Annotated in this window: 41 protein-coding genes and 1 tRNA gene (1 of these 42 running past the window's edge); 25 read left to right on the top strand and 17 right to left on the bottom strand. The window is 59.0% G+C overall.

Annotation, left to right across the window (positions count from 1 at the left end):
- From BLU78_RS12900 to BLU78_RS12870, 7 genes are all read right to left on the bottom strand, one after another.
- Positions 1–1,541 carry the 5' portion of a hypothetical protein gene (locus BLU78_RS12900; protein WP_026020664.1) on the bottom strand. Its footprint begins 4 nt before the window's first position, so the window shows 1,541 of its 1,545 coding nt (coding positions 1–1,541); it begins with the start codon at positions 1,539–1,541; its stop codon lies beyond the left edge, outside the window.
- Positions 1,542–1,571: 30 nt separating this feature from the next.
- Positions 1,572–2,177 carry a fasciclin domain-containing protein gene (locus tag BLU78_RS12895; RefSeq protein ID WP_010261076.1) on the bottom strand — a complete coding sequence of 202 codons (606 nt, stop codon included), beginning with the start codon at positions 2,175–2,177 and terminating at the stop codon, positions 1,572–1,574.
- 20 nt (positions 2,178–2,197) lie between these two features.
- Positions 2,198–3,640, bottom strand: coding sequence for a RagB/SusD family nutrient uptake outer membrane protein (locus tag BLU78_RS12890; protein ID WP_010261074.1), 1,443 nt, complete (start codon positions 3,638–3,640; stop codon positions 2,198–2,200).
- Between the two features lie 12 nt (positions 3,641–3,652).
- Positions 3,653–6,790, bottom strand: a complete 3,138-nt coding sequence (locus BLU78_RS12885; protein WP_010261072.1) for a SusC/RagA family TonB-linked outer membrane protein — start codon at positions 6,788–6,790, stop codon at positions 3,653–3,655.
- 499 nt (positions 6,791–7,289) lie between these two features.
- Positions 7,290–7,366 (bottom strand) — tRNA-Ala (locus tag BLU78_RS12880).
- A gap of 114 nt (positions 7,367–7,480) precedes the next feature.
- On the bottom strand, positions 7,481–8,512 hold the full coding sequence (locus BLU78_RS12875; protein ID WP_010261071.1) for a 2-oxoacid:ferredoxin oxidoreductase subunit beta: 1,032 nt from the start codon (positions 8,510–8,512) through the stop codon (positions 7,481–7,483).
- A 2-nt stretch (positions 8,513–8,514) separates the two neighbouring features.
- Complete coding sequence (locus BLU78_RS12870) at positions 8,515–10,359, bottom strand: 2-oxoacid:acceptor oxidoreductase subunit alpha (RefSeq protein WP_026020663.1); 1,845 nt, start codon at positions 10,357–10,359, stop codon at positions 8,515–8,517.
- A 405-nt stretch (positions 10,360–10,764) separates the two neighbouring features.
- On the opposite strand from BLU78_RS12870, the gene BLU78_RS12865 reads away from it, so the two are divergent.
- On the top strand, positions 10,765–12,378 hold the full coding sequence (locus BLU78_RS12865; RefSeq protein ID WP_010261066.1) for an ABC-F family ATP-binding cassette domain-containing protein: 1,614 nt from the start codon (positions 10,765–10,767) through the stop codon (positions 12,376–12,378).
- 69 nt (positions 12,379–12,447) lie between these two features.
- Here the strand turns inward: BLU78_RS12865 and BLU78_RS12860 are convergent, their stop codons facing one another.
- From BLU78_RS12860 to BLU78_RS12845, 4 genes are all read right to left on the bottom strand, one after another.
- On the bottom strand, positions 12,448–13,242 hold the full coding sequence (locus BLU78_RS12860; protein ID WP_010261064.1) for a gluconate 5-dehydrogenase: 795 nt from the start codon (positions 13,240–13,242) through the stop codon (positions 12,448–12,450).
- A gap of 320 nt (positions 13,243–13,562) precedes the next feature.
- On the bottom strand, positions 13,563–14,405 hold the full coding sequence (gene kduI / locus BLU78_RS12855) for a 5-dehydro-4-deoxy-D-glucuronate isomerase (protein ID WP_010261061.1): 843 nt from the start codon (positions 14,403–14,405) through the stop codon (positions 13,563–13,565).
- Positions 14,402–14,725 carry a hypothetical protein gene (locus tag BLU78_RS12850; RefSeq protein WP_010261058.1) on the bottom strand — a complete coding sequence of 108 codons (324 nt, stop codon included), beginning with the start codon at positions 14,723–14,725 and terminating at the stop codon, positions 14,402–14,404. Before BLU78_RS12850 ends, kduI begins: the two co-directional genes overlap by 4 nt.
- A 233-nt stretch (positions 14,726–14,958) precedes the next feature.
- A complete protein-coding gene (locus BLU78_RS12845) occupies positions 14,959–15,630 on the bottom strand; it encodes an XRE family transcriptional regulator (RefSeq protein ID WP_010261056.1) in 672 nt (223 codons plus the stop codon).
- 141 nt (positions 15,631–15,771) lie between these two features.
- On the opposite strand from BLU78_RS12845, the gene BLU78_RS12840 reads away from it, so the two are divergent.
- From BLU78_RS12840 to BLU78_RS12830, 3 genes are all read left to right on the top strand, one after another.
- Complete coding sequence (locus tag BLU78_RS12840) at positions 15,772–16,059, top strand: hypothetical protein (protein ID WP_010261054.1); 288 nt, start codon at positions 15,772–15,774, stop codon at positions 16,057–16,059.
- 207 nt (positions 16,060–16,266) lie between these two features.
- Positions 16,267–17,709, top strand: a complete 1,443-nt coding sequence (terL, locus tag BLU78_RS12835) for a phage terminase large subunit (protein ID WP_010261052.1) — start codon at positions 16,267–16,269, stop codon at positions 17,707–17,709.
- A gap of 153 nt (positions 17,710–17,862) precedes the next feature.
- Entirely contained in the window at positions 17,863–18,957 is a 1,095-nt protein-coding gene (locus BLU78_RS12830; protein WP_026020662.1) for an NAD(P)H-dependent flavin oxidoreductase, read from the top strand.
- A 58-nt stretch (positions 18,958–19,015) separates the two neighbouring features.
- On the opposite strand, the gene tsaD is transcribed toward BLU78_RS12830, so the two are convergent.
- Complete coding sequence (gene tsaD / locus BLU78_RS12825) at positions 19,016–20,038, bottom strand: tRNA (adenosine(37)-N6)-threonylcarbamoyltransferase complex transferase subunit TsaD (RefSeq protein WP_010261047.1); 1,023 nt, start codon at positions 20,036–20,038, stop codon at positions 19,016–19,018.
- A 61-nt stretch (positions 20,039–20,099) separates the two neighbouring features.
- Here tsaD and BLU78_RS12820 point away from each other — a divergent pair, with 61 nt between their 5' ends.
- From BLU78_RS12820 to tpx, 7 genes are all read left to right on the top strand, one after another.
- The gene (locus tag BLU78_RS12820; protein ID WP_044106307.1) at positions 20,100–24,713 is read left to right on the top strand and encodes a translocation/assembly module TamB domain-containing protein; all 4,614 of its coding nucleotides are present in this window, start codon (positions 20,100–20,102) and stop codon (positions 24,711–24,713) included.
- Between the two features lie 24 nt (positions 24,714–24,737).
- Complete coding sequence (locus BLU78_RS12815) at positions 24,738–25,412, top strand: MotA/TolQ/ExbB proton channel family protein (RefSeq protein ID WP_010261042.1); 675 nt, start codon at positions 24,738–24,740, stop codon at positions 25,410–25,412.
- A 6-nt stretch (positions 25,413–25,418) separates the two neighbouring features.
- On the top strand, positions 25,419–25,823 hold the full coding sequence (locus BLU78_RS12810) for an ExbD/TolR family protein (protein ID WP_010261039.1): 405 nt from the start codon (positions 25,419–25,421) through the stop codon (positions 25,821–25,823).
- A 148-nt stretch (positions 25,824–25,971) separates the two neighbouring features.
- Positions 25,972–26,661, top strand: coding sequence for a TonB family protein (locus BLU78_RS12805; RefSeq protein ID WP_020693538.1), 690 nt, complete (start codon positions 25,972–25,974; stop codon positions 26,659–26,661).
- A gap of 10 nt (positions 26,662–26,671) precedes the next feature.
- Positions 26,672–27,112, top strand: coding sequence for a DUF1573 domain-containing protein (locus tag BLU78_RS12800; protein WP_026020661.1), 441 nt, complete (start codon positions 26,672–26,674; stop codon positions 27,110–27,112).
- An 11-nt stretch (positions 27,113–27,123) separates the two neighbouring features.
- Positions 27,124–28,437: an amidohydrolase gene (locus BLU78_RS12795; protein WP_010261032.1), complete on the top strand. Its 1,314-nt coding sequence runs from the start codon at positions 27,124–27,126 to the stop codon at positions 28,435–28,437.
- 47 nt (positions 28,438–28,484) lie between these two features.
- Positions 28,485–28,994: a thiol peroxidase gene (tpx, locus tag BLU78_RS12790; protein WP_010261030.1), complete on the top strand. Its 510-nt coding sequence runs from the start codon at positions 28,485–28,487 to the stop codon at positions 28,992–28,994.
- Positions 28,995–29,059: 65 nt separating this feature from the next.
- Here tpx and BLU78_RS12785 read toward each other — a convergent pair whose 3' ends face one another.
- The 4 genes from BLU78_RS12785 to BLU78_RS12770 all read right to left on the bottom strand — a co-directional run bounded on the left by BLU78_RS12785 (position 29,060) and on the right by BLU78_RS12770 (position 34,587).
- On the bottom strand, positions 29,060–30,043 hold the full coding sequence (locus BLU78_RS12785; RefSeq protein ID WP_010261029.1) for a YncE family protein: 984 nt from the start codon (positions 30,041–30,043) through the stop codon (positions 29,060–29,062).
- Between the two features lie 55 nt (positions 30,044–30,098).
- A complete protein-coding gene (locus tag BLU78_RS12780) occupies positions 30,099–31,301 on the bottom strand; it encodes a porin (protein WP_010261027.1) in 1,203 nt (400 codons plus the stop codon).
- Between the two features lie 549 nt (positions 31,302–31,850).
- A complete protein-coding gene (locus tag BLU78_RS12775; RefSeq protein ID WP_010261025.1) occupies positions 31,851–32,507 on the bottom strand; it encodes a RipA family octameric membrane protein in 657 nt (218 codons plus the stop codon).
- Between the two features lie 43 nt (positions 32,508–32,550).
- Positions 32,551–34,587, bottom strand: coding sequence for an alpha-amylase family glycosyl hydrolase (locus tag BLU78_RS12770; protein WP_010261023.1), 2,037 nt, complete (start codon positions 34,585–34,587; stop codon positions 32,551–32,553).
- A 197-nt stretch (positions 34,588–34,784) separates the two neighbouring features.
- Between BLU78_RS12770 and BLU78_RS12765 the strand changes: the two genes are divergently transcribed.
- The 14 genes from BLU78_RS12765 (at position 34,785) to BLU78_RS12700 (ending at position 57,359) form a co-directional block, all read left to right on the top strand.
- On the top strand, positions 34,785–36,332 hold the full coding sequence (locus BLU78_RS12765; protein WP_010261020.1) for a peptide MFS transporter: 1,548 nt from the start codon (positions 34,785–34,787) through the stop codon (positions 36,330–36,332).
- Positions 36,333–36,457: 125 nt separating this feature from the next.
- Positions 36,458–37,501: a sensor histidine kinase gene (locus BLU78_RS12760; RefSeq protein ID WP_010261017.1), complete on the top strand. Its 1,044-nt coding sequence runs from the start codon at positions 36,458–36,460 to the stop codon at positions 37,499–37,501.
- Between the two features lie 145 nt (positions 37,502–37,646).
- Entirely contained in the window at positions 37,647–38,282 is a 636-nt protein-coding gene (locus tag BLU78_RS12755; RefSeq protein WP_026020659.1) for a TetR/AcrR family transcriptional regulator, read from the top strand.
- 82 nt (positions 38,283–38,364) lie between these two features.
- Positions 38,365–39,681 (top strand): TolC family protein, encoded by a 1,317-nt coding sequence (locus BLU78_RS12750; protein WP_026020658.1) that lies wholly within the window; start codon positions 38,365–38,367, stop codon positions 39,679–39,681.
- Positions 39,682–39,705: 24 nt separating this feature from the next.
- The gene (locus BLU78_RS12745; RefSeq protein WP_026020657.1) at positions 39,706–40,716 is read left to right on the top strand and encodes an efflux RND transporter periplasmic adaptor subunit; all 1,011 of its coding nucleotides are present in this window, start codon (positions 39,706–39,708) and stop codon (positions 40,714–40,716) included.
- A gap of 15 nt (positions 40,717–40,731) precedes the next feature.
- Positions 40,732–43,872, top strand: coding sequence for an efflux RND transporter permease subunit (locus BLU78_RS12740; RefSeq protein WP_010261006.1), 3,141 nt, complete (start codon positions 40,732–40,734; stop codon positions 43,870–43,872).
- A gap of 15 nt (positions 43,873–43,887) precedes the next feature.
- Entirely contained in the window at positions 43,888–44,181 is a 294-nt protein-coding gene (locus BLU78_RS12735; RefSeq protein WP_010261003.1) for a PG0541 family transporter-associated protein, read from the top strand.
- 156 nt (positions 44,182–44,337) lie between these two features.
- Positions 44,338–45,144: an MBL fold metallo-hydrolase gene (locus tag BLU78_RS12730; RefSeq protein WP_010260998.1), complete on the top strand. Its 807-nt coding sequence runs from the start codon at positions 44,338–44,340 to the stop codon at positions 45,142–45,144.
- Positions 45,125–45,940, top strand: a complete 816-nt coding sequence (locus tag BLU78_RS12725) for an SDR family oxidoreductase (RefSeq protein ID WP_026020656.1) — start codon at positions 45,125–45,127, stop codon at positions 45,938–45,940. Before BLU78_RS12730 ends, BLU78_RS12725 begins: the two co-directional genes overlap by 20 nt.
- 269 nt (positions 45,941–46,209) lie before the next feature.
- Entirely contained in the window at positions 46,210–47,406 is a 1,197-nt protein-coding gene (locus BLU78_RS12720; protein WP_010260994.1) for a glycoside hydrolase family 88 protein, read from the top strand.
- 36 nt (positions 47,407–47,442) lie between these two features.
- Entirely contained in the window at positions 47,443–50,355 is a 2,913-nt protein-coding gene (gene hepC / locus BLU78_RS12715) for a heparin-sulfate lyase HepC (RefSeq protein WP_010260992.1), read from the top strand.
- A 20-nt stretch (positions 50,356–50,375) separates the two neighbouring features.
- Positions 50,376–52,526: a surface glycan-binding family protein gene (locus BLU78_RS12710; protein ID WP_010260990.1), complete on the top strand. Its 2,151-nt coding sequence runs from the start codon at positions 50,376–50,378 to the stop codon at positions 52,524–52,526.
- A gap of 20 nt (positions 52,527–52,546) precedes the next feature.
- A complete protein-coding gene (locus BLU78_RS12705) occupies positions 52,547–55,702 on the top strand; it encodes a SusC/RagA family TonB-linked outer membrane protein (RefSeq protein ID WP_010260988.1) in 3,156 nt (1,051 codons plus the stop codon).
- Positions 55,703–55,715: 13 nt separating this feature from the next.
- A complete protein-coding gene (locus BLU78_RS12700) occupies positions 55,716–57,359 on the top strand; it encodes a RagB/SusD family nutrient uptake outer membrane protein (RefSeq protein WP_026020655.1) in 1,644 nt (547 codons plus the stop codon).
- Positions 57,360–57,449: 90 nt separating this feature from the next.
- On the opposite strand, the gene BLU78_RS12695 is transcribed toward BLU78_RS12700, so the two are convergent.
- Positions 57,450–57,671: beta-galactosidase small subunit-related protein (locus tag BLU78_RS12695; protein ID WP_143029410.1), on the bottom strand; the 222-nt coding region annotated here is incomplete at its 5' end.

Below are 57,671 nucleotides of genomic sequence, written 5' to 3'. Positions count from 1 at the left end.
TCCTTGGGGAGTTTGACCGCGAAGGTGAATACGCGGGCGTTGGCGTTCGTGCCGATCTTCTCGCCGATCGCAACGAGTTTCATGAGACCCACTTTGCCGCTGCCGGCCGAGGATTTCGAACCCGTTTTGAAGGCGATCACGGCGCCGATCAGTTCGTCTTTGCCCTTGATGTTTGCGGACTGGATGGTCCCGGCGTCGATCGCGGCGATGTCGGCGGCCGTGGCGTTCTCGAAGTCCACTCCCGTGAGCAGTTTGAACCGGGTGGCGTTTATTACGCCGAAGTTGTTGATGTTCTGTCCGCTGTACGAGTATTCCCCGTTCTTGCTGTCGGCATTCTCCATCGAGTAGATGCGCACCGACTGGGCATTGCCGTTCATGTAGTAAACCTTGACGTCGGCGTGCGACTGCAAGTCGGTGTTTTCCAGGCACTCCTGTACGGAGTAGGTCTTCTGGTCGCCCAGCGAGAGCAGGCGTTTCGCGCCTCCGGCAGCCGATGCGCCGTCGCCCGCCGGGGCCGTGGTGACCGGAATCTCCTCGACGTAGTACATGTTGACGCAGGCCTTGGTCGACGCCGTGGTCGTGCGGCCCACGTTGTCCGTGACGATCACTTTGACACCCGACGTGGAGTTGGTGAAAATCATCTTCTCGGCATAGTTCAGCTCATTGAGTTTTTCGTAGGTCGTGGTCTTCACCGAGGTTTCGGTCTTGCCCTCCATGCGGAACAATTCGACCTTCACCACGCCCGCCTGCGATTCGATGCTGATATTCACTGCCTTCTCCTCGTCCTTATCGGCGAAGATCGTTCCGTCGGCAAACGTGACGGTCGGAGGCGGAACGGTCTTGTACTGAACCTGCATCGTTTCGATGCGCACCTGCCCGTAGTTGTCGACGGCCTTGACTTTGAAACCTTTGTCGAATTCGTCGAACTCGATCATTTCGTCGAAGGTCCACGATTTCTGCTGGTCCTCGTCGGTGAACGTCAGACTCGTATAGAGCTCCTGACCGGAGGTCTTCACGCGGGTGATCTCTATCGACTGCAACAGCGCCGAGGTGTTCACTTCGATGTGTGTGCGGGGCTTTTCGCCGCCGACGGTCTCGTCATACGACCATTTTGCAGGCGTGAAGACGATCGAGGGGGCTTCCACAACGTCGACGATCGAGATCGGCATCTTCGCCTCGGCCTTGCGGCCGAGCAGGTCGACGGCCTCGATCACGGCCTCGGTGTAGTTCGGCTCGTAGTTGATGTCCTCCGCGAGGCTGTAACTCTTGGCGTTGAAGAACTCGGTGACGGTGGTCACGGGAACCGTCTCCCCGTCCGAGGTGTTGATGCTGAGCGAAACGCTTTTGAGCCCTGCTTCCGATTTGACGATGGCGACGACCGGCAGGTTGTCGACCATGTTGAGGTCGGCTTCGAGCGTGTCGTATGCGTAGGTGATGGTCGGTTCGGCGGTCGAAGGATCGATTCCCTCGTCGTCGTTGCAGGCTGCGAACGACATGACGGCGAAAATCCCGGCCAATAGGATGAATAGTCTCTTGTTCATGGTTTTCGGTGTTTTAAAGTTCGTCATGTCCTATTTCTTGTAGTAGCAGTAGGAGTCGAAGACGTGGATCACGCCGTTGGTCGGCATGATGTTGCAGCTCACGGACTTGCGCATGGGCGAATTGCCGTTCGTGCCCGTGTCGTTCACGATGATCGCTCCGGCGTCGGCCATCCAGGGGTTCTTACGCGTGAGCATGGTCATCAGACCCTCCTCGCCGCGGCGAAGCGTCAGCACGAAGATTGCCTCGACGGGAAGTTCCCCGTAGCCGCTGTAAAAACCGTCGACGATGTGGTAACTCAGCAGGTTTTGTACATCCTCCTTCGGGCAGTCGGTGATTTTCGACTTGTCGGGATAGGTGCTCACGAACGCTTTGACGGCCGTGTTGGTCAGCGCCAGGAACGTGTATTCGCGGCCGGTCTGGGTGTAGTACTCCTTCATGCCGGCGTATTCGATGGCCGCCATGAACTCGCTGAAAATGTCCGGACGGGTTTCGAAATACTCCCACGCCGTCATCGGGATGTGGGGGTCGAGCACCGAATAGTCGTAGTCGGCGTCGGTCTGCAGTTTCATGTCGCCGCAGGCTGCGGTCAGCGCGACCGCCAGAAGCAACGACAATTTCTTAATGATATGTTTCATGGTACAGGTCGTTTTAGCAATTATTTATTCGTTGCATAGTAGCTGTTCTGCACCAGTTTTTTGTTCTGGTCCAGGTGGGAAAAATGGATCGGGAAGAGTTCGTTGCCGTCCTCCTGGCAGCCGTTGATCGGGCCCATGACGCTCTTCCAGCGTCCCGTGCGCACGAGGTCGAACCACCGGCGGCCTTCGCCGACCAGTTCGCGCTGGCGCTCGTCGAGGATGAAGTCCACGAGTTCCTCCTCGTCGGCGAAATCCGCGGCCGAAGGGGTTTCGAGACCGGCGCGCGTGCGGATCGGCTTCACCAGGTCGAGGGCCTCTTCCCACTTGCTCTGGCGGGCCTGTGCCTCGGCCTGCAGCAGGATCATGTCCGAATAGCGGTAGATGGGGTAGCCCACTTCGCAGGTCTTATTGAGCGTCGACGAAATGTCGCCCGAGATGTATTTGCGCATCTCCCAGCCCGACTGGTAGTTCTTCGTCACCAGCGGGAAGCGCAGGTCTTTCTCCTGGTCGTATTTGGCCAGCAGCGTCGGCGACATCACGGCGGCGCGGTTGCCCGAACCCGTGAACCACTGGTACATGTAGCTGTAACCGTTGGCGCCCACCTCGTCCATATTGAAATGCACGACGAAAATGAACTCCTTGGTGCTGTATTCGTCGTTCTCGGGCGTGTTGTCGCTGGCCTTGTTGTTCAGCTCCTCGGCGAACATCTTCTTCCAAGTGCTGATGTCGGTTTCGAGAGCCATGAACGATGCGTCGTTCTTCATCTTCTCGATGGTCTGGTCGGCCAGGCTGTACTCTTTGAGCCACATGTAGGTGTCGGCCATAATCGCCCAGGCACCGTAAACCGAGATGCGCTTGCGCTCCTTGTTCTTCGTGCGGTCGATCAGCGACTCGGCCTTTTTGGCGTCTTCGAGAACCACTTCGCGGAGGATGTAGTCCATATCGGTACGCTCGCGGTAGATATCCGGACTGTACTCCTCGTTGGGTTCGGTGAACAGGGGCACGTCGCCCCAGACCCGCACGGCGTAGAGATAGGCCAGCGCACGCATGCCGTAAGCCTGTCCCAGCAGGTCGTTGCGATCCGATACCGACGGCATGTCGACGCCCGGGAGGTATTTGATGCAGAGGTTGGCCTGGTTGATGACCTTATAGATCGCGGTCCACTTCGTGCAGTTGAGGTCGGTGGTCAGCTGGTTGTCGATGACGCGCTGCTGGTCGGCGGCTGTCGATGCGCCCGACAGGAAGTCGTCCGAACGGAATTCACCCCAGTAGAAATAGTTTTCGCGCATGGCCGAGCGGAAGAATCCGTAGATCTGGCTCACGCCGGCCTTGGCTTCGCGCGAAGAGGTCCACATCTGGTCGGCGGGGAGTTCGCTTACGGGCTGTTCGTCGAGGAACGACTCGCACGAGCTGAACCCCGAGGCCAGCAGGACGGCTGCAAGTATGTATTTGATCTTTTTCATTGTTATAAGCCTTTAAAATTTAACGTTTATACCTGCGCCGAATTCGCGTTTCATGGGGTAGCGGTAGGTATCGCGGCCGATTTGCAGCGGATTCGACGACGAGAATTCGGGGTCGTAGCCGCTGTAAGAGGTCCACGTCATCAGGTTGTTGCCGAAGATGTAGACTTGCAGCGCTTTGATGCGCAGCGATTTGAGCCAGCGCTCCGGCAGGTCGTAGGACAGACGCACGTTCGACAGGCGGATGTAATCGGCATCCTCGACGTAGAACGAGTTGGCGTAACGCGCATTGTTGTACTCGTCGTTGTAGGGGCGCGGGTAGAGCGCCTGGTCGCCCTGGTGTATCCACATGTTGTTGATTACGTGGGGCGAAGGGGTCGTCGAGGTGTATTTGAACATGTTGCGCTGGTGCTCGGCGTAGTTGTAGATCTGTCCGCCGAACGAGTAGTAGAACGACACGAAGAGACCGAAATTCTTGTAGGTGAAGTTCGTGCTCAGGCCGCCGGTATAGGTCGGCAGTGCGTTGCCGATGATCATGCGGTCGCTCTCGTCGATCACGCCGTCGCGCGAACCTTCGGCCTCCTCCCAGTTGACGTCGCCGCCGCGGAAGGGCTTGCCGTTGGGCAGTTTCTTCTGCACATAGCTGCCGTTGTAAACCTGTCCGTTGAGCGTGTAGTGGCTGAACGAGCCGTTTTCGAAGACCGGCGTGAGCTGCTGCCACGTGTCGGGCGTGAAGGCGTTCGATTCGTCGTAGGCGAAGATGTTGTTCTGCTTGTAGCCGTAGAAATCGCCGATCGAACCGCCCTCGGCAATCCACCAGAGGTCGTTTTCCAGATAGGGTTCGCCCTCGGCGAGTTTCTCGATGGTGTTCCAGTTGCGCGAGATGTTGAACGAGGCGTTCCAGCGGAAATCCTTCGTGCGGATGAGGTCGCCGGCGATCGTGAACTCGAAACCGCGGTTGCTGACCTCGCCGACGTTCGTGCGCATGGTCGAGAATCCGGACTCCTTCGGGAGCTCGCGGTTGGCCAGCAGGCCGTCGGTGTATTTGTCATAGTAGTCGGCCGTGATGGTCAGGCGGCTGTTGAAGAAGCTCAGGTCGAGACCCACGTCCACCTGGCGGGTCTCCTCCCAGCGCAGGTTGTCCACGGCGAGGCGTGCGGGATAGACGCCGCCCACGCCGTCGTAGATGTCACCCGTGGCGTAGGAATAGAGGTAGTCGTAGTTGCCGATCTGCTCGTTGCCGGTGATACCCCAGCTGATGCGGATCTTGGCGTCGTCGAGCGCGCGACGCGAGAAATTCATGAAATTTTCGTCCGAGAGGCGCCAGGCGGCCGATACCGAGGGGAAGTTGCCCCAGCGGTTTTCTTTCGAGAAGCGCGACGAACCGTCGCGGCGGAAGGTCGCCTGAATCAGGTATTTCGATTTGAAATCGTAGGTCACGCGGGCGAAAAGCGATGCCATCGAGTGATTCGACTGCCAGGTGCCGGTGTCGCTCAGGGTGAGGTTGGCGGCGAAGGCGTTCATCGTGGGGATGAAGTCCGTCGAGGAGTTGATACCCGACAGGACGGTCTGGTCGGTGCGCCACTGCTGCTCGCTGAAACCCACGAGGGCCGAGAAGTTGTGGTTGCCCCACTTGTTCTTATAAGTAAGGACGTTCTCGTTGAGCCAGTTCCAGTTGAGGTTGTCGGCGGCGTAACCGCTGTTGCTCTTCTGCCACTCGTCGGTGATCATGCTCGGGTAGACGCGCTGGCGCTTGTTGAGGTAGAGATTGGCATTGATGCTGGTCTGGAACGTCAGCCCCTTGGCGAGCTTCAGTTCGAAGCCCTGGTAGAGATTGCCCTGATAGTACTCCGTGCGGTCGGTCGTGTATTTCACCTGTGCCAGCGGGCTCTTCTGGCCCTGGAATACGCCGGCCAGCGTGCCGTCGGGATAGTAGAGGTTGAAATAGGGACGGCGCGAGAGCATCGCGGTCATCAGCTGGCCCTCGTTGATGCCGTTCTTCTGGGAGTAGCCCAGCGAAACGCGGCTGTGAAGCGTCAGCCAGTTGTTGGCCGTGTAGTCGGCGTTGATACGGGCCGTCAGACGTTGGAAATTCGTGTTGGGAACGATACCGCGTTCGTTGTAGTAGCCCGTCGATCCGAAGTACTTCATCTTCTTCGTGCCGCCGGCGACGCTCAGGTCCACCTGGTCTTTCTGGGCCCACTGGAAGAGCAGGTCTTGGTAGTCGTTGTCGACGTTGAACGCTGCGTTCAGCGAGTCGTTGATCAGTTGGTTGCTGGCGTTGTCGACATAACCCGTCGCATTGTCCTTATGATAGGTGTCGCGCAGGATGTCGAACTTGCGGCGGTCGGCGCGCGTGGCCTGTGCGAGTTTGTGGGAGAGTTTGCCCCAGGTGTGGAGGTATTTCACGTCGATGCGCGGAGCTCCCTCCTGACCGCCCTTGGTCGTGATGAGGATGACGCCGTTGGCCGAACGCGAACCGTACATGGCGGCCGATGCGGCGTCTTTGAGGATCTCGATCGAGGTGATGTCGCCGGGATTGATGCCGTCGATGTCCTCCATCGGGATTCCGTCTACCACATAGAGCGGTTTCACGCCTTCGGCCGAGAAGGTCGAGATACCGCGGATATTGATCTGCGAGGCTTCGCCCGGCTGTCCCGAACCTGCCGAGATCTGTACGCCGGCGACCTGTCCCTGCAACGCCTCGAAGACGTTCGAGGGGGCGCGGCGTTCGATGGACTCCGACGAAATGGAGGTGATGGCGCCCGTCACGTCGCGTTTGCGCATCGTGCCGTAGGCGACGACCATCACTTCGTCGATCTTCTGGGCGTCGGAGTCGAGCGAAACTTCCAGAAAATCGGCATTCGCGGTGAGCGTTTTGGTCACATATCCGATGAAGGATATCTGAATGGACGCCCCGCGTTTCGAGAGCGAAAGCGAGAATTTGCCGTCTGCTCCGGTCACCGTACCGTTCGACGTGCCCGGCTCGACTACGGTCGCGCCGACGAGGGGCTGGCCGTCACCTTTGACTGTGCCTGAAAGGGTGAATTTCCCCCCCCCGCCTTTCTGGGCGACGCTAAGTCCCGGTTGCAGCAGCGTTACCGCCAGCAGGACGGCACACAGCCAATGAACTTTCGTCAATAGTTTCTTCATGATTGTAATTAGTTAGTTGGTTTTATGTGGTGAATGATTGTGGCGTGTCGGTCGCATCCGTTCGCTCCGGGGGAACGGGTCCAAGGCAAAGTTATATAATTTTTTTGTTGGAAAATGCCGTGTGTGTGCGTGCACACACGGCTTCGGACCCATAACACCGGACATCGTCCGATACGCGGGAAAACTTCTGAAATGTTTTTAAAGGCCCCTGATACCGTATTTTTGGTGCTAAGGGTGCGGCGTATCTCCGCTTTCCGGCGGACGGCTGTTTGGGGTATTTTTTACGCTAACTATTTTTCGGGGCTTCTCTTCCGGCGGGCTGTCCGTACGGAGATGTTTTCAGCGGCTCGGGATTTCGTAAAGCCGTTCCATGCCGGTGTTCCGGCGCACGCGGCCGTCGTGCACGACGGCCGGGCTTCTGTCCGGGCCGGGCCCGGCCGATTTATTCTCCGCCGGGGTTGTACGAAAAGAGACCATCGAATTTCGATGGTCTCTTTTTTGGTGGAGAATACCAGGGTCGAACTGGTGACCTCTTGCATGCCATGCAAGCGCTCTAGCCAACTGAGCTAATCCCCCATTGCGGGTACAAAGATAATCGGATTTTTTTATTCTGCAAAATCCGAAGCAAAAAAAGAGACGCTGAAAATGATTTTTCAGCGTCCCGAAGCGTTTCGGCGGTCTAAAAACGGGTTATTCCACCTCCCACGTGGCGCCCGAACGAAGCAGGTCGTCCACGCAGCGGATCTTGCTCGCGGCCTTTACCTCTTCGACCTGACGCTCCACTGCGAGATCGTAGACCGTGTCGTCCTCGACCTCGCGGATGACGCCCAGCGCTACCGGATAGTCGGGGTATTTCATGGCCGCCAGCATCGAATGCAGCGTCGTGTCGCGCTCGTGGGCGTCGTGCGTCAGCACGTCGTCCAGCGTATAGCCGTCCCGGCCCACGGTAACCACTTTGAGCTTCATGTTCTCGAACACGAGTCCTTTCTCCCGGTTGGCGCCGAAGAGCATCTTCTCGCCGTGGCGCAGCGTCACCGTGCGCTCGGCGCGCGTGGCTTTGTCGGCGGCAAAGTCGTAGTGGGTCTTGTCGTTGAAGATCACGCAGTTCTGCAATGCCTCGATCACCGACATACCCTTGTGCTTGGCGGCGGCGATCATGCACTCTTTCGAAAGCTGAACCTCCATGTCGATCGTGCGGGCGAAGAACGTGCCTTTGGCGCCGATCACCAGTTCGCCGGGGTTGAACGGCTTCTCGACCGTGCCGTAAGGCGAGGTCTTGGTGATCTTGCCCAGCTTCGAGGTGGGGGAGTACTGGCCTTTGGTGAGGCCGTAAATCTCGTTGTTGAACAGGATGACGTTCAGGTCCACGTTGCGGCGGATGGCGTGGATGAAGTGGTTGCCGCCGATGGCCAGCGAGTCGCCGTCGCCCGTCGTCACCCACACCGAGAGGCGCGGGTTGGCGGTTTTGACGCCCGTCGCCACGGCGTTGGCGCGTCCGTGCACGGAGTGAAATCCGTAGGTCTTCATGTAGTAGATGAAACGCGACGAGCAGCCGATGCCCGAGACGAACGTAAACAGGTTGTGGGGCGTGTCGAGTGCGTCGGCAATCTCGGGCAGCGCGCGCTGCACGGCGTTCAGAATGGCGTGGTCGCCGCATCCGGGGCACCAGCGTACCTCCTGGTCGCTTTTGAAATCCGCAGGGGTGTATTTATAGTCTGCCATGGTTACTTCAGTAAGGATTCGAATTTCTGTTTAAGCTCTACAACCGTGAAGGGCAGTCCCTCGCACTTGTTGTACTGTTCGTAGGGGAACTCCTGGAGGTTCTGGCGCAGGTAGTTGGCGAACTGACCTTCGTTCAGCTCGCAGACGACGATCTTCCCGAATTTCGAGAAAATCTCGCGCACGCCCTTCGGCAGCGGGTTGATGTAGTTGAAATGGCACAGCGAAACTTTTTTGCCTTCCCTGCGCATTTCGTCCACGGCGTTCTGCAGGTGGCCGCGCGTGCCGCCCCAGCCGACGACCAGCAGATCGCCCTCGGCGTCGCCGTAGACGGTCTGTGCCGGAATGTCCTCGGCGACTTTGGCCACCTTCTCGGCGCGCGTGTGCGTCATCTTCTGGTGGTTCGACGGATCGTGCGAGATGCAGCCCTTCACGCAGTCCTTTTCCAGTCCGCCCACGCGGTGCTCCAGTCCCACCTTGCCGGGGAACGCCCAGCCGCGGGCCAGTTTTTCGTTGCGCACATAAGGCATGAATCCGCCTTCGGGAGCCTTGTCGACGATCGGGGGCTGGATGGCGGGGTAGTCCTTCATCGACGGGATGCGCCACGGCTCGGAACCGTTGGCGATGAATCCGTCGGTGAGCAGGATGACGGGCGTCATGTGCTCCATGGCGAGGCGTCCGGCCTCGAATGCGTAGTGGAAACAATCGCTGGGCGACGAGGCGGCCACGACGATCACCGGACATTCGCCGTTGCGGCCGTAGAGGGCCTGCGCCAGGTCGCTCTGCTCGGTCTTGGTCGGGAGTCCCGTCGAGGGGCCTCCGCGCTGTACGTCCACCACCACGAGCGGCAGCTCGGTCATCACGGCCAGTCCCAGCGCCTCGCTTTTGAGCGACAGGCCGGGTCCCGAGGTGGTCGTCACGGCGAAGTTGCCCGCAAAGGCGGCTCCGATGGCGGTGCAGATGCCTGCGATCTCGTCCTCGGCCTGCACGGTCTTCACCCCGAGGTCCTTGCGCTTGGCCAGCTCCTCGAGGATCACCGTCGCCGGGGTGATCGGGTACGAACCGCAGAAGAGCGGCAGTCCGGCCTTTTCGGCGGCGGCGCACAGGCCCCATGCCGTGGCGACGTTGCCGTTGATCGAACGGTAGGTGCCCTTCTCGCGGGGAGCCGGGGCTACGGTGTAGTTGTTGGCGAACTGGTGGGTGTTGGCCGCGTAGTTATAGCCTGCCGCGATGGCCAGTTTGTTGGCCTCGGCCACGGCGGGATTCTTTTTGGCGAATTTCCCGTCGAGGTATTTCAGGGCGTAATCTTCCGGACGGTCGAACAGCCAGAAGCAGATGCCCAGTGCGAACATGTTCTTGCATTTGACGATCGCCTTGTTGTCGAGTCCGGTATCTTTCAGCGCCTCGCGTGTCATGGAGGTGATGCCGGGGATCACGACGTTGTATTCGTCGAGTTTGAGCTCTTCCAGCGGGTCCAGCGTTGCGAATCCCGCTTTTTTGAGGTGCTCCTCGGTGAGCGAGTCGCCGTCGAGGATGACCGTGGCGCCGGCTTTGAGCCATTTGCGGTTGGCTTTGAGCGCCGCGGGGTTCATGGCCACCAGCACGTCGCAGTAATCGCCGGGGTTGAGCTCACGGTGATCGCCGAAATGTACCTGGAATCCCGAGACGCCCGCCACGGTTCCCTGCGGGGCGCGGATCTCGGCCGGGTAGTCGGGGAAGGTCGAGATGCCGTTCCCCAGCAGTGCCGAAGTGTCGGAAAAGAGCGTGCCCGTAAGCTGCATGCCGTCGCCCGAATCGCCCGAGAAGCGTATCACGACATCCTGCAACTCCCGCACTTTTGTTTGTTCCATGATTTTGAGTTCAGATTAGGGGTTAATAACAACGATTTCACAAATATATTAAATAAATTGTCAAAGTGGGCTTTTTGAGTCGATTTTTTAGGCTTTTTTCTCCGGCTGCCGAATTGCGCCGTTTCGAAATGCTAACAGATTGTAATTCAAATGAGGGCTTTTCGGCCTGGGCGTTAATTGAAAATCCCGTCCGGCCTCGCATCTGAAACCGGGTGTGTTATTAAAATTTTTAGCAAACGCAGCTCCCGAAATCCGTGCCCGGATGTCCCGGCCGCGGGATACCGGGACCGGATGCAAGGCCGGGATTCCGTGCCGAAAAGCGGCGATTCGGCCGATTTTTTGATTTCGGTGCGGTTTCCTCGTTCTTTTGGGCTACTTTTGTAGCTTCAAATTCAGATTTTAAGGATGATTACAGTTTCAAATTTAGAGGTACAGTACGGAAAACGGGTTCTTTTCAAAGATATCAACCTCAAATTCACCCCGGGCAACTGCTACGGTGTGATCGGGGCGAACGGGGCGGGGAAGTCCACGTTCCTGAAAGTGCTCAGCGGCGAGGTGACTCCGTCGAGGGGCAATGTGGCGTTCGGCTCGGGCGAACGGTTGTCGGTTCTCAAACAGGACCACTTCGAGTACGACGCATTTACGGTTCTCGACACGGTTCTGATGGGACATCAACCCCTGTGGAATACGATGAAAGAGAAAGAGGCGTTGTATGCCAAGCCCGATTTCTCGGAGCAGGACGGGCTTCGGGCCGGGGAACTGGAGGAGAAATTCGCGGAGATGCAGGGCTGGAACGCCGAGAGCGACGCCGCCAACCTGCTGAGCAGCCTCGGGGTCAGGGAGGCCCTGCACTACCAGTTGATGAGCGACCTGAGCGCTAAGGAGAAGGTGCGCGTACTGCTGGCGCAGGCGTTGTTCGGCAAACCCGACAACCTGCTGCTCGACGAGCCGACCAACGACCTCGACCGGACGACGATCGCGTGGCTCGAGAATTACCTGTCGAATTACGAAAATACGGTGCTCGTCGTTTCGCACGACCGCCACTTCCTCGATGCGGTGTGTACGCATACCGTCGACATCGACTACAACGATATCAACCTCTTTTCGGGTAATTACAGTTTTTGGTACGAGTCGAGCCAGCTCGCCCTGCGCCAGCAGCAGAACCAGAACAAGAAGGCCGAGGAGAAGAAAAAGGAGTTGTTGGAGTTCATCCAGCGGTTCAGCGCCAATGTCGCCAAATCGAAGCAGACGACTTCGCGCAAGAAGATGCTCGAGCGGCTCAATATCGAGGAGATCAAACCCTCGATGCGCAAATACCCGGGTATCATTTTTCAGCCCGAGCGCGAGGCCGGCACGAAGATCCTCGGGGTCGACGAGTTGTGCAAGACCGTGAACGGCGAACGGTTGTTCAGCAACGTCAGCTTCACGGTCGAGAAGGGCGACAAGATCGCATTCCTTGCGCGCGATCCGCGGGCGGTTTCGGCGCTGTTCGACATTCTGGTCGGCGACGACAAGGCCGATTCGGGTGTCGTGGAGTGGGGGACGACGATCAATTACGCCTACCTCCCGCTCAACAACGCTCCCTATTTCGAGAGCCAGCTTTCGATCGTCGACTGGCTGGCGCAGTTCTCGTCCGACACCTCGGAGTTGTACCTGCGGGGTTATCTGGGCAAGATGCTCTTCAGCGGCGAGGAGATTTACAAGAAGGTCAGCGTGCTTTCGGGAGGCGAGAAGGTGCGCTGCATGGTGTCGAAGATGATGATCCAGCAGCCCAATACGCTCGTGCTGGACTCTCCGACCAACCACCTCGACCTCGAGTCGATCCAGGCGTTCAACAACTCGCTCATCAACTTCAAAGGCAATGTGCTGCTGAGCTCCCACGACCACGAATTTGTCAATACGGTCGCCAACCGCATCATCGAACTCACGCCCAACGGCATGGTCGACCGATATATGGAATACGACGATTACATCACGGACGAGATCGTCGCCCAGCGTCTCGAGGCGCTGTGGGCATAGGATGCACACTATATGTAAAAATCCCCTGCTTCCAAAAGCAGGGGATTTTTCTGTTTAGATAGTTGCTCTTTACTGCGGCTGCTTGCCGATGTAGGCCAGGATGCCGCCGTCCACATAGAGAATGTGGCCGTTGACGAAATCCGAAGCGTCCGAGGCGAGGAACACGGCGGGACCCATCAGGTCTTCGGGCGTTCCCCAGCGTGCCGCGGGGGTCTTGGCCACGATGAACGAGTCGAACGGATGGCGCGAACCGTCGGCCTGACGCTCGCGCAGCGGAGCGGTCTGGGGCGTTGCGATGTAGCCCGGGCCGATGCCGTTGCACTGGATGTTGTACTCGCCGTACTCCGAAGCGATGTTGCGGGTCAGCATCTTCAGACCGCCCTTGGCTGCGGCGTATGCCGACACGGTCTCGCGGCCCAGTTCCGACATCATCGAGCAGATGTTGATGATCTTGCCGTGGCCCTTCTTAATCATCGAGGGGATGACGGCTTTCGACACGATGAACGGACCGTTGAGGTCGATGTCGATCACCTGGCGGAACTCCGCGGCGGTCATTTCGACCATCGGGATACGTTTGATGATGCCGGCGTTGTTGACGAGGATGTCCACCACGCCGACCTCCTTCTCGATCTGCGCCACCATGGCGTTCACCTGCTCCTCGTTGGTCACGTCGCAGACGTAGCCTTTGGCCTCGATGCCTTCGGCCTTGTAAGCGGCCATACCTTTGTCTACCAACTCCTGTTTGATGTCGTTGAAGACGATCTTTGCGCCCTGGCGTGCGAAAGCCGTCGCCAATGCGAATCCGATACCGTAAGAGGCGCCCGTCACGAGCGCTACCTTACCTTCCAGTGAAAAGTTTACCATAAGATTATCGTATTGTTTGAGAATATTTCAGTTGTTACTGCATTTCTGCCGGTTGTATTCGCGGTGTTTCACCGCGTATTCAAATCTGACCCACCCCCAAACCCCCGCCTCAGGCAGGGGCTTATCGCATGCGACCGGGATTTCACCCGGAATGCGGATGGACGATTCTTGACTTTTTCGCAACCGGTTCCCATAAAGTCCCCCTTCTCAAAGGGGGATTTAGGGGGATTGTCTGTATTGGGGACTTTCGAAAATAACAGACCGGCGATGAGGGGCGTTGGCCTGTTGACGGTCCGGTTTGCTGAAAATCCCCGGATGAATTATTTCAGGTCTGTTATTTTCGAAAAGTCCTGGTCGCCGTAGTCGAGGTTTTCGCCGCCCATGCCCCAGATAAACGTGTAGTTGTGGGTCGCGGCGGCGCTGTGGATCGACCATTCGGGCGACAGCACGGCCTGATCGCCCTTCATCCAGATATGACGCGTCTCCTCGACCTCGCCCATCAGGTGACATACGGCATGCTCTTCGGGCACCTCGAAATAGAAATAGGCTTCCATGCGGCGCGAGTGCACGTGCGCGGGCATCGTGTTCCATACGCTGCCGGGCAGCAATTCGGTCATGCCCATCTGCAGCTGGCAGGTCGGCAACACCTGATTCACGATCATCTTGTTGATGTTGCGGTCGTTCGAACCCTCGAGCGATCCCATGTGCGCAACCACGGCGTCGGCTTTCGTAACCTTCTTGTCGGGGTAGTTGCGGTGAGCCGTCGTGGAGTTGAAATAGAATTTCGCGGGGTTCTTGGCGTCCTTGCTTTCGAAAGTCACCTCGCGGTCGCCCGAACCGAGGTAGAGGGCCTCCTTGTAATCGAGTTCGAAAACGGCGTCGCCGGCCTTTACCACGCCGGGGCCTCCGACGTTGAAAATGCCCATTTCGCGGCGGGTCAGGAAGAACGGGGCCTTCAGCGGGTCGATGACTTCGAGACGAAGCGTCTCGGCGACGGGCATTGCGCCGCCGACGATCATGCGGTCGTACATCGAATAGACCATGTTGACCTCGTCGGGCGAGAATACTTTTTCGATCAGGAAATCGCGGCGCAGGCGCGCCGTGTCGTAACTTTTCGCATCCTGGGGATGCGCCGCGTAGCGGATTTCGTAATTGGTTTTCATATTAAGTGGTTAAATTTTAGTTTATTGCGGTCGTTCCGGCGGAAATTGGCTCCGATTTTCAAAATTGGTTCGCCAATTTCATCCTTGCAAAGATACAAAAAAATCCGAAATTGGTTCGCCAAAATCCGGAAATTATTGTCCGGAAGGGGAGTATGGCGGTTGGATAGGGGAAGGTGCTTTATTTGGCTCGCTTTTTTTCCATGCGGGTTGGTTGCTACTTTATTTGCCTCGCTTCGCTTCATTGCATTGCGCGCCGCTTCGGCGACTCCATCCCGGCGGCGGTAAAAAATCGCGTTGAATTGGCTCGCTCCGCTCCACATTCGTTTCGCGCTGCTTCGCCTTTTCCATGCGGATTGGTTGCCACTTTATTTGCCTTGCTTTGCTTCATTGCATTGCGCGCCGCGTCGGCGACTCCATCCCGGCGGCGGCAGTGAAAAATCGCGTCGCGCAGCGATCCCGGAAATAATCGGGGGAGCGACATTGCGTGCAAACCCGCTGTCGCTCCCCGTTGATTTCCGGCAATCGGAGATTGCGCGATTTTTCGTTGCTCTTGCTAACGGATGGAGTTCATCCTGATACTCGCCTTTACGAGTGCGATGGCGCGGATGCGCGCGATTTCCACGTCCTTGTCGGCGTGGTGGACGTTCTGGCTCACGAGCTTCACGTAACCCTCGCGGTCGGATTTCTGAATGTATTTCACCGTCACGTACTCTTCGCCGTCGATGTCGATCGACAGCAGGTACATGTCGCCCCAGAAGATGTCGTCGATGTCGTGCAGTTGTTTGTAAAGCACGATGTCGCCGCTTTTCAGCAGCGGGTACATCGAGTCCCCGACGATGTAGATTGCCCCGTCGCATTTCGGAAGGTTGGGGATGTGGATGAAATTGACGGGCTTGGCCTGCGCCCGGTCGGCGAACAGCGGCACCAGTCCTGCCGTGCCCTCGATCGAATAGAGCGGCACGCTTTGCAGCGGCAGCGAATTGTCCGTGCGGTGCATGTAGGCCGTCAGGTCGGGTTCGGCGTTGAACATGTTGCCCTTGCCGGTTTCGAGCCATTCGGGATTGACGTTCAATTCCTGAACCAGTATGTTGCGGTTGCGGGCCGAGAGCCCCGCCTTGCCGGTCTCGATCATCGAGAGCGCCGCCTTGCCGATGCCAAGTCGCTGTGCCAGCTGTTCTTGCGTCATCTCAAGCTGTTTGCGTATCAGTTTAACCCGTCCGTTCATGGCTTTCTTATTGGAATTATTGATATCAAATATTTGTACTTTTGTATTGAAAATTCAAATATTGAACTTATCTTTGTCCTGCAAAGTTAAACAATTTATTTTTATCTGCAAATTCTTTTGCAAAAAATCGGTTCATAATCAATGATCTATTCGGTTTCATCGGAACTTTACCTTGAAGTGGCCGCGCGTCTGGCGGAGGCCGTCGGGGGCGGAAGTTACTTTTCGGGTTCGCTCACGTTCCCTTTCGGCGACACGGAATGCCGGCTGACGGCCTCGGTGATCGTCTACCGGAGACGCGAGCGTTTGCCCGAAGGCGACCGGGACGTGATCGCCGACCTGGTGCCCGTGTGGTGGGAGTTCCACACCACGGGCGACGGCGGCGAGGTCCTGAACGACTTCTCGTTCTCCGACCTGCGGGCCTGCCTCTGACGCACCGCCCGCACTCCGGCCCCTCTTTTCCCGGCACGGCGCTGCCTCCGGAGTGCAACCCTCAAAAAACCTGCCCGCCGCGGCGCCGCGCATGGGTTTTTCTTTCACACATTATTTTACAGAATGGTTAAAACAACCGAACCGACCTCTGCGGGGCGCTCCTCCGCAGAGGTTTTTATGACCTGCGGGACGGCGCCTCCGAAAGATGTGCCGTATTCCGAAGGGCTGCCGACCGCTGCCGCACCGCCCTCCTTCGCCGGTTTCGCCCTCGGGGTCTATCCCTTTCTCGAACTGCAACCCTTCCACCGGACCTATTACCGCGTGCTGGAGGCTTTTGCCGCGGGACGCATCCGGCGGCTGATCGTCACCATGCCGCCGCAGCACGGCAAGAGCGTCGGGGCCACGACCCTGCTTCCGGCCTACGTGCTGGGGCTGGACCCCGACCTGCGGGTCGCCATCGCCTCCTATTCGGGGTCGCTGGCCTCGAAGTTCAACCGCCGCGTGCAGCGCATCCTCGAATCGCGGGAGTACGCCGCCTTTTTTCCCGACACCGCCATCAAACAGGGGGCAAAACCTCCGGGTTACATCCGCACGGCCGACGAGGTCGAGATCATCGGCCGCCGGGGCGGACTGCTCTCCGTCGGACGCGAGGGATCGCTGACGGGCAACCGCGTGGACTGCTTCGTGTTGGACGACCTCTACAAAGACGCGCTCGAAGCCAATTCGCCGCTCATCCGCGCCAACTGCTGGGAGTGGTACATCTCGGTGGTGAGGACCCGCATGCACAACGCTTCGCGCGAACTGATCGTCTTCACGCGCTGGCACGAGGAGGACCTGATCGGCACCCTCGCGGCCCGCGAGCCGGTCGAGGAGTTGCGCGCGTGGTCGCAGCTGGAGGGGCTGCCCGCCGACCGGTGGCTGCACCTCAATTTCGAAGCCCTGAAAAACGGCCCGCCTACGGAGATCGATCCCCGGCAGCCCGGCGAAGCGTTGTGGGAACAACAGCACGGCGCGGCCCTGCTGGCTGCCAAACGGCGGTTGGACCCCCTGCAATTCGAGGCGATGTACCAGGGACACCCCTCGTCCCGCGAGGGACTCCTGTACGGGTTGAATTTCGCCGAGTACGACGACCTGCCCCGCGAGATCGTCCGCCGCGCCAACTACACCGACACGGCCGACACGGGCGACGACTACCTCTGCTCGCTCTGCTATGCCGTCGACGCCGACGGGGTGATCTACATCACCGATGCGGTCTATTCGCGCGAGCCGATGGAGACGACCGAACTGCTGGTGGGGGAGGCGTTAGTGCGCTCCGACACGCGGCAGGCGGTCATCGAGAGCAACAACGGCGGCCGCGGCTTCGCCCGGGCGGTGCAGGCGTTGGCGCCGGGTGTAAGGATCGAGTGGTTCCACCAGAGCGCCAACAAGGAGGCCCGCATCCTTTCCAACTCGGCCACTGCCCTGCATCTCGTGCGGTGGCCCCGGGGCTGGAATTTCCGCTGGCCCGAGCTGTACGCCCACCTGACGACTTACCGCCGGAAGTTCCGCGCCAACCGTTGGCACGACGCCGCCGACGTGGTGACGGGCATCGTCGAGCGCGAAGCCGCGGGCCGGGACCGCAAGCGGGTCCGGGGCGTGCGGTTTCTGTGAGCCGCCGGAGGAGAGACCGTTGCCGCCCGGACGCGGCTTTTTGAGCGGCTTGTGCGTTAAGCCTGCGTTAAATATGTTCCCGCGCGGAATCAAACGACCCGATTTTCCGTACCTTGGCGGCGGTTATGTAACCGAATTTTGATACTAAACGGAATGAAATCACTGAAAATCGGAAATTTATGCGCCTCGATGCCCATTGTTCAGGGCGGCATGGGCGTAGGTGTATCCCTCGCGGGCCTGGCTTCGGCCGTGGCCAATCAGGGCGGTGTCGGCGTTATCTCGTCGGCAGGCCTCGGGGCGATCTATAACAACTACTCGAAAGACTATCGCGCAGCTTCGATCTGGGGGCTGAAAGAGGAGCTCCGCAAGGCCCGCGAAGCGACGCGCGGCATTATCGGCGTCAACGTCATGGTCGCCATGTCGAACTTCGCCGACATGGTGAAGACCGCCATCGCCGAGAAGGCCGACATCATCTTCTCGGGCGCCGGACTGCCGCTCAACCTGCCGTCGTTCCTGACCGAGGGCGCCAGGACCAAACTGGCCCCGATCGTTTCGTCGGCACGCGCCGCGAAGGTGCTGTGTCAGAAATGGTTCTCGGAGTACAAGTACATTCCCGACGCCATCGTCGTCGAGGGTCCCAAGGCGGGCGGCCACCTGGGTTACAAGGCCGACCAGATCACCGACGAGCACTACTCGCTCGAGGCGCTCGTTCCGGAGATCGTCGCCGAGGTCCGCGCTTTCGGGCGTGAGCACGGCTGCCACATTCCGGTGATCGCCGGCGGCGGCATCTACACGGGCGAGGACATCTATCGCATCATGGAGTTGGGCGCCGACGGCGTCCAGATGGGTACGCGTTTCGTCACCACCGAGGAGTGCGACGCCGATCCGGCTTTCAAACAGAGCTACATCGAGGCCCGCGAGGCGGATATCGAGATCATCCAGAGCCCTGTCGGCATGCCGGGCCGGGCCATCCACAACTCGTTCCTCGACCGGGTGAAAGAGGGGCTGAAACGCCCGAAGAACTGTCCGTTCGACTGCATCAAAACCTGCGACGTGACGCACAGTCCCTATTGCATCATGCTGGCCCTCTACAACGCTTTCAAAGGCAAGCTCCGCAACGGTTACGCCTTCTGCGGGGCGAACGCCTGGCGTGCCGAGAAGATTCAGTCGGTGCGCGACCTGATGACCTCGCTGCGGGCCGAGTACGAAGCCTTTTCGCTCAGGGACAAGATTCTCGGTGTGAAATAGCGTACCGCAATACGAATGAAAATCCCCGGCTCCGAAGAGCCGGGGATTTCTGTTTTTGCTAAAGCTCCTCGAGCCGCGCCACAGGCGAGACGTCGAGTGTGGCGAACTCGTCCTGCCTGTAACGGTAATATCCCGCCATGGCGATCATCGCGGCGTTGTCGGTCGTGAATTTGAACTCCGGGATAAAAGTTCGCCAGCCCCGGCGGCGGCCCGCTTCGGTGATGCCGTTGCGGAGTCCCGAGTTGGCCGAGACGCCGCCCGCGATGGCGATGTCGCGGATGCCGGTCTCCTTCGAGGCGCGGACGAGTTTGTCCAGCAGGATCTCGATGATGGTGGATTGCAACGAAGCGCAAAGGTCGGCCTTGTGCTTCTCGATGAAGTCGGGGTCTGCGGCCACGGCGTCGCGCAGCGTGTAGAGAAACGAGGTTTTCAGCCCCGAGAACGAGTAGTCGTAACCTTCGACATGGGGATGTGCGAAGCGGAACGCCTTGGGGTCGCCCTCCCTGGCCAGACGGTCGATCACCGGGCCGCCCGGGTAGGGGAGTCCCATCACCTTGGCGCACTTGTCGAAAGCCTCTCCCGCGGCGTCGTCGATCGTCGTGCCGATGATCTCCATTTCCAACGGGGAATCCACGCGCACGATCTGCGTGTGGCCGCCGCTGACCAGCAGGCACAGGAACGGAAAACCGGGATGGGGAAGTGCGCGGTCCGGCAGGTCGATGAAGTGCGAGAGGATGTGGCCCTGCAGGTGGTTGACTTCGACCATCGGAATATTGCGGGCGATCGAAAGGCCCTTGGTGAACGACACGCCCACCAGGAGCGATCCCACCAGTCCGGGGCCGCGCGTGAAAGCGATGGCGTCGAGCTGCGAAGCGTCGATCCCGGCCTCCCGGAGCGCCGTGTCCACGACGGGAATGATGTTCTGCTGATGGGCCCGTGATGCCAGTTCGGGGATCACGCCGCCGTATTTGACATGCACGGCCTGGGAGGCGATGACGTTCGACAGCAGCACGTTGTTGCGCAGCACGGCCGCCGAGGTGTCGTCGCACGAAGATTCGATGCCGAGAATTGTAATATCCATCCGGATTTATAATTGTTTTTTAACTATTTTCGTTAAATTTGCAGGTTATAACGATGTCCTGATGCGCAAAGGTATAAAAATATTGGGAAAGGTGTTCTCGGCGGCGGTTTTGTTGCTGATAATTCTTCCCGTTTTCCTTTCGCTGCTGCTCGACATTCCCGCCGTGCAGAACTTCGTGGTCCACAAGGCTGCGGAGGTGGTTTCGCGCAAGCTGGAAACCACCGTGTCGATCGACCGCGTGGACATCGGCATCTTTTCGAAGATCAAAGTCCAAGGCTTCTATGTCGAGGATTACGGGCGCGATACGCTGCTCTACGTCGGGAAGCTCGACGCCTATGTCACGGGCTTCGGCATTTTCGGCGGGGGCCTTGCGTTCAGCCGCGGCGAGATTGCCGACGCCAAGCTCTACCTGCGGCAGATGCCCGACGGGGAGATGAACATCAAACAGATCGTCAACCGCATGTCCGATCCCGACAAACCCAAAAAGGGCAATTTCAAACTCTCGCTCAAACGGGCCTCGATCGAGAACATGGACCTCTGCCTCGAACGGATCGACAGCATGGCGCCCGATTACGGCATCGACTTCTCGCACATGCACCTCTACGGCCTGACGGCCCGGGTGGACGACTTCACCATCGACGGGTCGGCCATCTACACCACCATTGCGGCCCTTACGGCCCGCGAGCGCAGCGGCTTCGTGCTGGACCACCTCGCGGGGCGGTTTTATATGACGCAGGGATGTCTGGGGTTCGAGGACGCCTCGATCGTCACCGCGCGTTCGAACATCCGGATTCCCTACATCTCGCTCGTGGGCAATTCGTGGGCCGAGTACAAGGATTTCCTCGGGCAGGTACGCATCGAGGCCGCCCTGCGCAACACGTCGGTCTCGACCGACGACATCGCGTGGTTCGCTCCCAAGCTGCGCGACTGGCATTTGGATTTCAGCAACATCGACGTCGAGGTCGCGGGCGTGGTGGCGGATTTCACGGCCAAGGTCCGGGGCATGCACATCGGCGAGGGCACGACGCTCGTGGCCGACGCCGTGGTGAAGGGGCTGCCGGACATCCGCGACACGTGGTTCGACCTCTCGGTGCCCCGCCTGCACTCTTCGGCCGAGGCGATGGACGGGCTGGCCTTCGGCATTGCCGGACGCAAGCTGTCGGATAAACTGGTCGGGATACTGGGCAATTCGGGCAGCATCGACCTCAATGCCCGCTTCCGGGGAAAACTCGCGTCGTTCGACATGCAGCTGGGCGCCGCGACCGAGGTGGGCGACGTGGCCTGCAACCTGCGGATGTCGCCGTTGAAAAAGGGTCTGAGCAGCGTGCGGGGCGACGTTGAGACGCGCAACCTGCGGCTGGGCGAGCTGCTCGACCGCCGCGACCTGCTGGGCAACGCCACGCTCACGGCCTATGTCGACGGCGTGATCGGCAAGGGCGTGGCCGACGCCAATGTCGTGGGCAACGTCACCCGGCTGGGCTTCAACGGCTACGTCTACGACTCGCTGCGGCTGGACGGCCGCCTGCGCAACCGGGAGTTCGACGGCCGCATCACGGCCCGCGACCCCAACCTCGATTTCGACTTCTTCGGACTGGTGGACTTCAACGACTCGGTGCCGCGCTACGACTTTACGATGGACCTGCGGCATGCCGACCTGGCGCGCCTGCACATCAACCGCCGCGACTCGGTGTCGCAGTTGTCGGCGCACATCGTGGCCAACGCCGGAGGGCGTTCGCTGGACGACCTGAACGGCCGCATCCAGGTGACCGGCGCCCGCTACCGGTACAACGACAAGGAGATCGAGGCGACGAATATGACCGTCACGGGCGAGAATTCCGAACGGAGCAAACTCGTGGAACTGCATTCGGATTTCGCCGATGCCACGTTCCGCTCCAAAACCAGCTATCGTACGGTGTTCGAATACCTGCGCCGGAGCGCGTGGAAATACCTGCCGATGCTGAGCGAAGCCCCGCCTGAAACGGGGCCTTCGGAGCGCAAGGCCGCGGTGGCGAACGATTTTTCGCTGCTCTCGGTCAACATCCGCAATTTCAACCCCGTGGCCGACGCCGTCTCGGCGGGTCTGCAGGTGGCCGACGGATCGTCGCTCCAGTTGTTGTTCAATCCGGCCAGCGACCAGCTCTCGCTCAAAGCCTCGTCGGAGTATGTCGAGCGCCGGCGGATGCTGGCCACGCGTCTCTCGGTCAATGCCTCGAACCGCGGCGATTCGCTGGCGGTCTACGCCTCGGCCGAGGACCTCTACGCCGGGGTGCTGCATCTGCCGCGCCTCTCGCTGACGGGCGGCGCCCGGCAGGGCCGCGTACAGCTTTCGGCGGGCTTCAACGACACGGTGCGCCGGGTTTCGGGCCTCGTGGGATTCCGGACCTCGGTGGCCGACGAGCACGGCGCCAACGGGCGTGTGGTGGACCTGCGGATACTCCCTTCGCACATCACCCGCGGCGACAAGACGTGGCAGATATATGCCCGTAAAATCCGGATCGACACGGCGCGGATCGTCATCGACAAGTTCTTCGTGATGAACCGTGAGCAGGAGTTGCTGCTCGACGGCATCGCCTCGCGCAGCCGCGAGGATTCGGTGACCCTCTCGCTGCGCAATTTCGACCTGTCGCCCTTCACGCAGGTCGCCGAACGCATGGGCTACGTCATCGAGGGCCGCACGAACGGCTCGGCGAAGATGAAATCGGTGCTGCGGGGCGGCGAGATTTCGGCCGACATCCTCTTCGACAGCGTCGAGGTCAACGACATCCCCGCGCCGCCGATGCGCCTGGCCTCGCGCTGGGACTTCGCCCGCAACCGGGCCGGCGTGACGGTGGTCGACCGTGTCAAACGCGACACGCTTGTGCGCGGCTTCTACGCTCCGGACCGGATGCGCTACTATGCCCGGCTGGATGTCGACAGCCTCGACATGGGGCTGCTCGACCCGATCCTGACGGGGGTGATCTCCTCGACCGAAGGCGTCGCTTCGGCCGACCTCGTCCTGCAGGGACAGCGGCGCGAAGCCGAACTTGCGGGCGAGATCCGCGTTTCGGGGCTCAGGACCAAGGTCGATTTCACGCAGGTCGCCTACTCGATGCCCGAGGCGGTGCTGTCGGTGAAGAACAACCGTTTCCGGGCTTCGAACGTCGCGGTGTTCGACCCCCAGGGCCACCGCGGGCGTTTCGATTTCGACATGAGCCTGCAACACCTGTCGAACATCTCCTACGACGTGCGGGTGGCTCCGCAGCAGATGCTCGTGCTGGATACCGACGCCGACGACAACGACGCCTTCTACGGGAAGGTCTACGCCACGGGTTCGGCCCGCATTTCGGGCGACAAAGGGGCTGTCCGGATGGATATTACGGCCTCCACCGACGGCAATTCGTCGTTCGTGCTGCCGCTGTCGAGCAAGTCGAACATTTCGAATGCCGATTTCGTGGTTTTCGTGCAGCCCGAGAAGACCGACACGCTCGACAACGTGGCGCGCAAAAAACTCCTTTTCGAACGCAAGCACCGCCAGCGTGCGGACGCCGCCAGCCAGATGAATATCACCATGGCGCTCGACGTGCGGCCCGATGCCGAGGTCGAGATCGACGTGGCGGGCAACACGGTGAAGGGGCGCGGTGAGGGGACCCTGAACCTTGCGATCAACCCCCGGGCGAACATTTTCGAGATTTACGGCGACTACACCATCTCCGAGGGCAGTTTCATGCTTTCGCTGCAGCAGATCATCAACAAACGCTTCACCATCGAGAGCGGCTCGTCGATCCAGTGGACCGGGTCGCCGATGAACGCCCTGCTGGACATCGACGCCGTTTATAAACTCAAAGCCTCGTTGCAGCCGCTTCTGCAGGGCACGTCGGAGAATCTCGGCGGCGACCGTTCGGTGCCCGTGGAGTGCATCATCCATCTCGGCGACCGGCTGTCGAACCCCTCGATCGGCTTCGACGTGCGGGTGCCCGGCTCCGATCCCGAGACCCAAACGCTGGTCACCAACGCCCTCTCGACCCCCGAGACGGTCGACACGCAGTTCCTCTACCTCCTGTTGTTCAACAGTTTCATGTCCGAGAACTCGTCGCAGGCCAACGCCAACATCGGCAGTTCGGTGTCGGCGGCCACGGGACTGGAGTTCGTGTCGAACATGGTGAGCAACTGGCTCTCGTCATCGGACTACAACGTGGTGATCCGCTACCGGCCCAAGTCGGAGCTGACGAGCGACGAAGTGGATTTCGGATTGTCGAAGAGCCTGATCAACAACCGCCTGTTCGTCGAGGTCGAGGGCAACTACCTGATCGACAACAAGCAGGCGGCGGTGAACAACAACTCGATGTCCAACTTCATGGGCGAGGCCTACATCACCTACCTGATCGACCGTGCCGGAACGCTCAAACTGAAAGCCTTTACGCAGACCATCGACCGTTTCGACGAGAACCAGGGTTTGCAGGAGACCGGCATCGGCGTCTACTTTAAGGAGGACTTCAACAACCTGCGGGACCTGCGGGACCGCATCCGGGAGCGTTTCACCAACAAGAGGCGCAAGGCCCGGCGCATGGCGCGCCGCACGACCCGCGCGGCCGAAAAAGCGGCCGAAGAGGCGGAAAATAGCCGCCGGCAGGAGCCTGCGGATACGCTTTCGCCGTTCGGAAACGTTAAGCATGAAGAGAATGAAAGAGACATATAAACTTAAATAAATTTTTACTCAATTATGATGACATTTTTGCAGGCTGCCGAGGCGGTGGCCGTTAGTGAGGAGACCCGCATGGGCTTGTGGACCCTGTTTACCAAAGGCGGCTGGCTGATGTGGCCGCTGCTGGCGCTGGGCGGCGTGACGATCTTTATCTTCGTGGAGCGCTTCATGGCCATCCGCAAGGCTTCGGTGCTGGACATGAACTTTATGAACCGCATCCGCGACTACATCTCCGACGGCAAAATCTCGACGGCCGTGAACCTCTGCAAGAAGACCGACACACCGATCGCACGCATGATCGAGAAGGGTATCGAGCGCATCGGACGCCCGATGAGCGACGTGCAGACCGCCATCGAGAACGTCGCCAACCTCGAGGTTTCGAAACTCGAGAACGGCCTGCCGTTCCTGGCCACGATCGCCGGCGGCGCCCCGATGATCGGTTTCCTCGGCACGGTGCTCGGTATGGTGCAGACCTTTATGGACATGTCCGCCGCGGGCGGCACGGTCGATCTGGGACTGCTGTCGAGCGGTATGTATGTGGCGATGGTGACCACGGTGATGGGTCTGATCGTCGGCATCCCGGCCTATTTCGGCTACAACTACCTCGTGGCGCGCATCGAGAAGCTGGTGTTCCAGATGGAGGCCAACTCGATCGCGTTTATGGATATCCTGAATCAACCCGTTCAAAAATAACGCATTATGGCAATCAAACACGGATCGAAAGTCGATAAATCGTTTTCGGCCTCGTCGATGACCGACCTGATGTTCCTGCTGCTGCTGTTCCTGCTGATCGCTACGACGCTCATCAACCCCAACGCCCTGAAGCTGATGCTCCCGAAGAGTTCGAACCAGTTGAAGGACAAGGCGATGACCACGGTGTCGATCCAGCAGAGCGGCCCGTCGTACAACTACTACGTCGAGTTGCAGAAGGTGCAGGGCATCGAGGGTGTGGAGCGGGCGCTGAAGGCGCGCCTCGACGGCCAGAAGGACGCCACGGTGTCGCTGCACTGCGACAAGACGGTGGCCGTCGACGAGGTGGTCAAGGTAATGAACATCGCCAAGGACAACAATTATAAATTAATACTGGCGACCACTCCACGGTAGGCCGGGCGAATGTGCGGACCGGCCGGCCGTTGTTGCGGCCTGTGGCCGCGTTTACAAGTCCGCCCCCCCCCAAAACCCCGCCTCAGGCTGGGGCTTATGTGCCGCGAAGCGGCAAAGTACGTTTCCGATTATTGGAGAATTTACGCTTATGTATTATTACGATCCCGATAATAAATCCCCGCGCAGGTGGGCGATGATCGCGGCGGCAGTCTATTGCGTGCTGCTGGCCGGTTCGTTCGTGCTGGTGTCGTTCGACGTTTCGCGGGTGGTGGAGAAGCCCGGTGACACGATCCTTGTCGACTTCACCGAACCGCCCGTTCCCGAGCCGCCGAAGCCGCCCGTAAAGGTCGCCGCCGAGCCCCGTGTGCACGACGTCACGGCTCCCGTGGAGCAGACGGCTCAGGTCACGGGCAAGGACGAGGTGACCCAGACGCCCAACCCCAAGGCGCTGTTCAAAATGAACAAGGGCGGGGCGGACGAACCCGACAATGCGGGCAATCCCCGCGCCCCGGAGGGTGAGGACAAGGCCAGCGGCAGCGGGCCGGGGCTCAATCCCGACGGGCTGGACCAGTTGGACCAGGGATTGAAAGGGCGCGGACTGGTGGGCAACCTGCCCAAGCCGTCGTATCCCGGCGAGAAGGGCGGCAAGGTCGTCATTCGCGTAACGGTCGACGCTTCGGGGCGGGTGACGGGTGCGTCCTACGAGCCGAAAGGCTCCACGACGGATGCCGCCGAGCTGATCGAGGCGGCCAAGGCCGCGGCTCGCAAAGCGCGGTTCACCGAGAGCCGCGCAACGGTGCAGGGCGGCACGATAACCTATATCTTCCGAATGGAATAGAAATTGAACGATGAAAATACTATTGCTGACAATCCTCGGTTGCCTGTGTTTCACGGCGGCAGACGCCGGAAAGCCCGCAAAGGGTGCGCACCTGAAGATGAACAACCCGACCTACGATTTCGGCGACGTGCCGCGCAAGGGCGGTGATCTGGTACACGAATTCAAATTCGTCAACGACGGTACGGCGCCGCTGGTCATCGTGCGTGTCATCACCTCGTGCTCGTGTCTCGGCGCGTCGTTCTCGAAGCGCCCCGTCGCGCCCGCCGATTCGGGGGTGATCCGCATTGTGTACGAACCCCACAAGAGCGAGCCGGGAGCCTTCAACAAGGTGATCCAGGTCTACTCCAACTCGGTGGACGGCCGCGACGTGATTACCGTGCAGGGCAACTCCATCGACAAGCCCCAGCGCGGCAAGGTCAAGACCGACAAGGTGAAGGTGAAATACAAATAATACCATATTATATGGCTATACTCTTTTCAAACGCGACGGTGCTGCCGATGACGGCCTCCGGCGACGAACCTCGGACCTTTACGGGTGCGGTGGGCATAGACGGCGACCGCATCGCGCTGGTGACTGCCTCGGAGACGGATGCCGCGGCGTTCCGCGCGGCGCATCCCGGGCTCCGGGTGATCGACTGCCGGGGCAAACTCCTCATGCCGGGGTTGGTGAACACCCACTGCCACGCGGCTATGACCCTGCAGCGCAGCTATGCCGACGACATCTCGCTGATGGCGTGGCTCCATGACTATATCTGGCCTTTCGAGGCGCACCAGACTCCGGATGACGTGGCGTTGGGCATGACGCTGGGCATCGTCGAGATGCTGCTGGGCGGCGTGACGTCGTTCGTCGACATGTACTATTTCGAGAACCGCTGCGTGGAGGTGGCCGAACGGCTGGGCATCCGGGCCCTGCTGGGCTGCAATTATTTCGATACGAACATCGACGAGGTGCTGCCGCAGGCTGAGGAGGCCGTGCGGCTGGCCGCCGCCGGGTCCGGACGGGTGCGGATCGCCGTGGCGCCCCATTCGCCCTACACCGTGTCGCCCGAGAATCTCGTGCGCGGCAAGGAGCTGGCCGACAAACACGGCCTGCACCTGATGACCCACATTTCGGAGACGCAGGACGAAGTGCGCATCGTGCGCGAGAAATACGGGCGGACCTCCGTGGAACACCTCGACCGGCTGGGGCTGCTGGGCCCGAAGACGATCGGCGCCCACTGCGTCCACGTGACCGACAGCGACATCGCAACCCTCGCCGCGCGGGGCGTCACCGTATCGCATAATCCGCAGAGCAACATGAAGATATCGAGCGGCGTGGCTCCCGTCGAAAAGTTGCGGGCCGCGGGTGCGCTCGTGACGATCGGCACCGACGGGACCTGCTCGAACAACGACCTCGACATGTTCGAGGAGCTGCGCACGGCGGCTTTCCTGCAAAAATCCGCGACGGGCGATCCCGTGGCGCTTCCGGCTTACGAAGCCCTGCGGCTGGCGACGGCGAACGGCGCCCGGGCGATGGGCTGCGCCGACGGCGGGCTGGGGGTGATCCGCGAGGGCGCACTGGCCGATGTGATCGTCGTGGATTTGCAGAAACCCCATTTGCAGCCCGTGCACAACGTCGTGTCGAATGTGGTTTACTGCGGCAAGGCGTCGGATGTCGAGACGGTCGTGGTCGGCGGACGGATCGTCGTCGAGAACCGCCGCATCGAAGGCGTCGACCTGCCGGAACTTTACCGCGGGGTGGCCGGGGCCGTGGCGCGGATCAAAGCGGCCCAATAGCCGGGTGGCATCGGAATTGTAAAATTCATTCAAAAAACAAACGAATTATGGATCACAAAGTAACTTTCGGCGGCAAGCCCGTAACGCTTGTCGGCAATCGCTGCAAGGCGGGCGAAATGGCCCCCGTATTTACGGTTATCGGCGCGGGGCTGCAGCCCGTATCGTCGGACGTTTTCCACGGCAAAGTGCGCATATTCAGCATTTTTCCGTCGGTGGACACTCCGGTCTGCTCGTTACAGAACATCCGTTTCAACCGTGAGGCTTCGAAGCTGGGCGACGACGTGGTCGTCCTGGCGCTGTCGGTGGACCTGCCCTTTGCGCAGAAGCGCTTCTGCGCCGCCGAGGGAATCGACCGCGTGCATGTCTTCTCGGATTACAAGGAGTTGGATTTCGGCATCAAATACGGCTTCGTGATCGACGAACTGCGCCTGCTGGCCCGCGGCGTGGTGGTCGTGGACAAGGACGACGTGGTGCGCTACGTGGAGTATGTGCCCGAGATCACCCACGAACCCGACTACGACAAGGCGCTGGCCGTCGTGCGCGAGCTGGCGAAATAAGCCGGTCCGGAAATGAAAAGGAGCGAATCCCTGCGGATTCGCTCTTTTTTTAAATGGGAACCGGATTATTTGATCTTCTCGTAAATGTAGACCTCGTGGATCTCGTTGGTGTATCCCTCGTCCGTGAAGGGACCCTGCGACATGCCGAGAATGATCTGCGTGCCGCGGTTGTTCAGCACGAGCAGCTCGTCGGTCACGGGGTCGATGCACAACCCTTCGATCTCTCCGGCACGCCGGAAATCCGACATCTCACGGAACAGGTCGAGGCGTCCGGCCTTGGCTCCGGCCGCGATCATCCCGGTGCGTTTGACGGGATTGCCTTTTTTGTCTAACTTTACGCTGAACGGCGTGTCCCTGACGACTTCGGTGCCCTCTTTCAGTCCCGTGTAGGGAACCTCGCTGATATCGGCAATGTAGATATTGTCGGGAATCTGATAGGTCGATTCTCCGTCGTCGGCGGCGAAGAGCATCTTACCGTCGGCGATGAAAATACCCTGACACCAGTAGGGCATCGGACGGCACTGCATTTTGGTGTAGTACTTGCCCGTTTCGAGGCTGTAACAGTACACGTAGCGGCTGTCCACCCAGTCCGACATCCAGATCATGTTCTTCTCGCGGTCCACGGCCAGGCCGGAGACCTCCACCTGCCCGGATTCGGCGCACCACGGAATATCCTCGATCCATTCGAGCGTTTCAGCATCGTATACCGAAATGGCGATGTTGTAGCCCCGGCCATACTCGAACTTCTCGTTGCCCGTATAGATCTTGCCGTTCCACACGTCGATGTCTCCGAAGTGGTTGGCCATCTCCGGATTCGGGAACAGGGGATTTTCGGCGGACTGGACATGTTTCTTCACGAGATTCCAATTCTTGTCGAACTTGTAAAGACCCCGCGTGTCGGAAACGTAATAATAGTTCTCGTCCGCGGCAATTCCCTGGCGTCCGGGAACTTCAACGACTTTCTTCAGGCGATATTCCGTACCGAGATGCTGTGCGCTCACCGTCGAAAAAGCGGCGATCGCTGCCAATGCAAAAAATAATTTTTTCATGGTTATGGACTTTTTTTAAGTTAGTTTTTTATCGTAGAACAGCTATTTCCAAAGCTTAGAATTTGAACAGTCCCATGATCTGAAGCTGCTCGGAGCTGTCGTATCCCAAAGCCTTCTTTGCGTCGCCGCTGTACATGAAATGTCCGTAGTTGACCTGGAATTTCAGGTTTTTGAACACCGAATACGTACAACCGATCAGTATCCGGTTATAGTTATTCGCAGTTCCCTTATTCACCTGATCTTCGTACATGTCCCAGCGAACGATCGGGAGGAACTTGCCCCAGTGCCAGCCGGCCAGTACATAGGCGCCGTTCTCTTTGACGACATCGGCTTTGTTGACCCGGCTCTTCATGTGCCCGTATTCGGCACGCAGATTCAGACCGCGGGGATTGTCGTACCAGGCGCCGACCACATAGCGGGTCATCGGGTTGTAATCGCCGCTGCCGACACCCTCGCCGCCTTCGAGTTTTTTGGACGTATATTCGCCCCAGTTGAATGTACCTTTGACATTGAAGTATTTGACCGGGCGGACCGTCAGACTGACATAGATGTCTTTCGACTTGTTGCTGTCGTCCTTGCTGGGAATGGAGCCGTTGGTGATGGCCACGTCATAGTGCAGATAGCTGAATCCCTTCCCCGAGTCGAAGACATCTCCCATGAACATGATACCCAGATCCCGTCCGTAGTCTACCAGGTTGTACTCGTAGGGATTGCGGCAGGCTATGCGGTAGACAATGTTCGAAAAGTCGACCGTCTCCAGCGTTGCGGGCGAAATGTCGTAATTCTCGTACCCCAGCGGCGTGAAGAACTGTCCGACGCGGACTTTGAATTCGGGCATGATCTTCCAGGTTGCAAAAGCGTCCATTACCTGTATGTTCTTCTGTCCGTTTCCGTTCGTCGAGCCGGAAATTCCGTTGAAGGCCTCTATCTGCAGCCGGAAATCCACCTTCTCGGCGACCTTGCCGTCCAGAAGCAGACGGAGCCGTTTTGCCTGGAATGATGAACTCGAACTTTTGTCGTTCGAAGTGTAATTCCATCCCGTCTGCAAATAGCCGGATACTTTCGGCAGGTTGGCCAGGATTTTCTCCCAGGTCGTCTGGGGCTGTGCAGCGGCGGGAGCTTCCGCCGTGACGGGAGGTTTCGCCGCGACTGTCCCGGATTCCGGAACCTGGTCTCCTTCCGGATTCGCCGACACGAGGGCAGGTGCCAGCAGGAGTCCGCTCAGAAAAAGAGCGATAAGTTTCGTCATTTTTTTCATAGGGCAAACGCTTTAGTTGGTTAGTGATAAAACGGTTAAACGGAAAATACTTTTATTGATATAATCGTGCAACTGAAAAGTGCAAATAGGGGCGCTGAAGCGACGAATGAGTTCAGCGATTATGCGTGCCGGACAGGCATTGGACCCCGATTTTCCGAGGGGGGGGGAATTAAACCGAAGCCGCCGGCTGCGTGCGGCGTCTCACCGGGGCTGACCTGGAAAACGTTCCCCGGGTTACATGTTTTCGATGTTCCGGGGTGTTTGAATATGCTTTGTCGGTTTATGTACATAGTCGGGTCGCCTGTTTCTGAATCGAAAGTAGGAATTATTTTTTAATTTCACAACGAAAGCGGTTGAAAATTTCTGAAAATTCCTGAAAATTGTCCTGATTGGGCTTTATTGTCCTCTTTGGGGGCTGTTTGGATGATTTTTTTCACCTCATCGGGCGCCCCCCCCCTGTGCTTTCGTGCGAAAATCGGCGGAACAGCCGGGCGGGGACGAAAAAGGAGCGAATCATCAGATTCGCTCCTTTTTTTCAGGTATTGTGTATCAGATGGTTTCCGTCAGCGACCGGCTGCGTCCCCACTTGTTGTACAGCGCCGAGAGGGCGATGACGAGGAAAGCGACCGGAATGAGTGCGAGAATCGCCAGCTGGCAGTAGTGGGCCGTTCCGCCGATGTAGCAGACGATGCTGGCGATATAGTGGAGGAGGAAGATGACGAACCACGCCGTCATCAGCACCGTTCCGATCGTGATATTGAGCCGTGAGGGGGAGTAGCGGCCCGCTTTCTTCGAAAAGAGGTTGCTGTTCATCTCCCAGGGACGGCACAAGGCACCCAGCCGATAGCGCTCCGGAATTTTCAGCCCGTCGGTCTCCTCGCGTTCGATCTCGAAAATGTAGCGTTCGTAAACCTCATACCACGCTTTCGACCCTTTGGCCATCATGATCCAGATGACGGCGAACGACATGCCGAGCAGCGCTGCGGCGCAGGCGATTTCGTTCACGACCAGCGGATTGGCCGCCGCGGGCCCGGCGTCGAGCAGTCGGGACGCAAAAACTCCGTAGAGGGTGAAACAGAGGAACTGAAAAACGGAGAGAAGGAACGACCGCCGCCACAGGTTCAGAACCTCGAAAGACCGGCATTTGTAGAATCCTTCTCTCAACTCCTTTAAAGACACTTCGTTGCTGTTGCTTGCATTTAGCATAGGCATAATAAGTTTTTAGTATGAATAAAATAAGTTTGGGTGACTACTTTTTCCGCAGATAGACCGTCGCCGTACGCGAGGTGTTGTAAATGCGGATACGGGCGCAGTCCTTCCCGTCGTCGCCCTTGGCGGGAAACGAGAAATGTTCGGTCTCCATCGACTGCCGCTCCTGCCCGCCGAACCGTCTCTCGTCGGTCGAGAGCACCGGGACATATTTGCCCGGGCCCTGCACCGGAAGTTCGTAGTCGGGGATCGAGGCCGTGGGGTGCCAGTTGAAGACGAACAGCAGGCGGCCGTGTGAAAAAACCATCGTTTTGTTGCGCTCGTCCATCAGCAGGTTCCACGCATAGCCGTCTTCGAGCACCTTGTATTTTTTCACCAGCCGGATCATCGCCCGGTCGAAATCCCCCAGCCACGCATAGCGCAGCAGGCCGTTTTTCGCCAGCGACCACTGCCGCCGGGCGTGGGCGTAGCTCCATCCGTTGCCCTGGCGCGGGAAGTCGATCCACTCGGGATGTCCGAACTCGTTGCCCATGAAGTTGAGGTAGGCCTGCCCGCCCGTGGAGATGGTCATCAGGCGGATCATCTTGTGCAGGGCCATGCCGCGGTCGATGACGAGATTTTCCGAAGCGCGGTCCATGTGGAAATACATCTCCTTGTCCATCAGCCGGAAAGCGATGGTTTTGTCGCCCACTAACGCCTGGTCGTGCGACTCGGCATAGGCCACGGTCTTCACTTCGGGCAGGCGGTCGGTCATGACGGACCACATCTCCCAGATGTTCCACTCCTCGTCGGGGACCTCTTTCAGCTGTTTGATCCAGAAGTCGGGAATGGCCATTCCGAGGCGGTAGTCGAAGCCGACGCCGCCGTCGGCGATCGGGATGCACATGCCCGGCATGCCGCTCACGTCCTCGGCGATGGTCACCGCCGACGGCAGGAAGTCATGCGTCAGCCGGTTGGCGAGGGTGAGGTAGAGGAGGGCCTCCTCGTTGACACCCGTGTCGAAGAAGCGGTCGCGCGAGTCGAACGTCACATAGCCGTGGTGGTGGTAGATCATCGAGGTCACGCCGTCGAAGCGGTAGCCGTCGAAATGGAACTCGTCGAGCCAGTATTTGACGTTCGACAGCAGGAAATGGCGCACCTCCTCCTTGCCGTAGTCGAAGAGTTTCGAATCCCAGTAGGGCTGGTAGCCCGCTTCGCCCGCCGGCGAATAGAGGTGATCGGTGCCGTCGAGCTCGTTGATTCCTTCGTTGAGGTTTTTCACGTAGTGGGCGTGGACGAGGTCCATGATGACGGCCAGTCCGAGTTCATGCGCCCGGCGGATCAGCTCTTTCAGCTCCTCGGGGGTTCCGCAGCGCGACGACGGGGCGAAGAAGCTCGACACGTGGTAGCCGAACGAGCCGTAGTAGGGGTGTTCGGCTACGGCCATCAGCTGCACGGCGTTATACCCGTCCCGTTTGATGATCGGGAGTATCTTGTCGGTGAATTCGCGGTAGGTGCCCACGCCCTCGCGCTCCTGCGCCATGCCCACATGGGCCTCGTAAATCAACAGGCTGCCGATCTTCGAGGCGTCGAAAGCGTCGCCCCGCCAGTCGAACGGCTCCGCGGGGTTCCAGAACTGGGCCGTGTAGTTTTTCGTCGCCTCGTCCTGCACCACGCGCGCGGCATAGGCCGGAATGCGGTCCAGCCAGCCGTTGTCGCCGTGGACGTGGAGTTTGTAAAGCGAGCCGTGGACCAGCCGGTCGCGGTACATCGCCGTGGGGAAAAAGGCGCTCCAGACCCCCGCGGAGTCCCGGTGCATGCGGATTTCGGTGCGCTGCCAGTTGTTGAAATCGCCGAAGACGTAGACGTCGTGCGCTCCCGGCAGCCATTCGCGCAGCCACCAGCCGTCGAGCGCCTCGTCGCGCTGCCAGCCGAAATAGCGGTAGCCGTTGGCGTAGTCGACGATCGACCCCGACGAACCGGCGATCCGCTCCATCTGCCGCTCGTACTGTGCATGACGGCGGTTGATATGTTCTTCGACGGGCTGCAGCCATGCGTCGCGCTCGACGATGGGCAGCTTCCGGGTCGTGTTTTCCATGGCTGAAATTTCTGGTTATTTACAAAGATAGCAAAAAATCGGACGGGACCAAAACCGAATCGCATGCGGCCCGGCAAAACTTTCCGACTGATAAAAGTGTCGTTACGACACCAAATATACCGATTTTTTTTTATCTTTGTCAGCAAACTGAAAAGAATCCCTATTACTAACACTTTACTAACACCCAAAAAAATCTTATGAAAGGACAACCCAAAGGATTGATCGCGGCGGCCCTTGCCAATATGGGCGAACGCTTCGGTTTTTATATCATGATGGCTATCCTTACCCTGTTCATCTCGTCCAAGTTCGGTCTGGACGAGGCGACCGCGGGGTATATTTATTCGGGCTTCTACGCTTCGATCTACCTGCTGGCGCTGGTCGGCGGTATCATTGCCGACAAGACCAAGAACTACAAGGCTACGATCATGTGGGGCCTGATCGTGATGAGCGTGGGTTACCTGCTCATCGCCATCCCGACGCCGACGCCCGTGCCGAATCTGGGGCTTTACCTGACGCTGACCTGTCTGGGACTGCTGGTGATCGCCTTCGGCAACGGCCTTTTCAAAGGCAATCTGCAGGCGTTGGTGGGCCAGATGTACGACAACAGCGAATTCAGCGCCAAGCGTGAATCGGGCTTCCAGATCTTCTACATGTTCATCAACATCGGCGGTTTCTTCGCCCCGTTCGTCGCTATCGGCGTGCGCAACTGGTGGCTGAAGGTCAACAATTTCGACTACAACGCCAAACTCCCCGCGCTGTGCCACGAATACCTGGCCAAAGGCGAAGACATGGTCGGCGAGGGACTTTCGAACCTCAGTTCCTACGCTTCGGCGGCGCACCTCGACGGTACGCCCGTGAGCGACCTCGGCGCTTTCTGCAATACCTACCTCGACGTCTTCAACCGCGGTTTCCACTACGCCTTTATCGCGGCGATCGTGATGATGCTCATTTCGCTGGTGATCTACATGGCCAACCGCAGGCAGTTCCCCGATCCTTCGAAAAAGTCCGCTTCGGGCGCCAAAGCCTCGGCCGAGGAGGTAAAGATGTCCGCGCAGGAGATCCGCCAGCGCATTTACGCCCTGTTCGCCGTCTTCGGCGTGGTGATCTTCTTCTGGGTGTCGTTCCACCAGAACGGCTATTCGCTGACCTATTTCGCCCGTGACTACGTGAACCTCGACGTCATCAACATCGACCTGGGCTTCACGACCATCAAAGGCGCGGAGATATTCCAGAGCGTCAACCCCTTCTTCGTCGTCTTCCTCACGCCGATCATCATGTGGTTCTTCGGCTGGCTGCGCAAGCGCAACATCGAGGTCTCGACCCCGATGAAGATCGCCATCGGCATGGGCATCGCGGCTGCGGCTTATGTTTTCCTGATGCTCTTCTCGCTGGCCCTGCCGACGAAGACCGAATTGGCCGGCATGCGTGCCGACGAGGTGCAATCGCTGCTGGTTACCCCGTGGGTGATGGTGGGCCTCTACTTCATCCTCACCGTGGCCGAGCTGTTCATCTCGCCGCTGGGCCTCGCATTCGTGTCGAAGGTGGCGCCTCCCCATATGCAGGGTTTGATGCAGGGCTTCTGGCTGGCCGCTACGGCCGTGGGCAACGCCCTGCTGTTCGTCGGCGGATGGCTCTACCTCCATACCCCGATGTGGGCTACGTGGGCCGTGTTCGTCGCTGCCTGCGGCCTGTCGATGCTCGTCATGCTCTCGATGGTACGCTGGCTCGAACGGGTCACCAAATAATCCGAACGTTTTTCCGTACGGCCGCCCCGGTTTTTCCGAGGCGGCCTTTTTTGTTCACTTGGAGCTCCGAAATTTGATTATCAGCGGGATTAGTGCTATATTTGTAAAATAAACAAATTTCCCCGATGCTCCGTCCCGTCTGCTTCCGCCTGTTCCTCCTCTTTGTCCCCGCCTTTTTCGTATGCGCCCCGGTGGCGTATGCCGGGCCGGAACACGTGAATTCCGCGGCGGACAGCCTCGGGACGACATCCGGCCGCGAGGAACGCGCGGATGAAGCGGTTCTGCGGCAGAGGCAGCTGCGCAATACCGACCTGATCATTACGCTGATGGGCGGTGTGCTGCTGCTGGGCGGACTGGGACTTGCGCGTCTGGTGCGTCTCAACCGTCGCCTGAAAGCCTCCGAGGAGGTGGTTAAGGCCCAGAACCGGGACCTTATGGCTGTGGGGGAGGAGCTCCGCACGGCCAAGGAGCGCGCCGAACAGGCGAGCCGGATGAAAAGCAATTTCATCCAGAGCATGTCGCACGAGGTGCGCACGCCGCTCAACTCGATCATGGGATTCTCGCAGGTGCTCGTTTCGAAATTCCGCAACGACCCGACGGTCGAGGAGTATGTCTCGATCATCGAGGCCAGCAGCCTCAGCCTGCTGCGAATGGTCGACGACGTGCTCGACATCGCCTATCTCGACCAGACCGATGCGCTGCCCCGTACGGACTACTGCTCGGTCAACAACCGCTGCCACGAGTGTGTGGCCAAGGCGCTGTCGCAGCTCAAAGCGGGCGTCACGATGATTTTCGAGCCGTCGGCCGAGGACCCCGTGCTGCATATCAATTCCAAGCGGGTGGTGCAGGTGCTCCAGCACTTACTGCACAACGCTGCGAAATTCACCGTCGAGGGCGAGATCATCCTGACCTATACGTGCCGAATCCCCGAGCGGACGATGCTCTTCACGATTTCCGACACCGGCCCGGGCATCCCCGCGGAGAAGCAGGAGGCGGTTTTCGAACGTTTCGTCAAACTCGACACCTTTGCCCAGGGGACGGGGCTCGGACTGCCCGTCTGCCGGCTGATCGCCGCCAAGCTGGGCGGAAGCCTGCGGGTCGATTCCTCTTACACCGAGGGCTGCCGGATGATCTTCGAAGTTCCCTTCGGACTGCCCGAAGAAATCTGATTTTTGGGTGTTTATTATCGCATGGAGCAGTCCTCGACTGCTCCTTTTTTGTCGGATTCGTTAAAAAACCACCGAAAACAGAAAACTTTTTTTGTTTCATAAGTTTCCTTGTCTATATTTGCATCCGTATCAATCGGATCGGATCATGGACCAGAAGGAACGAATTATAGAACAGGCTATGCAGATGTTCGTCACCCAGGGCATCAAATCGGTGCGTATGGACGACATCGCGCAACAACTGGGCGTTTCGAAAAGGACGCTTTATGAGTTGTTCGGCGACAAGGAGGGGCTGCTCTACCTTGCGATGGAACGTTTTTTCGAGAGCAAGCGTGTCGAACGGGCCGAAGCCTGCGTCGGTGCGCGCAACGTGCTCGAAGCGATGTTTATGGTGCTGGGATGCGTGGCGGACGAGTCGGAGGTGATACAGCGGTTGCTGGGCAACCTGCGCAAGTTCTATCCGGCCGTTCACTCCAAGTTGATGCGCGAAGGAGCTGCCCAAAGCCGTCTCGATTTGCAGCGGATGCTCGAAACGGGTATTGCCGAAGGGCTTTTCACCGAGGCTTTCAACCTCGATCTGGCCATCACGGTGCTTTACTACACTGCTTCGGCAATCACCATGCGCAAGGACCTCATCCTGCCCGATGGCATGACCGAGCGCGAGGCTTTCGTGCAGATCATCAGCAATTTCTTCCGCGGCATCTCCACGGCCAAGGGGCTGGAACTCATCGACGATTACCTGAAACGCTACGAACCGGGCAAACCCGAAAACAACCGGCGGTGAGGGGTGAAAGGAGCCGTCCGTAAAATATATGCCCGTGCAGATCGTCTGCATGAATGACAACGACAATATAATTTTCCGAATAATGATGAAACGACTTTTTTTGATTTTTGGCTTTTGGGCCGCCGGCACCGCGGGCGCTTCGGCGCAGATGCGGCTGACGCTTCCCGAGGCGCTCGATCTTGCCCTGAGCGAGAACCCGACCGTCAAGGTCGCCGAAATGGAGGTGCAGCGTTACGACTACGTGAAGCGCCAGACGTGGGGTAACCTGCTGCCGCAGCTCTCGGCGTCGGGCAGCTACACCCGCTCGATCGTGAAGTCGGAGATGCGCGGCGGCATCTCCTTCGGCGCCGACAACACCTTTGCCGTGCAGGGCGACCTGTCGCTGCCGCTCTTCGCGCCGTCGGTCTACCGCACGCTGAAGATGAACGAGGCGCAGATGGCCACGGCCGTCGAGGCGGCGCGCGCCTCGCGCATCGACCTGACCGCCGAGGTGAAGAAAGCCTTCTATAACATCCTGCTGGCCGAGCAGTCGCTCGCAGTGCTCCGCGAATCGGAGGCCACGGTACAGCGCACGGTGGACGATACGCAGGTGCAGTACGACAACGGCCTGATGTCGGAATACGACCTGCTGACGGCCCAGGTGCAGCTGAGCAACCTGAAGCCCACGATCCTCCAGACCGAAAATTCGATCAAACTGGCCAAGCTGATGCTGAAGATGTACCTTTCGATTCCCGAGGACGTGGAGATCGACGTGGTCGGCGAGCTGGACGCCCTGCGCGACGACGTGCTGGCGGGAACCGACGGCCTGACGACCGATGTTTCGGAGAACACCGACCTGCGTTCGCTCGAATTGCAGGAGGAGGTGCTGCGGCGTTCGCTCAAAGCAGCCAATGCGGGCCGCATGCCGACGCTCGCGGCCTTCGGGACGGTCTCCTACACGGGTAACGACATGGAGCCTTTCCTGGGCATGGGCGAAGGTACGGACAACTCCAAATATTTCTGGACCCATCCGATCTCGGTCGGACTGCAACTGTCGGTGCCGATCTTCTCGGGCCTGACGAAGATGAACAAGTCTCGGGAGCTGAAGAACCAGATTGCGCAGCTTTCGCTCCAGCGGGACTATGCCCGCCAGCAGATCGACGTGCAGGTGCGCTCGGCGCTGAACGACCTGCTGACGGCCCGCGAGACGATGTACGCCCAGGAACTCACGGTCGAGCAGGCCCGCAAGGCGTATAAGATTTCCGACACCCGTTACCGCGCGGGTGCGGGCACGATCCTCGAGCTGAACAGCGCCCAGTTGTCGCAGACGCAGGCGCAGCTCAACTTCTCGCAGTCGATCTACGACTACCTTTCGGCCAAGGCCGAGTACGACCGCATCGTGGGACGTGAAAACCAGTAAGTAATGAAAAACAAGATAAAACCTATGAAAAGAATCGTATTTTTAGGATTTGCAGTCGCTTTGCTGGCAGGCTGTACCGGCCGGAAAGCCGCTGTCGTCACGAAGGAGAAGAGCGTGCTCACCAAGACCGCCCGGGCCGAAACGGCCACGGTGCGGCTTACCGAGGAGTTCACCTCCGAGATCGAACCCTACAAGGAGAACGACATCACTCCGGCGGCTTCGGGCGTGCACATCGACAAGATTTATGTCGAAGTGGGCGATCCGGTGCGCGAGGGTCAGTTGATCGTGACGCTCGATCCCACGCAGTACACCCAGCAGTTGGTGCAGCTGAAGACCGTCGAGGACGACTACAACCGTCTGCTGCCCGTCTACGAGGCCGGCGGCATCTCGGCCCAGCAGATCGAGCAGGCCAAGGCCCAGCTGGACGTGCAGCGCGAGGTGGTGGCCAACCTGAAGAAGAATATCGAGGTGCGTTCGCCGATTTCGGGCGTCGTGACGGCCCGCAACTACGAGTCGGGCGACCTGTTCGCCCAGCAGCCGATCCTGCACATCATGCAGATCGACCCGCTGAAGGTCATCGCCAACATTTCGGAGCAGTATTTCGCCAGCGTGAAAGTGGGTATGCCGGTGAAACTGACCGTCGACATCTTTCCCGACGAGGAGTTTACGGGCACGGTGTCGCTGATCTATCCGGCGCTGGACCCCTCGACCCGCACCTTTAAGGTCGAGGTCAAAGTTCCCAACGCCAAGCGTACGCTGCGTCCGGGCATGTACGCCCGCACGACGTTCGACATGGGCAGCAAAGAGGGCGTGATGGTTCCCGACGTTGCCGTGCAGAAGCAGGTGGGTTCGGCCGAGCGTTACCTCTACGTCATCGTGGGCGACTCGGTTGCCGAGCGCCGTTCGATCAAAGTGGGCCGTCAGGTCGGCGACCGCGTGGACATCCTGTCGGGTGTCGAGCCGGGCGAACCGGTGGCCGTAACGGCGCTGTCGAAACTCTTCGACGGGGCAGCCGTGGAAATTAAAAAAGACTAAAACAGCCCCTTTCCAATGAAAATTTACGAAAGCGCGGTCCGCAAACCGATTTCGACGATCCTGTTGTTCGTCGGCGTGATGGTCATGGGACTCTTCTCGCTGATGAACCTGGCCGTGGACCAGTATCCCGAGATCGAGATACCCCAGATATCGGTCATCACGATGTACCCCGGCGCCAACGCCGCCGACATCGAGACCAACATTACCCGTGTGCTGGAGGACAACCTCAATACGGTGAGCAACCTCAAAAAGCTGACTTCCAAGTCGCAGGACAACGTCTCGATGATTACCGTCGAGTTCGAATACGGCTCCGATCTCAACGAGGGGGCCAATGAAATCCGCGACGTGGTGTCGCGTGTGCAGTCGATGCTGCCGGACGACATCGACTACCCGACGATCTTCAAATTCTCGACCTCGATGATCCCCGTGATGATGATTGCCGTCACGGCCGAGGAGAGCTATCCGGCGCTGAACAAGATCCTCGACGACAAGCTGGTCAACGTGCTGAACCGCGTCGACGGCGTGGGCGCCGTGTCGGTGGTGGGCGCTCCCGAGCGCGAGGTGCAGGTCAACGTCGACCCCGCCAAGCTCGAAGCCTACAACCTGACGGTCGAGCAGTTGGGACAGATCATCGCCTCGGAGAACGTCAACATCCCCAGCGGCACGATCGACATCGGCAACAACACCTTCAACATCAAAGCCGACGGCGAGTTCAAACTCTCGGACGAACTGCGCAAGGTCGTGGTGTCGAACGCCGGGGGCCGCACGGTGAAACTCTCCGATGTGGCCGAAATCCGCGACACGCTCGAGAAGTCCACGATGGACGAGCGCGTCAACGGCCAGCGCGGCGTGCGCGTGATGTTCCAGAAGCAGTCGGGCGCCAACACCGTGAACATCGTCCACGAAATCCAGTCGCGCCTGCCTGACATCCAGAAAACCCTCCCGAAAGACGTTAAGATGGAGCTGATCTTCGAGGGTTCGCAGGAGATTACCGACGCTATCGGGTCGCTTTCGGAGACCATTCTCTACGCCTTTATCTTCGTGGTGCTGGTGGTGATGATCTTCCTCGGCCGGTGGCGCGCGACGCTGATTATCTGTATGACCATCCCCGTGTCGCTGATCTGTTCGTTCATCTACCTCTTCGCCACGGGCTCCACGCTCAACATCATCTCGCTCTCGTCGCTCTCCATCGCCATCGGTATGGTCGTCGACGACGCCATCGTGGTGCTGGAGAACATCACGACGCATATCGAACGGGGCTCGAACCCCAAGGAGGCGGCCATCTACGCCACCAACGAGGTGTGGCTGTCGGTCATTGCCACGACGCTGGTGGTTGTCGCGGTGTTCCTGCCGCTGACGATGGTGCCGGGCATGGCGGGTATCCTGTTCCGCGAGCTGGGCTGGATCGTGACGATCGTGGTCTGCGTCTCGACCATGGCGGCCATCTCGCTGACCCCGATGATGTCGGCCTACCTCCTGAAGCTCGAGGGCGGCGTCCACGACTACAAGGGTCTCGGCGTGATCTACAAGCCCATCGACCGGGCCCTCGAATGGCTCGACGGCGCCTATGCCCGTTCGCTGAACTGGGTGGTGCGCCACCGCCGGATCACCTTCTTCTCGATGATGTCGGTCTTCGTGGTGTCGCTGGGGCTGCTGACGCGCGTCCCGACCGAGTTCTTCCCGCCTTCGGACAACAGCCGTATCTCGGCCATGATCGAGCTGGAGCAGAACATCGGCGTCGACTATACGGCGCGCATCGCCCGGCAGATCGACAGCATCATGTATGCGAAATATCCCGAGATCGTGCTCGTCTCGGCGTCGGCCGGCGCCAACTCATCGGACAACGCCTTCGCGGCGATGCAGACCACCGGGTCGCACATCATCAACTACAACATGCGCCTGACCGACGTGGAGGAGCGCGACCGCTCGATCTATGTCATTTCCGACCTGCTGCGCGAGGACCTCGACAACATTCCCGAGGTGCGCCAGTACACGGTGACCCCGGGCGGCATGTCGGGCAGCATGAGCGGTTCGGCGACGGTCAACGTCAAAGTCTTCGGCTATGACATGGACGTGACGAACGCCATTGCCAACGACCTCAAAGAGAAGATGAGCCACCTGAACGGCGTGCGTGACGTGAAACTTTCGCGCGACGACCTGCGTCCCGAGTACAACGTCGTCTTCGACCGCGACCGCCTGTCGTACTACGGCATCAGCAGCGCCACGGCGTCGCAGGCCGTGCGTAACCGCATCGACGGCCTCGTGGCCTCGAAATACCGCGAGGACGGCGACGAGTACGACATCATCGTGCGCTACGCCGAGCCGTTCCGCAACCGCATCGAGGATGTGGAGAACATCACGCTCTACAACGCGCAGGGCCGCCCCGTGAAACTCAAAGAGGTGGGCACCGTCGAGGAGGAGTACGCCGCGCCGATGATCGAGCGCGAGAACCGCCAGCGTGTCATTTCGGTCCAGTCGACCCTCGGAGCCGGCGTCGCGCTGGGCGACGTGGTGGCCGAAGTCAACCGGCTGATCGCCGACTATCCCACACCCGACGGCGTGGACCTCGAGGTCGGCGGTACGGTCGAGGACCAGGGCGACGCCTTCGGCGACCTGGGAACGCTGCTCATCCTGATCGTCATTCTGGTTTACATCGTGATGGCCACGCAGTTCGAGTCGCTGAAATTCCCGTTCATCATCATGTTCACCATTCCGTTCGCCTTCACCGGCGTGTTCCTCGCGCTGTGGATGACCTCCACGCCGCTGTCGCTCATCGCCCTGATCGGAGCCATCATGCTCGTGGGTATCGTGACGAAGAACGGTATCGTGATGGTGGATTACATGAACCTTTTGGTCGAGCGCGGCTCGGGCGTCTTCGACGCCGTGATCGCCGGCGGCAAGAGCCGTCTGCGTCCGGTGCTGATGACCTCGTTCACGACCATTCTGGGTATGCTTCCGCTGGCTATCGGCACGGGCGCCGGTTCGGAGACCTGGCAGCCGATGGGTATCGCCGTGATCGGCGGTCTGACGTTCTCGACGATCCTCACGCTGTTCATCGTTCCGGTGCTCTACTCGATCCTCGTGAACCGTTCGCAGCGCAAGGAGAAGGAGAAGCTGGCCCAGTTGTCGGCCCAACATCAGGCGAGCAAACATTAATACGGAAAAACGATTATGAAAGCAGTCTTTTTATCTTACAACCAGGCGTTGACCGACCGGGTGAACGCCATCCTCGACGAGCAGGGCATCCGCGGCTTCACCAAATGGGCGCTGACCGAGGGCCGCGGCTCTGTCGACGGCGAACCCCACTACGGTACGCACGCATGGCCTTCGATGAACGCTTCGATCCTGACCATCGTCGACGACGAGAAGGTCGCCCCGCTGATGGATGCCTTCCGCGAGTTGGATGCCGCGACCAAGATGCAGGGGTCGAGGGCCTTTGTCTGGAACATCGAGAGCGGTTTTTGATTCTCACGGGCATCTTTTTCGCCCTGCCTTGTCCGGCCCGAACGGGAAATACGTCGTGTATGTCCCGTCCGGGCCGGATTGCGTCAGGACAAAACCTGCTCCGCGATAATCGAAAAACCGGGTTCGCATTGAGGTATTTTTTGCTATCTTTGTCCTATGAAACTCACCTTTCTGGGAACCGGGACCTCGCAGGGCGTACCTGTCATCGGCTGCCGCTGCAAGGTCTGCACATCGGCGGACCGGCGCGACAGCCGCCTGCGCACGTCGGCCATGGTCGAGACGCAGGGCATAAGGCTGGTGATCGACGCCGGGCCCGATTTCCGTTGGCAGATGCTCCGCACGGGCGTGCGGCATATCGACGCTATCCTGCTGACCCACGAACACAAGGACCACATCGGCGGCCTGGACGACGTCAGGGCTTTCAATTTCGTCGATTACCCGCCGACCGTCCATAAGGTCCACATCTACGCCGCTCCGCGGACGCTGGAGTGCGTGCGCAAGGATTTCGACTATGCCTTCGCGCAGGACAAATACCGCGGCGTCCCGGAGATCGAACTGCACGAGGTCGATGTTGCGCATCCCTTTACGGTCAAAGGCGTGGAGATCGTTCCGGTTTCGGGACACCACTCCGAGCGCTTTCTGGTCACGGGTTACCGCATCGGGCCGCTGGCCTACCTGACCGACTTCAAAACCATCGGGGATGCCGAGGTCGGGAAACTCCGCGGCGTGGAGGTGCTGGTGGTCAACGCGCTGCGTTTTGCCGTGCATCCGTCGCATTTCAACCTCGGGGAGGCGCTGGCGCTGATCCGCCGCGTCGGACCGCGCGAAGCGTATATTACGCACATGTCCCACGAAATCGGCCTGCATGCCGTGACGGAGACGATGCTTCCGGCGGGTGTGCACATGGCTTACGACACATTGGAAATCGAAATAAAGGAAACAGATGAAAACATTGGCAAATAAGGTCATCGTCATCACGGGCGCTTCGTCGGGTATCGGCGAGGCGATGGCGAAGGAGTATGCCGCGCAGGGCGCGAAAGTGGTGCTCGGGGCGCGCAGCGTCCAGAAATTGCAGCTTTTGGCGGGCGACATCCGCTCGAAAGGCGGCCAGGCGGCCTACTGCGGGGTGGACGTGACCGATCCTGCCGAATGCAAGGAGCTGATCGACACCGCCGTCCGCGAGTTCGGGGGGATCGACGTGCTGATTTGCAACGCGGGTATCTCGATGCGCGCGATTTTCGACGACGTGGACCTCGGCGTGCTGCACAAACTGATGGATGTCAACTTCTGGGGCACGGTCAACTGCTGCAAGTATGCACTGCCGTACCTGCAGGCGTCGAAGGGTTCGGTCGTCGGCATCTCGTCCGTGGCGGGACTGCACGGACTGCCCGGCCGCACGGGCTATTCGGCCTCGAAATACGCCATGACGGGATTTCTCGAGACGCTCCGCATCGAGAACCTCAAAAAGGGGCTGCACGTGATGATCGCCTGTCCGGGATTCACCGCTTCGAACGTCCGTTTTTCGGCCCTTACGGCCGACGGGTCGCAGCAGGGCGAGACCCCGCGCGACGAGGCGAAGATGATGACCGCCGGAGAGGTGGCCCGCATCGTGGCGAAGGGCATTCTCCGCCGCAAGCGCCTCTGCCTGATGGAGAACGAAGGGCGCGCCACGCATTTCGTGAAGAAATTCGCCCCTGCGTTCCTCGACCGGATGTTCTACCTGGTGATGTCCAAGGAGCCCGATTCGCCGCTGAAATAGCCTGCGACAGCATACTGTACGGGAGTTCTGCAAACGGAACTCCCGTTTTTTGTGCTTTTTCGGCCCGGTTTCGGCGTTTGTTCCGACCTCGCCGGAAAGCCCTTCCAGAGCTGTTTTTGGACAAATTCCGCATCCGGTTGCACAAATTCAAAATTTATTTGAGCGGTTTTTAAAATCAATTCTTCAATTCTCAGGGTGCATGCAGGGGCTTATCGGTAATTTTGCTTACCGAAACATGTAAAACCTAAACCAAAAAACCTGAACTGCTCATGAGAAGAAATTTTCTCCCCATTCTGGGTCTCCTCTCTCTGTTCGTACTGGGTTCGTGCTCTGCGGATCGCGACCCCAAAATCGCATCCCTGAAACATGCCGTCGAGGTTGCCGACAGTCAACTGCTGGACGCCGCCGCCGAACTCGACACGACGAACTGCTTTCCCCGTTCGCTGATGCCCAAGTTCCGTGCCGTCGACGCGAAGGACTGGACAAGCGGATTCTTCCCCGGCTCGCTCTGGCAGTGCTACCGCTTTACGGGCGACGAAAAACTCCTGGCCGAAGCCCGGAAATACACCGACCGGCTGGAGGGTATACAATATTATAAAGGGACGCACGACCTGGGATTCATGGTCTTCTGCAGCTTCGGCCAGCAGATGGAGACGCTGCATGACCAGCACTCGGAAGAGGTGATCGTCGAGGCCGCCAAGAGCCTCATTTCGCGCTGCGATCCCCGCATCGGCCTGATCCGCTCGTGGGATTTCGGCGAGTGGAACTACCCGGTCATCATCGACAACATGATGAACCTCGAAATGCTCTTCTGGGCTTCGAAGCACACGGGCGATCCGGTCTACCGCGACGTGGCGGTCCGCCATGCCGACATCACGATGAAAAACCATTTCCGCGACGACGCCAGTTCGTTCCATGTCGTGAGCTACAACGACGACGGCACGGTCGAGAGCCGGGGCACGTTCCAGGGCTACTCCGACTCTTCGGCGTGGGCCCGCGGACAGGCGTGGGGCCTTTACGGCTACACGATGTGCTACCGCGAGACGGGCGATGAGAAATACCTGAAACATGCCGAACGGATCGCCGATTTCATCATGCGCCATCCGAACACCCCTGCCGACCGCATTCCCTACTGGGACTACAATGCCCCGAACATTCCCGACGCTCCGCGCGACGCTTCGGCCGCCGCGGTCATTTCTTCGGCGCTGTTCGAACTCTCGACGCTGGTTCCCGAGGGCGAGGGCAAAAAGTACTTCGACTATGCCGAGACGCTGCTGATGAACCTTTCGTCGGACGCCTATCTGGCCGGGAAGGGCACCAACGGCGGCTTTATCCTGATGCACAGCGTCGGTCACCTGCCTGCCGACAGCGAGATCGACACGCCGCTCAACTATGCGGACTACTACTACCTCGAAGCCATCGGGCGCTACCTGTCGCTGCGGGGCCTCGATCCGCGGCGGATCTGATCCTGACTTTAGAAAACCTAAAACCACCTATAATCTATGAAACGCATTTTTACTAAAATTCCGGCGTTCGGATTCATCGTGGCTGTCCTGTTCACGGCAGGCTGCCTGTCGGATGATCTGGAACGATCGGACAACGGCAGCGGAACGGGCTCCACGGAGCCGACGATCCCCGACAACAGCGTGATCGATGCAGGCGTGTTCAGCGCCCTGAATCTCGATTATCCCGGTCTTGCCGCCGTGAAAACCTACTATGAGTCCGATCAGCACTATCTGGCGGCGCAGGCTTTGCTGGAATACTACCGTGGCCGGACTGACGTAATCAACGGCAATGTCAACCTGATCGCACCCTCGATCTCCGCCGAGGAGCAGGTGTGGGCCGACCAGGCGCTTATCGCCAACGAGTACCGTTTTTACGTGGAGGACTATATGGACGGCGACGTGCCTTACTCCTACCTGAAATCCAAGGCCGTCGACTGGACCGTCTGCCCGACGGGTGACCTGGAACAGCGCTACCGCGTACACCGCCATCAGTGGATGGTTCCGCAGGGAAAGGCTTACCGTACGTCGCTCGACGAGACCTATATTACTGAATGGGTGACAGTCTACGAGGACTGGCTGGAGAAATATCCCCGCCCGACGGGCGAGGTGGACTACGAGGCCGATCCCGCCACGCAGCCCGAGGAGTCGCGCGAGGCATTGTATGCCTGGCGTCCGATCGATGTGGCTTATCGTGTCGAGGACCAGTGCGACCTGCTCTACTATTTCATGCAGTCGACCTCTTTCACGCCGCAGCTGCTTTCGAAATTCCTGGCGAATCTCGCCGAGCAGGCCGAGCATGTCAGGACACATTATTCGGAGGATACCGACGTGAAGGCTACGGAGGCGCATGCCGTGTTCCGTGCCGGTACGATCTTCCCCGAGATGAAGAAGGCCGAAGAGTGGGTCGAGAGCGGTTCGGGGTCGATGAACGAGGGCATCGACGCCAGCGTGTTCGAGGTGCTGAACCTCGATTACAGCGGCCTGACGAAGGTGAAACGCGCTTACGATGCCGGCGATTACTATATGGCGTTGCAGGAATTGCTGAACTACTACCGTTCGCGTACGCACGGACTGAATCCCAATGTCGACCTTTCGAACGTGACGCTTGGAACCAACGACCAGCGCTGGGCCGATTATGCGCTCCGCGAAAACGACTACCGTTTCTATGTCAACAACTATTACGATCCCAATGCCGGAGAGGCTAATGTGCCTTATTCCTACCTGAATTCCGAGGGTACGGGCATCGACTGGACGATTTGGCCTACCCGCGAGCAGGAACAGCGCTATCAGCTCCACCGCCACCAGTGGATGGTTCCGCAGGCCAAGACCTACTATTCGTTGCAGGACGAGAAATACGCCTTGAACTGGATCGAGGTCTACGGCGACTGGCTGAAACAGAATCCCAAGCCCGAGCAGGGGACCGATGTGACCAACCACGCTTCGTGGCGTCCGCTCGATGTGGCTGCCCGACTGATCGACCAGTGCGCCCTGCTGGAGTATTACCAGCAGTCGCCCTCCGTCACGGTCGAGTGGCTGTCCGAGGTGCTGAAGCATCTCGACGAGCACGCCAACCACATCGTGAACAACTATTCGACGACTTCCAACCATCTGATTACACAGGCACAGGCCGTGACTTTTGCCGGCATGCTGTTCCCCGAGCTGAAGAATGCTGCGACGTGGAAGCAGAGCGGTACGAGCGTCCTGAGCCGTGAGGTGACGGCGCAGTATTTCCCCGACGGCTGGCTGATGGACGGCGACCTGCACTACCACATCTCGGGTATCGAGGATTTCCGGGTATCGCTGGATGTGGCGCGGCGCAACGGCGAGGAGAGCCGTTTCCCGGCGAGCTACGTCGAGTCGATGCGCAAGATGACCGACGTGGTGATGAACATGATCTATCCCGACTATACGGTGCCCAATATGGCCGATACGCGCCGTGCCACATGGACCGCACGGGTGCTTCAGCGTAACCTTACCAACTACTACAACCTCTTCCCGGACAACGAGCAGATGCACTGGATGGCGACGGGCGGCACCGAGGGTACGGTTCCCGAGACCAAGGTCAAAACTTTCCCTGACGGCGGTTACTACGTGATGCGTACGGGCTGGACGACGGCCGATATGATGATGGTGCTGCAAAACACCCCTGACAACCCCAGCGGCGGTCACAACGGCGCGCAGTGGCACCGCCAGTACGACAACAATACGTTCGAACTGTGGATCAAAGGACGTAACTTCTTCCCCGACTCGGGTTGCTTCTCCTACGGCGGGACCTCCGAATCGAATGCTTCACGCCGCAAATACGCCGCTTCGACGGCCCACAACACCGTCACGCTCGACGGCAAGAACGTTTCGAGCGACGGCAAACTGCTCAAACAGTTCTCCAAATCGGGCTCGGGCCACTGGTACGAGGCGTTGGTGCTGGAGAATCCGTCCTACACGGGGCTGACTCACCGCCGTACGATCTTCATGGTCGACGACAAGTTCTATGTGATTCTCGACGAGGCTTACGGTTCGGCCGAGGGTACCGTCAACCTGAATTTCAACATCACCGAAGGGAACGATTCGCAGGTGGTGTACGATGTGGAAGAGGGTGGTTTCCATACGGCGTTCACCGACAGCAACAACCTGCTGGTGCGCACCAAGGCGAGCAAGTCGGGAGCCTTCGTCAAGAAAACGGGCTTCGTCTCCTACAACATTAACCAGACTTCGGAGCGCAAGGCTTACCAGCTGAACCTGACCAAAACGGCTGACGAACCTGTCGTACGTTATGCCACGGTGCTGCTGCCGACGTCCGATGCTTCGGCCGAGACGGTCAGCATCACGCTGGGCGACTGGTCGGAGACCGGCGGTTCGGTCCGCGTGCAGGTCGGGGGCGTTTCCTATCCTGCGTTGTCCTATACCCTGTAACCTTAAAACCGCTATAACCTATGAAATCCTTGTTTCGAAACGTATGTTTCGCAGCGCTGACCGCCCTTTGTGCGGTCGTGCTCGCGGCCTGCGAAGACGATGATACCAAGAGCGGCGACCTGCAGCTCTTCTACCCGACGGTCGTGGACATCGGTCCTTCGATGAATTTCGTGTCGGGTACCCCGACCTACTACGGTCCCGCGCCGTCCAACTTCTCGATTGCGGGCATTACGCTCGACGACAAGTCCGTCGCTACCGAGTGCTTCTCGATCGGTGCCGATACCGGTATGGTCAGCATCTCGAATACGGACGATCTCGAGCCCGGTACCTACAAACTGACCATCGCCTGCCAGGCCGGCGGCGGTGTCTACCGCTTCACGGATATCTTCGTGGTACGGATGGTTCCCGCCGCCCCCGAGGCGATCGAGGTGAGCGAGCCGGCACTCGTGATCCCCTATGCCGAATTGGAGACCACCAAGGCTTCGGTCACGGTAACGCCGGTGGGCGAGTCGGTGTCGATTCTCGGCTATGCGCTGGTGCAGACGGAGGGCGAGGAATATTTCGCCATTTCGGGCAAAGGCGTCGTGACGCTCAACGCGAACTTCTCGGGCGAGATCATGCCGGGCGATTACCCTCTGCCGATCCGCATCACGACCTATGCCGGCGCTGCGGTTTACGAAAACCTGCTGACGGCACGGATCACCAGCGAACCGCTGGAAATCCGCTATCCTTCGGTTTCGGGGCGTATGGAGTACAATATGGCTTTCCAAAGTCCGGCGCCGACGCTGAAAGGTTCTCCCGACGAGGTAGTGTGGGCCATCAAAAAGGTGACTCCGGCCGAGGGCTTCGAGACGACCGACAAGATCAGGATCGACCCTGCAACGGGTGTCATTTCGGTTGATGCAGACAGCGAACTGCCCATCGACGCCTCCTATACGCTCGACCTTACGGTGTCGAACAGTTTCGGTTCGACCGATTTCGAGGGTGCCTATACGCTGACCGTGATCGAATACATCGCTCCGATCGAGCCCGAAACCTTCTCCTACGCTCCCGTCGAGGTGGTCGAAGGTACGAATTTCAAAGCCCCGAAGACCGACGGTTTTGTCGGCGATGAGGCGAGCTTCTCGCTGGGCGATGTGCCCGCGGCGCTGGCCGGCCAGCTTACGGTCGATGAGGCGACGGGCGAAGTCTCCTCGCTGCGCGGAATTACGGCTGCTCCGGGTGTTTACCAAGTTCCCGTTCGGGCTTCGAACATGAAGAGCGAAACGCCCGTCGAGGTCATGCTCACGCTGACCGTGATCCAGAATCCGAACATGTTCACGACGTTCAGCTACGGCAATAACCTCGGTTTGGACTGGAAGACCAACGCCGATCAGCACGTCTTTGACATGCAAGGTGATGCGAAAGGAGACACCACCGTAGATATTCCGGTGGCACAGGAGGATTTTGCTGGCCGGGAGGTTACGTTCAAAATGACCTATGTCCACAACAATCCGTTCCGGACGGCAGCAGCCAAATCCTATGTCACCGACGATGGTACGCTGCACCTGACGTTCCGTAACGACCGTGCCGGTCAGATCGGCGTCATTAAGGTCGACGCTACGATCGGTACGGGCGAAACGGCCATTACCCGTTCGACTTATCTCTTCACGAAGACCCAGACTGCTGTCGATAAGGTCGTGGTTTACAAACCGTTGGTTTTCCGTGTCAACCCGCGTACGGGCGGATATTCGGAAGCTCCGACGATTGATGCCGACAAGTCGAATTTCATGATCTCGCTGAAACGCAATATTTTCTATTACAACCTTAACGGTCCGTCGTCGCATGTCAGCGGGCAGCTCAATGCCACCTCCACGACATTTATCTATCGCATGTGGGGCTCTTATTTCGGCAGCACCGTCAATGCCGGTTCCCGCGAGCCGATGTCCTACTACGAGCTGACGAGCGGTAGCGTCGCTGCCAACCTGACGGCCAAGATCGGGTACATCGACTGCGGTACCGACTTCAAGATGTACATCCCGGCCAACAAGTGGATGCTCGACGGCGCTTATGCCAACGGCGTGCTGATCTTCCAGGCTCCCTACACGACGACCGGAACTTTCGCGGACCTCGATGCGTCGGGAACCAAGAACTTTATCTACATGGCCGTCTGGTTCGACGAGAATTTTTAACCTAACTGAACATGAAACCTATGAAATACATGATAAACCGGGCTTTCGGGCTGAGAGGGGTGCTGACCCTTCTCGCCCTGATGCTGGCCTTCGCGGCGTCGGCCCAGAACAAGATAACGGGTAAGGTCGTCGATGAGAATGACCAGCCGGCTATCGGAGCCAACGTCGTGGTCAAAGGTACGACGCAGGGCGTTTCGACCGATCTGAAAGGTACGTTCACGATTCCGGTCAAGAAAGGCGACGTGCTGGTTTTTTCCTACCTGGGCTATAAACCTCAGGAGGTGACGATCGCCGCACAGACCCGGCTGGACATCAAACTCGTTCCCGAAGCGAACGTCATGGACGAAGTGGTGGTCGTGGGTTACGGCGCCGTGAAACGCGGTGACCTGACGGGTTCGGTCGCTTCGGTATCCTCGAAGGATGTCGAAGGATTCAAAACCGGTTCGGTGATGGAGGCCCTCGGAGGCCAGATCGCCGGTGTGCAGATCACCGCTACGGACGGTACCCCGGGTGCGGGTTTCGATATCAAGGTGCGCGGTGTCGGTTCGGTCAACGGCGACACTTCACCGCTCTACATCGTCGACGGGTTCCAGGTGGACAACATCGACTACCTCTCCAACTCGGACATCGAGTCGATCGAGGTGCTCAAAGATGCCTCTTCGTCGGCCATTTACGGTTCGCGCGCCGCCAACGGCGTGGTGATGGTGACGACCAAGTCCGGAAAGGTAGGACGTCCCGTTGTGACCTACAACGGTTCGGCCAGCTATCGCCAGATCTCCAAAACCCTCGACCTGCTTTCGCCTTACGAGTTCGTGAAACTGCAAACCGAGGCATGGCCCGACAAGTTCGGTTCGACTTACTACAAGGCCGGTGACGACGACAACGGCATTCCCTATCGTTATCAGTCGATTGACGACTATGTGGGGCTGGGAGGTGTGGACTGGCAGAACGAAACGTTCCGTCCCACCTGGTCGCAGGACCACAACGTTTCGATCTCGGGCGGCAACGACAAGACCAAGTACGCTTTCTCGTTCGCCGACTTCCTCGAAAACGGTATCTTCAAGAACAGCGCCTTCAACAAGATCACGGCCAAGATGCGCGTGAGCCATAAAATCTCGAAGGCCGTGTCGATCGAGGCCACGGTCAACTACGCCAACACCGACAAGCGCGGTGTGGGTACTTCGGGCGACAACGGCCGCTTCAACATGCTGGCGCAGATTTTGCGCGCGCGTCCCACGGCGGGTTTGAAGATGACCGACGAGGAGCTGCTGGCGTCGTCGATCGACCCGCTGGAACTCGAATCTTCGGAATCGTTGTCGCAGGTGAACCCCATCAAGCAGGCCGAGTCGGTGATCAACACCACGAAGACCGAGATGTGGTCGGGCAACTTGGCGCTGAACATCGATTTCGGCAAGGGATGGACTTTCCGCACCGCCGGAACCTACAACACCTCCAATGCGCGCAACTACGTCTTCTACCAGGACGGATCGAAGGAGGCCTACCGCAACGGCCAGACTCCCTATGGTTCGACCCGCATGACCCGCAACGTTCGCTGGACGAATTTCAATTACCTGACTTATAAGTATAAGCGTAATAAGGGGCATTCGTTCGACGTCATGCTCGGACAGGAGACCTCATTCCAGGGAACGGAATACCTGCTGGCCGGGGCTACGGATTTCCCGTTCGACAACCTGGCCAACAACAACCTCGGGCTGGGCGCTACGCCGACGACGGCGAATTCGAACCGTTCGGACAAGCTGCTCGTTTCGTTCTTCGCCCGCGGGAACTACAATTACCGCGACCGCTATCTCTTCACGGCGACGGTCCGTGCCGACGGTTCGACGGTGTTCAGCAAGAATCACAAGTGGGGTTATTTCCCGTCGTTCTCGGCGGCATGGCGTATCTCGGAGGAGAATTTCATGAAGAAACAGGATGTCGTTTCCAACCTGAAGCTGCGCGCCGGCTGGGGTGTCGTGGGCAACGACCGCATCACCAACTACCTTTCGCTGGAACTCTATTCGCAGGGCAAGTACGGTTACGGGAACAATGTTATCACGGTGCTGTCGCCCAAGCAGTTGCAAAACGAGGACATCAAGTGGGAGGCTTCGCAGAGCACTAACGTCGGTATCGACCTGGGATTGTTCCGCAACCGCCTGAACATCACGGCCGATTTCTTCCTCAAAGATACGAAGGACCTGCTGATGGCTGCCAACCGGGCCTATGTTTCGGGCTTCGCCTCGCAGTGGAAGAATGTGGGCAAGATTCGTAACAAGGGTATTGAGATCGCAATCAACTCGACTAACATCGCCTCGAAAAGCGGCTTCCGCTGGACGACCGATTTCAACATCTCGTTCATCCGCAACGAACTGCGTGCGCTGGCCGGTGGAGCGAAGGAGATGCAGACCTCGGCGAGCTGGAACGGCGACTACACGGGTTACGACTATACGGCCCGCGTCGGTCAGTCGTTGGGTCTGATCTACGGCTACGTTTTCGACGGGGTTTATCAGACTTCGGATTTCAATGTCAACGCCGCGACGGGTGAGTATATGCTCAAAGAGGGTGTCACCGACATTTCGGACCATGCCGGAGTGCCCGTGAAGCCGGGTATGGTCAAGTATAAGGATACCGACGGCGACGGCGTCATCACCACGGCCGACCGTACGGTGATCGGCAACGGTACGCCCAAGTGGTACGGCGGTATCACCAATACCTTCTCGTTCAAGGGCGTGGACCTGAGCTTCATGTTCCAGTTCAACTACGGCAACGACGTTTACAACGCCACCCGCATCTATGCTTCGCAGACGCAGGACCAGCGTGCCAACCTGATGGCCGAGACGGCCGACCGCTGGACGGTGACCAACGCTTCGAACAAGGTGCCGGCCTGGGACGGATACATCAAGAACGAGATTTATTCGCGTTTCATCGAGGACGGTTCGTTCCTGCGACTGAAAAACCTGACGGTGGGCTACACCTTCCCGCAGCAGTGGACGCGCAAGTTTTATGTTTCGAAGCTGCGCCTCTATTTCACGGCCCAGAACCTCTTCGTGGTGACGGGTTATAAGGGCTACGATCCCGAGGTGAACATGCGCGCGTCGAATCCCATGACTCCTTCGCTCGACTGGGGTGCCTATCCGAAGAGCAAAGTCTATACGTTCGGTATTGATCTGACTTTCTAATACGATGAAAACCATGAAAAAGATACTTTTATACTGCATGCCGTTCTGTCTGTTGCTCGCCTCGTGCTCCGACCTGCTCGACGAGGAATCCTATTCGGAGACCGGCAAGGGCAATTACCTGAACAACGCCAAGGAGGCCGAGACGGTCCTCCAAGGTGTTTACAAGAACCTGGCGAATGAGTACACCTATTCGTACCATCTGTCGTTGCTGTTCACGATTTCGACCGACATCGCTCAGTGCGAGGGCAGTTCGACGACCTCGTTCCGCGAGATTCCGACCAACTCCCACAACGCCTCGACGTCGCAGATTGCCCGCACGTGGCAGCAGCTCTACTCGGCGATTTACGATGCCAACGACTTCATCGAGACCGTTTCGGGCCGCATGGACAGCTGGGGCTCTTCGGACCGCGAACTGGCGGCCATCTATCTGGGCGAGGCCCGGGCTTTGCGCGCGCTGTTCTATTTCGAACTGGTGCGCTGGTACGGCAATGTCGTGCTGATGACCTCGACGGCCGATTCGCGCAAGAAGGACGAGGACTATGAACAGGCTGCCGCAAAGGATGTCTATGCCTATATCGAAGAGGACCTGAAATATGCCGCCGAGGTGCTTCCCTGGGCCGTCGACGACACCAAGCGCACGAGCAACGCCTATCGTTTCTCGAAGGGTGCCGCATTGGGCCTGCTGGCCAAGGTTTACTGTACATGGGCCGGTTATCCCGTGAAGGACGAATCGAAGTGGGCCGAGGCCGAGAAGGTCGCCCGCCGCGTCGTGGAATCGGGCAAGCACCGCCTGATCTCCGACTACGAAACCGTCTGGAAGAACACCTGCAACGGTATCTGGGATGCGGGCGAAAGCCTGATCGAAGTGTCGTTCTACTCGCCGACGGGTCTCGACAGCGACAATACGGCCGGCCGCATCGGCAAATGGAATGGCGTATCGGCCACCACGATTGACGGCGAGCGCGGACGCAATGCCGCCAACTGGAAGGTTGTTTATTCGTTTACCCGCGACTGGGAGGCGCAGAACGACCCCCGCATGAAACTCTCGATCGCCGATTACAAGTACGATCATACGCTGGGCAGCGGCCCGATCACCTATTTCTCGACCATTTCGAGTCCCAATCCCTCTGAGGATCAGAAGAACAAGCAGCGCCAGCTCTTCACGCCGGCCAAGTGGGATACCGAAAAATATGTCGAAACGTCGAACTATATCGTCAATAACGACAAGTCGAATGTCAACTGGTACATTCTGCGCTATTCCGATGTGCTGCTGCTCTTTGCGGAGGCGCTCAATGAGTCGGGCGGTTCGATTGTCGATGCCGTGGACGCCGTGAATGCCGTGCGCCGCCGCGGTTTCGGCGATACGAAGCACGACCTTTCCTATGGCCTTTCGCGTGAGGACCTGCGCACGGCGATCCGCAAGGAGCGTGCCTATGAACTCTGTTTCGAGGGCCATCGCAAGCAAGACCTGATCCGCTGGGGTATCTATTACGATCGTGTTATGGAGACTGCCCAGGAGTTGGTGAACTGGTATTCCAATGCCAATTATGCGGTTGCCAAATACATCATCAAGGGCCGTCACGAGTTGCTGCCCATTCCGCAGCGCGATCTCGACATGATGCCCAAGTGCAAGCAGAACCCAGGTTGGGGACAGTAATCGGATCGTGTAATATAATAATCGGCGGGAGTTACGTTTTGAGAACGCAACTCCCGCCGATGTGTTTATTCCGGATGGTCCGGCGATTTTTTACCTGCCTCCGGTTACGGGTTTCAGCAGGAACCTGAACTCATAGTCCTTATACGGCATCCGGTATTCGGGTAATGGCAGCCGTCCCCAGCTGTTCACGCATCCGAGTCCGGATTGGAAGCCTTCTATATTGACATGCGTGCGTCCGTCTGAGACGAGGTCGCCCGGGTGTCGGACGTATTCGGTCGTACCGTTGTCGAGCTGCGGAATGGAGTAGGGAAT

Origin of the sequence: Alistipes timonensis JC136, assembly GCF_900107675.1 — a bacterium.
Lineage (GTDB): Bacteria > Bacteroidota > Bacteroidia > Bacteroidales > Rikenellaceae > Alistipes > Alistipes timonensis.
The sequence above is the reverse complement of the archived record's forward strand: the minus strand, read 5'-3'. Positions and strand labels throughout refer to the sequence as shown.

Bases quoted from the DNA above. Each gene is read 5' to 3' on its own strand.
- BLU78_RS12815 (WP_010261042.1), top strand. From the start codon at position 24,738: ATGATGACATTTTTGCAGGCTGCCGAGGCGGTGGCCGTTAGTGAGGAG.
- BLU78_RS12845 (WP_010261056.1), bottom strand. From the start codon at position 15,630: ATGAACGGACGGGTTAAACTGATACGCAAACAGCTTGAGATGACGCAA.
- BLU78_RS12860 (WP_010261064.1), bottom strand. From the start codon at position 13,242: ATGGTAAACTTTTCACTGGAAGGTAAGGTAGCGCTCGTGACGGGCGCC.
- BLU78_RS12820 (WP_044106307.1), top strand. From the start codon at position 20,100: ATGCGCAAAGGTATAAAAATATTGGGAAAGGTGTTCTCGGCGGCGGTT.
- BLU78_RS12875 (WP_010261071.1), bottom strand. From the start codon at position 8,512: ATGGCAGACTATAAATACACCCCTGCGGATTTCAAAAGCGACCAGGAG.
- BLU78_RS12810 (WP_010261039.1), top strand. From the start codon at position 25,419: ATGGCAATCAAACACGGATCGAAAGTCGATAAATCGTTTTCGGCCTCG.
- BLU78_RS12785 (WP_010261029.1), bottom strand. From the start codon at position 30,043: ATGAAAAAATTATTTTTTGCATTGGCAGCGATCGCCGCTTTTTCGACG.
- BLU78_RS12850 (WP_010261058.1), bottom strand. From the start codon at position 14,725: ATGTGGAGCGGAGCGAGCCAATTCAACGCGATTTTTTACCGCCGCCGG.
- BLU78_RS12840 (WP_010261054.1), top strand. From the start codon at position 15,772: ATGATCTATTCGGTTTCATCGGAACTTTACCTTGAAGTGGCCGCGCGT.
- BLU78_RS12890 (WP_010261074.1), bottom strand. From the start codon at position 3,640: ATGAAAAAGATCAAATACATACTTGCAGCCGTCCTGCTGGCCTCGGGG.
- BLU78_RS12775 (WP_010261025.1), bottom strand. From the start codon at position 32,507: ATGCTAAATGCAAGCAACAGCAACGAAGTGTCTTTAAAGGAGTTGAGA.
- BLU78_RS12885 (WP_010261072.1), bottom strand. From the start codon at position 6,790: ATGAAGAAACTATTGACGAAAGTTCATTGGCTGTGTGCCGTCCTGCTG.
- tsaD (WP_010261047.1), bottom strand. From the start codon at position 20,038: ATGGATATTACAATTCTCGGCATCGAATCTTCGTGCGACGACACCTCG.
- BLU78_RS12720 (WP_010260994.1), top strand. From the start codon at position 46,210: ATGAGAAGAAATTTTCTCCCCATTCTGGGTCTCCTCTCTCTGTTCGTA.
- BLU78_RS12805 (WP_020693538.1), top strand. From the start codon at position 25,972: ATGTATTATTACGATCCCGATAATAAATCCCCGCGCAGGTGGGCGATG.
- BLU78_RS12710 (WP_010260990.1), top strand. From the start codon at position 50,376: ATGAAATCCTTGTTTCGAAACGTATGTTTCGCAGCGCTGACCGCCCTT.
- BLU78_RS12740 (WP_010261006.1), top strand. From the start codon at position 40,732: ATGAAAATTTACGAAAGCGCGGTCCGCAAACCGATTTCGACGATCCTG.
- BLU78_RS12755 (WP_026020659.1), top strand. From the start codon at position 37,647: ATGGACCAGAAGGAACGAATTATAGAACAGGCTATGCAGATGTTCGTC.
- BLU78_RS12770 (WP_010261023.1), bottom strand. From the start codon at position 34,587: ATGGAAAACACGACCCGGAAGCTGCCCATCGTCGAGCGCGACGCATGG.
- BLU78_RS12745 (WP_026020657.1), top strand. From the start codon at position 39,706: ATGAAAAGAATCGTATTTTTAGGATTTGCAGTCGCTTTGCTGGCAGGC.
- BLU78_RS12705 (WP_010260988.1), top strand. From the start codon at position 52,547: ATGAAATACATGATAAACCGGGCTTTCGGGCTGAGAGGGGTGCTGACC.
- BLU78_RS12735 (WP_010261003.1), top strand. From the start codon at position 43,888: ATGAAAGCAGTCTTTTTATCTTACAACCAGGCGTTGACCGACCGGGTG.
- BLU78_RS12765 (WP_010261020.1), top strand. From the start codon at position 34,785: ATGAAAGGACAACCCAAAGGATTGATCGCGGCGGCCCTTGCCAATATG.
- BLU78_RS12895 (WP_010261076.1), bottom strand. From the start codon at position 2,177: ATGAAACATATCATTAAGAAATTGTCGTTGCTTCTGGCGGTCGCGCTG.
- BLU78_RS12800 (WP_026020661.1), top strand. From the start codon at position 26,672: ATGAAAATACTATTGCTGACAATCCTCGGTTGCCTGTGTTTCACGGCG.
- kduI (WP_010261061.1), bottom strand. From the start codon at position 14,405: ATGAAAACCAATTACGAAATCCGCTACGCGGCGCATCCCCAGGATGCG.
- tpx (WP_010261030.1), top strand. From the start codon at position 28,485: ATGGATCACAAAGTAACTTTCGGCGGCAAGCCCGTAACGCTTGTCGGC.
- BLU78_RS12830 (WP_026020662.1), top strand. From the start codon at position 17,863: ATGAAATCACTGAAAATCGGAAATTTATGCGCCTCGATGCCCATTGTT.
- BLU78_RS12780 (WP_010261027.1), bottom strand. From the start codon at position 31,301: ATGAAAAAAATGACGAAACTTATCGCTCTTTTTCTGAGCGGACTCCTG.
- BLU78_RS12795 (WP_010261032.1), top strand. From the start codon at position 27,124: ATGGCTATACTCTTTTCAAACGCGACGGTGCTGCCGATGACGGCCTCC.
- BLU78_RS12760 (WP_010261017.1), top strand. From the start codon at position 36,458: ATGCTCCGTCCCGTCTGCTTCCGCCTGTTCCTCCTCTTTGTCCCCGCC.
- BLU78_RS12865 (WP_010261066.1), top strand. From the start codon at position 10,765: ATGATTACAGTTTCAAATTTAGAGGTACAGTACGGAAAACGGGTTCTT.
- BLU78_RS12870 (WP_026020663.1), bottom strand. From the start codon at position 10,359: ATGGAACAAACAAAAGTGCGGGAGTTGCAGGATGTCGTGATACGCTTC.
- BLU78_RS12730 (WP_010260998.1), top strand. From the start codon at position 44,338: ATGAAACTCACCTTTCTGGGAACCGGGACCTCGCAGGGCGTACCTGTC.
- hepC (WP_010260992.1), top strand. From the start codon at position 47,443: ATGAAACGCATTTTTACTAAAATTCCGGCGTTCGGATTCATCGTGGCT.
- BLU78_RS12700 (WP_026020655.1), top strand. From the start codon at position 55,716: ATGAAAAAGATACTTTTATACTGCATGCCGTTCTGTCTGTTGCTCGCC.
- BLU78_RS12750 (WP_026020658.1), top strand. From the start codon at position 38,365: ATGATGAAACGACTTTTTTTGATTTTTGGCTTTTGGGCCGCCGGCACC.
- BLU78_RS12725 (WP_026020656.1), top strand. From the start codon at position 45,125: ATGAAAACATTGGCAAATAAGGTCATCGTCATCACGGGCGCTTCGTCG.